At 41.6% G+C, this 57,671-nt stretch carries 50 protein-coding genes, 1 CRISPR repeat array and 1 other annotated feature (2 of these 52 cut by a window edge); of the genes, 8 read left to right on the forward strand and 42 right to left on the reverse strand.

Annotation, left to right across the window (positions count from 1 at the left end; all coding sequences use genetic code 11):
• Positions 1 to 187 (reverse strand) — a sequence feature (most likely nonfunctional fraction of RNA operon) (it extends 320 nt beyond the left edge of the window).
• 463 nt (positions 188 to 650) lie between these two features.
• A CRISPR array of direct repeats spans positions 651 to 2,000; the repeat unit is 30 nt; unit sequence ATTTCAATTCCATAATGGTCCGATTAAAAC.
• A gap of 245 nt (positions 2,001 to 2,245) precedes the next feature.
• The 3 genes from CALPO_RS0103235 to CALPO_RS0103245 all read left to right on the forward strand — a co-directional run bounded on the left by CALPO_RS0103235 (position 2,246) and on the right by CALPO_RS0103245 (position 4,716).
• The gene (locus CALPO_RS0103235) at positions 2,246 to 2,500 is read left to right on the forward strand and encodes a helix-turn-helix domain-containing protein (protein WP_026486040.1); all 255 of its coding nucleotides are present in this window, start codon (positions 2,246 to 2,248) and stop codon (positions 2,498 to 2,500) included.
• A 210-nt stretch (positions 2,501 to 2,710) separates the two neighbouring features.
• Positions 2,711 to 2,866, forward strand: coding sequence for a helix-turn-helix domain-containing protein (locus CALPO_RS14815; protein WP_218915141.1), 156 nt, complete (start codon positions 2,711 to 2,713; stop codon positions 2,864 to 2,866).
• Positions 2,867 to 3,723: 857 nt separating this feature from the next.
• Positions 3,724 to 4,716, forward strand: coding sequence for a Gfo/Idh/MocA family protein (locus tag CALPO_RS0103245; RefSeq protein ID WP_026486041.1), 993 nt, complete (start codon positions 3,724 to 3,726; stop codon positions 4,714 to 4,716).
• A gap of 39 nt (positions 4,717 to 4,755) precedes the next feature.
• On the opposite strand, the gene CALPO_RS0103250 is transcribed toward CALPO_RS0103245, so the two are convergent.
• From CALPO_RS0103250 to CALPO_RS0103355, 22 genes are all read right to left on the reverse strand, one after another.
• Positions 4,756 to 7,905 carry an alpha-mannosidase gene (locus CALPO_RS0103250; RefSeq protein WP_026486042.1) on the reverse strand — a complete coding sequence of 1,050 codons (3,150 nt, stop codon included), beginning with the start codon at positions 7,903 to 7,905 and terminating at the stop codon, positions 4,756 to 4,758.
• A 102-nt stretch (positions 7,906 to 8,007) separates the two neighbouring features.
• The gene (locus tag CALPO_RS0103255; protein WP_026486043.1) at positions 8,008 to 8,892 is read right to left on the reverse strand and encodes a helix-turn-helix domain-containing protein; all 885 of its coding nucleotides are present in this window, start codon (positions 8,890 to 8,892) and stop codon (positions 8,008 to 8,010) included.
• A gap of 56 nt (positions 8,893 to 8,948) precedes the next feature.
• Positions 8,949 to 10,013, reverse strand: a complete 1,065-nt coding sequence (locus tag CALPO_RS0103260) for a sulfate/molybdate ABC transporter ATP-binding protein (RefSeq protein WP_026486044.1) — start codon at positions 10,011 to 10,013, stop codon at positions 8,949 to 8,951.
• The gene (gene modB, locus CALPO_RS0103265; RefSeq protein ID WP_026486045.1) at positions 10,014 to 10,691 is read right to left on the reverse strand and encodes a molybdate ABC transporter permease subunit; all 678 of its coding nucleotides are present in this window, start codon (positions 10,689 to 10,691) and stop codon (positions 10,014 to 10,016) included.
• Between the two features lie 3 nt (positions 10,692 to 10,694).
• Positions 10,695 to 11,498 (reverse strand): molybdate ABC transporter substrate-binding protein, encoded by an 804-nt coding sequence (gene modA, locus CALPO_RS0103270; protein WP_035172068.1) that lies wholly within the window; start codon positions 11,496 to 11,498, stop codon positions 10,695 to 10,697.
• Between the two features lie 23 nt (positions 11,499 to 11,521).
• Positions 11,522 to 11,863, reverse strand: a complete 342-nt coding sequence (locus CALPO_RS0103275; RefSeq protein ID WP_026486047.1) for a NifB/NifX family molybdenum-iron cluster-binding protein — start codon at positions 11,861 to 11,863, stop codon at positions 11,522 to 11,524.
• Between the two features lie 13 nt (positions 11,864 to 11,876).
• Positions 11,877 to 12,674 carry a radical SAM protein gene (locus tag CALPO_RS13160; protein WP_035172071.1) on the reverse strand — a complete coding sequence of 266 codons (798 nt, stop codon included), beginning with the start codon at positions 12,672 to 12,674 and terminating at the stop codon, positions 11,877 to 11,879.
• Positions 12,675 to 12,689: 15 nt separating this feature from the next.
• A complete protein-coding gene (locus CALPO_RS0103285; RefSeq protein WP_245589878.1) occupies positions 12,690 to 14,081 on the reverse strand; it encodes a nitrogenase component 1 in 1,392 nt (463 codons plus the stop codon).
• A 20-nt stretch (positions 14,082 to 14,101) separates the two neighbouring features.
• Positions 14,102 to 15,451 (reverse strand): nitrogenase iron-molybdenum cofactor biosynthesis protein NifE, encoded by a 1,350-nt coding sequence (gene nifE, locus CALPO_RS0103290; RefSeq protein WP_026486049.1) that lies wholly within the window; start codon positions 15,449 to 15,451, stop codon positions 14,102 to 14,104.
• 11 nt (positions 15,452 to 15,462) lie between these two features.
• Positions 15,463 to 16,821, reverse strand: coding sequence for a nitrogenase molybdenum-iron protein subunit beta (gene nifK / locus CALPO_RS0103295; RefSeq protein ID WP_026486050.1), 1,359 nt, complete (start codon positions 16,819 to 16,821; stop codon positions 15,463 to 15,465).
• Positions 16,814 to 18,430, reverse strand: a complete 1,617-nt coding sequence (gene nifD / locus CALPO_RS0103300; RefSeq protein WP_156940127.1) for a nitrogenase molybdenum-iron protein alpha chain — start codon at positions 18,428 to 18,430, stop codon at positions 16,814 to 16,816. Before nifD ends, nifK begins: the two co-directional genes overlap by 8 nt.
• A complete protein-coding gene (locus CALPO_RS0103305; RefSeq protein ID WP_026486052.1) occupies positions 18,430 to 18,789 on the reverse strand; it encodes a P-II family nitrogen regulator in 360 nt (119 codons plus the stop codon). Before CALPO_RS0103305 ends, nifD begins: the two co-directional genes overlap by 1 nt.
• Complete coding sequence (locus tag CALPO_RS0103310; protein WP_026486053.1) at positions 18,790 to 19,107, reverse strand: P-II family nitrogen regulator; 318 nt, start codon at positions 19,105 to 19,107, stop codon at positions 18,790 to 18,792. It lies immediately after the preceding gene.
• Positions 19,104 to 19,928 carry a Ni-sirohydrochlorin a,c-diamide reductive cyclase ATP-dependent reductase subunit gene (gene cfbC / locus CALPO_RS0103315; RefSeq protein ID WP_456059071.1) on the reverse strand — a complete coding sequence of 275 codons (825 nt, stop codon included), beginning with the start codon at positions 19,926 to 19,928 and terminating at the stop codon, positions 19,104 to 19,106. The genes CALPO_RS0103310 and cfbC overlap by 4 nt, the downstream gene beginning before the upstream one ends.
• Positions 19,929 to 20,241: 313 nt before the next feature.
• A complete protein-coding gene (gene preA / locus CALPO_RS13165; RefSeq protein WP_051585806.1) occupies positions 20,242 to 21,450 on the reverse strand; it encodes an NAD-dependent dihydropyrimidine dehydrogenase subunit PreA in 1,209 nt (402 codons plus the stop codon).
• 28 nt (positions 21,451 to 21,478) lie between these two features.
• Positions 21,479 to 22,699, reverse strand: a complete 1,221-nt coding sequence (locus tag CALPO_RS0103325) for a YgeY family selenium metabolism-linked hydrolase (protein WP_026486055.1) — start codon at positions 22,697 to 22,699, stop codon at positions 21,479 to 21,481.
• A gap of 31 nt (positions 22,700 to 22,730) precedes the next feature.
• The gene (gene hydA / locus CALPO_RS0103330; protein ID WP_026486056.1) at positions 22,731 to 24,119 is read right to left on the reverse strand and encodes a dihydropyrimidinase; all 1,389 of its coding nucleotides are present in this window, start codon (positions 24,117 to 24,119) and stop codon (positions 22,731 to 22,733) included.
• Between the two features lie 24 nt (positions 24,120 to 24,143).
• Entirely contained in the window at positions 24,144 to 25,574 is a 1,431-nt protein-coding gene (locus CALPO_RS0103335; RefSeq protein ID WP_051585807.1) for an NCS1 family nucleobase:cation symporter-1, read from the reverse strand.
• A gap of 156 nt (positions 25,575 to 25,730) precedes the next feature.
• A complete protein-coding gene (locus CALPO_RS0103340; protein WP_035172077.1) occupies positions 25,731 to 27,086 on the reverse strand; it encodes an aminotransferase class III-fold pyridoxal phosphate-dependent enzyme in 1,356 nt (451 codons plus the stop codon).
• A 178-nt stretch (positions 27,087 to 27,264) separates the two neighbouring features.
• Positions 27,265 to 28,485 (reverse strand): PucR family transcriptional regulator, encoded by a 1,221-nt coding sequence (locus CALPO_RS0103345; protein ID WP_026486059.1) that lies wholly within the window; start codon positions 28,483 to 28,485, stop codon positions 27,265 to 27,267.
• A 56-nt stretch (positions 28,486 to 28,541) separates the two neighbouring features.
• The gene (locus tag CALPO_RS0103350; RefSeq protein ID WP_026486060.1) at positions 28,542 to 29,654 is read right to left on the reverse strand and encodes an iron-containing alcohol dehydrogenase family protein; all 1,113 of its coding nucleotides are present in this window, start codon (positions 29,652 to 29,654) and stop codon (positions 28,542 to 28,544) included.
• A 162-nt stretch (positions 29,655 to 29,816) separates the two neighbouring features.
• Positions 29,817 to 30,161 carry a hypothetical protein gene (locus tag CALPO_RS0103355; protein WP_026486061.1) on the reverse strand — a complete coding sequence of 115 codons (345 nt, stop codon included), beginning with the start codon at positions 30,159 to 30,161 and terminating at the stop codon, positions 29,817 to 29,819.
• Positions 30,162 to 30,461: 300 nt separating this feature from the next.
• Here CALPO_RS0103355 and CALPO_RS0103360 point away from each other — a divergent pair, with 300 nt between their 5' ends.
• Positions 30,462 to 31,070 carry a hypothetical protein gene (locus tag CALPO_RS0103360; protein ID WP_026486062.1) on the forward strand — a complete coding sequence of 203 codons (609 nt, stop codon included), beginning with the start codon at positions 30,462 to 30,464 and terminating at the stop codon, positions 31,068 to 31,070.
• Positions 31,071 to 31,555: 485 nt separating this feature from the next.
• On the opposite strand, the gene sat is transcribed toward CALPO_RS0103360, so the two are convergent.
• Genes sat through CALPO_RS0103405 form a run of 9 tightly spaced genes read right to left on the reverse strand, consistent with a single transcriptional unit; the run spans position 31,556 to position 38,880 of the window.
• Complete coding sequence (gene sat, locus CALPO_RS0103365) at positions 31,556 to 32,710, reverse strand: sulfate adenylyltransferase (protein ID WP_026486063.1); 1,155 nt, start codon at positions 32,708 to 32,710, stop codon at positions 31,556 to 31,558.
• Positions 32,711 to 32,737: 27 nt separating this feature from the next.
• The gene (locus CALPO_RS0103370; protein ID WP_026486064.1) at positions 32,738 to 33,061 is read right to left on the reverse strand and encodes a 4Fe-4S dicluster domain-containing protein; all 324 of its coding nucleotides are present in this window, start codon (positions 33,059 to 33,061) and stop codon (positions 32,738 to 32,740) included.
• Positions 33,062 to 33,083: 22 nt separating this feature from the next.
• Complete coding sequence (locus CALPO_RS0103375) at positions 33,084 to 34,784, reverse strand: adenylyl-sulfate reductase subunit alpha (protein ID WP_035172080.1); 1,701 nt, start codon at positions 34,782 to 34,784, stop codon at positions 33,084 to 33,086.
• A 23-nt stretch (positions 34,785 to 34,807) separates the two neighbouring features.
• Complete coding sequence (gene cysC, locus CALPO_RS0103380) at positions 34,808 to 35,413, reverse strand: adenylyl-sulfate kinase (RefSeq protein ID WP_026486066.1); 606 nt, start codon at positions 35,411 to 35,413, stop codon at positions 34,808 to 34,810.
• A gap of 26 nt (positions 35,414 to 35,439) precedes the next feature.
• Complete coding sequence (gene cysK, locus CALPO_RS0103385; RefSeq protein WP_084295143.1) at positions 35,440 to 36,573, reverse strand: cysteine synthase A; 1,134 nt, start codon at positions 36,571 to 36,573, stop codon at positions 35,440 to 35,442.
• Between the two features lies 1 nt (position 36,574).
• Positions 36,575 to 36,973, reverse strand: a complete 399-nt coding sequence (locus CALPO_RS0103390; RefSeq protein WP_026486068.1) for a M67 family metallopeptidase — start codon at positions 36,971 to 36,973, stop codon at positions 36,575 to 36,577.
• Entirely contained in the window at positions 36,966 to 37,778 is an 813-nt protein-coding gene (locus tag CALPO_RS0103395) for a HesA/MoeB/ThiF family protein (RefSeq protein ID WP_026486069.1), read from the reverse strand. Before CALPO_RS0103395 ends, CALPO_RS0103390 begins: the two co-directional genes overlap by 8 nt.
• Positions 37,779 to 37,787: 9 nt before the next feature.
• Positions 37,788 to 38,024 (reverse strand): sulfurtransferase TusA family protein, encoded by a 237-nt coding sequence (locus tag CALPO_RS0103400; protein WP_035172083.1) that lies wholly within the window; start codon positions 38,022 to 38,024, stop codon positions 37,788 to 37,790.
• The gene (locus CALPO_RS0103405; RefSeq protein ID WP_035172086.1) at positions 38,011 to 38,880 is read right to left on the reverse strand and encodes a 4Fe-4S binding protein; all 870 of its coding nucleotides are present in this window, start codon (positions 38,878 to 38,880) and stop codon (positions 38,011 to 38,013) included. Before CALPO_RS0103405 ends, CALPO_RS0103400 begins: the two co-directional genes overlap by 14 nt.
• Before the next feature lie 224 nt (positions 38,881 to 39,104).
• Between CALPO_RS0103405 and CALPO_RS0103410 the strand changes: the two genes are divergently transcribed.
• The 4 genes from CALPO_RS0103410 to pdxT all read left to right on the forward strand — a co-directional run bounded on the left by CALPO_RS0103410 (position 39,105) and on the right by pdxT (position 43,011).
• Positions 39,105 to 40,265 carry a trans-sulfuration enzyme family protein gene (locus CALPO_RS0103410; RefSeq protein ID WP_026486072.1) on the forward strand — a complete coding sequence of 387 codons (1,161 nt, stop codon included), beginning with the start codon at positions 39,105 to 39,107 and terminating at the stop codon, positions 40,263 to 40,265.
• 3 nt (positions 40,266 to 40,268) lie between these two features.
• The gene (locus tag CALPO_RS0103415; RefSeq protein ID WP_026486073.1) at positions 40,269 to 41,405 is read left to right on the forward strand and encodes a trans-sulfuration enzyme family protein; all 1,137 of its coding nucleotides are present in this window, start codon (positions 40,269 to 40,271) and stop codon (positions 41,403 to 41,405) included.
• Between the two features lie 109 nt (positions 41,406 to 41,514).
• Positions 41,515 to 42,393, forward strand: a complete 879-nt coding sequence (gene pdxS, locus CALPO_RS0103420; protein ID WP_026486074.1) for a pyridoxal 5'-phosphate synthase lyase subunit PdxS — start codon at positions 41,515 to 41,517, stop codon at positions 42,391 to 42,393.
• Positions 42,394 to 42,429: 36 nt separating this feature from the next.
• On the forward strand, positions 42,430 to 43,011 hold the full coding sequence (pdxT, locus tag CALPO_RS0103425; RefSeq protein ID WP_026486075.1) for a pyridoxal 5'-phosphate synthase glutaminase subunit PdxT: 582 nt from the start codon (positions 42,430 to 42,432) through the stop codon (positions 43,009 to 43,011).
• A 31-nt stretch (positions 43,012 to 43,042) separates the two neighbouring features.
• Here the strand turns inward: pdxT and CALPO_RS0103430 are convergent, their stop codons facing one another.
• The 11 genes from CALPO_RS0103430 to CALPO_RS0103480 all read right to left on the reverse strand — a co-directional run.
• On the reverse strand, positions 43,043 to 43,663 hold the full coding sequence (locus CALPO_RS0103430; RefSeq protein ID WP_026486076.1) for a bifunctional 4-hydroxy-2-oxoglutarate aldolase/2-dehydro-3-deoxy-phosphogluconate aldolase: 621 nt from the start codon (positions 43,661 to 43,663) through the stop codon (positions 43,043 to 43,045).
• The gene (locus CALPO_RS0103435; protein ID WP_026486077.1) at positions 43,656 to 44,885 is read right to left on the reverse strand and encodes a Gfo/Idh/MocA family protein; all 1,230 of its coding nucleotides are present in this window, start codon (positions 44,883 to 44,885) and stop codon (positions 43,656 to 43,658) included. The genes CALPO_RS0103430 and CALPO_RS0103435 overlap by 8 nt, the downstream gene beginning before the upstream one ends.
• A 17-nt stretch (positions 44,886 to 44,902) precedes the next feature.
• Positions 44,903 to 45,991, reverse strand: coding sequence for a zinc-binding dehydrogenase (locus tag CALPO_RS0103440; protein ID WP_026486078.1), 1,089 nt, complete (start codon positions 45,989 to 45,991; stop codon positions 44,903 to 44,905).
• A complete protein-coding gene (locus CALPO_RS0103445; protein WP_026486079.1) occupies positions 45,988 to 47,760 on the reverse strand; it encodes an FAD-binding protein in 1,773 nt (590 codons plus the stop codon). Before CALPO_RS0103445 ends, CALPO_RS0103440 begins: the two co-directional genes overlap by 4 nt.
• A 7-nt stretch (positions 47,761 to 47,767) precedes the next feature.
• Positions 47,768 to 48,901, reverse strand: a complete 1,134-nt coding sequence (locus CALPO_RS0103450) for a 4Fe-4S binding protein (protein ID WP_026486080.1) — start codon at positions 48,899 to 48,901, stop codon at positions 47,768 to 47,770.
• Positions 48,902 to 48,925: 24 nt separating this feature from the next.
• Positions 48,926 to 49,906 carry a LacI family DNA-binding transcriptional regulator gene (locus tag CALPO_RS0103455; protein WP_026486081.1) on the reverse strand — a complete coding sequence of 327 codons (981 nt, stop codon included), beginning with the start codon at positions 49,904 to 49,906 and terminating at the stop codon, positions 48,926 to 48,928.
• 54 nt (positions 49,907 to 49,960) lie between these two features.
• Positions 49,961 to 53,083, reverse strand: a complete 3,123-nt coding sequence (locus CALPO_RS13170) for a glycosyl hydrolase (RefSeq protein ID WP_156940128.1) — start codon at positions 53,081 to 53,083, stop codon at positions 49,961 to 49,963.
• A 93-nt stretch (positions 53,084 to 53,176) separates the two neighbouring features.
• The gene (locus tag CALPO_RS0103465) at positions 53,177 to 53,998 is read right to left on the reverse strand and encodes a sugar phosphate isomerase/epimerase family protein (RefSeq protein WP_026486082.1); all 822 of its coding nucleotides are present in this window, start codon (positions 53,996 to 53,998) and stop codon (positions 53,177 to 53,179) included.
• 31 nt (positions 53,999 to 54,029) lie between these two features.
• On the reverse strand, positions 54,030 to 55,679 hold the full coding sequence (locus tag CALPO_RS0103470; RefSeq protein ID WP_035172090.1) for a type 2 periplasmic-binding domain-containing protein: 1,650 nt from the start codon (positions 55,677 to 55,679) through the stop codon (positions 54,030 to 54,032).
• Positions 55,680 to 55,725: 46 nt separating this feature from the next.
• Positions 55,726 to 57,387: an extracellular solute-binding protein gene (locus CALPO_RS0103475; protein ID WP_026486084.1), complete on the reverse strand. Its 1,662-nt coding sequence runs from the start codon at positions 57,385 to 57,387 to the stop codon at positions 55,726 to 55,728.
• A gap of 30 nt (positions 57,388 to 57,417) precedes the next feature.
• A protein-coding gene (locus CALPO_RS0103480; protein ID WP_026486085.1) for a carbohydrate ABC transporter permease crosses the window boundary here: on the reverse strand, positions 57,418 to 57,671 show its 3' end. 625 nt of this gene lie beyond the right edge of the window; 254 of the gene's 879 nt are visible here — the last part of the coding sequence; the start codon falls outside the window, past its right edge — the gene reads right to left on this strand; the stop codon is at positions 57,418 to 57,420.

Here is a 57,671-nt window from a genome sequence, read left to right on the forward strand (position 1 = left end):
CCGCGAGCCCCTCTTTAAGCGGGTTACCCCCTTTCTTTACCCACCATGCGATGGGTAAATGTTATCCGGTATTAGCACCCCTTTCGAGGTGTTATCCCGGTCTTAAAGGCAGGTTGCTCACGTGTTACTCACCCGTCCGCCGCTAAGGTAGCAGAGCAAGCTCCACTACCTCCGCTCGACTTGCATGTGTTAGGCACGCCGCCAGCGTTCGTCCTGAGCCAGGATCAAACTCTCTTGTAAACTCTTTTCTATCACTTAACACATTTGTATCCCGCTCACTGTTTAATTGGCAAGGTCCGTTAGCCTCTCGGCTGACAGCTTCTTATTCTATCACCTGCGCCGCTTCCTGTCAAGTGCTTTTTTTTGCTCCCTCGCGACGCTTCTATAGCTTACCACCCTTTTGACCTTTTGTCAAGGGGCTTCTTCTTTCGCCCCGTGTGGCTTTATTAATATACCACAGCTTTACACGTTATGTCAAGGGGTTTTTGCATAGGGGTGTTGTATCAAGTATTTGTAGGCCAATTCTATTGTTATCACCAAGTACCTCACTGCTTTGCACAAGCTTTATCAAAAATATTAATATCATTCCATATATTGTGCTATGGTCCAATTAAAGCGCACCCAAAAAGAGAAAGGTAGAAATAAATATTATTTCAATTCCACAATGGTCCGATTAAAATATGGAGAACCTTTGACGGATGAAGATAAAGATGATACTTTCAATTCCATAATGGTCCGATTAAAACGATGGATTATATACGTTTTAGAAAATTGTTTGTTAGCATTTCAATTCCATAATGGTCCGATTAAAACTTTTCAGAGTGCCTTTATATTCTCCTGTTTGAAGAGATTTCAATTCCATAATGGTCCGATTTAAACCGGGGTCATGTAGAATTGTATTTAATAGATCAAAAAATTTCAATTCCATAATGGTCCGATTTAAACCTGGTACGACGCACCGAGTAAGACGCTTGAAGATTATTTCAATTCCATAATGGTCCGATTAAAACAGGCATAGCCGATATGCCTCAGATAAAAAAGTAAGGAATTTCAATTCCATAATGGTCCGATTAAAACCAAAGAGATGCGATCTGGGATTGGTATAGATTCGTATATTTCAATTCCATAATGGTCCGATTAAAACCAAAAACAAAAAAAGAATACGAAAAGCTGTGTGAAGATTTCAATTCCATAATGGTCCGATTAAAACGTCTTGTTTATCAGCAGGTTTTATGTCAAGCCTATATTTCAATTCCATAATGGTCCGATTAAAACCATCCCAGAGGACTTGATACCAAAGGATCCAAAAACATTTCAATTCCATAATGGTCCGATTAAAACCTTTCACTTGCTTTGTTTCAGCAGTTTCTCCAATCTATTTCAATTCCATAATGGTCCGATTAAAACATGCGAGGTATACGAAATCGAATGGGAGTATGACCCATTTCAATTCCATAATGGTCCGATTAAAACTGCACGGTGATGTGTGCAGGGAAAGATGACAGCATTATTTCAATTCCATAATGGTCCGATTAAAACGCACCAGATAGATGGTACCGTATATCCAGCTATCAGATTTCAATTCCATAATGGTCCGATTAAAACTGCAAATACAATTGTGTATAACAAAATATACTGGCCAATTTCAATTCCATAATGGTCCGATTAAAACATTGCTTTTGCAAGTATATCCCATGCCTGTACGCCTATTTCAATTCCATAATGGTCCGATTAAAACGGCATTAACAATGCTGCAATACTGACTCCGTCTAATTTCAATTCCATAATGGTCCGATTAAAACTGTAGTCTGTGCGACTTCTCTTTTGCAATGCCTCTATTTCAATTCCATAATGGTCCGATTAAAACCCAAGTCTTCCACTCAAGTATGCGGCCATCTTTGCCGATTTCAATTCCATAATGGTCCGATTAAAACTACTCCAGTTTGTTCTGATAAAATTTATAAAACCCTATTTCAATTCCATAATGGTCCGATTAAAACCCAGAAAAAACACGCATAAAATCAGCACTTCTAATACCCTGTCCTGGTATAAATTTTTTGTCAACTTCAGATAATGCAAAAAGCTCCAGGCGTTGACAAACTCAATATTTATTAAATTATATTTTACCACATTCGTACAATCAAGTAAACACCATGAATTGCATCGTTGTGATTATTATGTGATAATGTCATCTTGTTAACTATTATGATAAAATATCACTATGAAGAACAAGGGGCGTTATCTTATGTCACAAGAACAACTAAAAAGATACACTGTCATTTCAAAAACTCTTGAAGGCAGTATGACCGTTAAACAAGCAGCAGAGGTTTTAGGCCTGAGTGTCCGCCAGGTAATACGCCTGAAAAAAGGAGTGAGGGAAAGCGGAGCTGCGGCACTTATTCGCAAAAATCAAAACCGTAAACCTGCGCATGCTATCTCTGATGATATAAAACAAATGATCATTGATATTAAGACATTGTCTAACTTCTGTACTACATGACGAATACAATTGAATAAATTCCAAGAAGCTGAGGATATCAAAAATCGTAATAGAGAGTATATAAAGCCGATGACATAGAAAGCTTTGAGTATATATGATGTTAAAAAGCAATTATAAAAAACGAGTAAAATAAGAGGGAAGAGTCAATAACAAGTAGATAAAATCTGTGACTATAATTACCAATAACAGTATGAGAGGGAATGATATTATATGAATCAAAGGGAATTACAAAAACTAATTATTATCAGCAAAACTATTGATGGAATACTAACTGTCAAGGAAGCTGCGCAAGCTTTAGGCCTAAGTCAGCGTCAAATCTTTAGACTTAAAAAGGGAGTTAAGGAGCAAGGTGAATCTTTTGTCTAATTTCTCTCATTTCAGGGACCTCCTCGAGGAAAAGGAGGGTATTAAACTTAGCTACTCTTCTATCTATAGAATGTTGGTCTCTGCTGGTATGCAAAGCCCTAGAAAGCATCGTAAAACTCCTAGATAGAAAACAAGAATCTTTATGGCGCAATAGATGATGCTACAGACCTAAACATTGCCATTTATTTCACTTATAATATTATTTTGTTTTTAATAGTCCGAAAATACATTGGAGATATTGCAATTAAAATTAAAGGTATTTCTCCTATAATCTAGCTATTATTTTTAAAGCTTCCATATTTCTATAAAAATTCAGCAATATATATGAGCGAGAGTCATTTCAATTGGTATTGTTAATAAAAAGTTTATGTTTTATAGGTTTTATATTGTTTTTTGTTGATTATATCTTAGTTATAACGTATAATTGAATGAAAGTGTATAAGAATATTACATCAAGCAAACACTCTCTTAAACTATTTGCAAGCAAGTAATAAGGGGGATTTTGTATGCGTATCTAGAAAAACTAATACAAAACAATGACAAACACCACTTAAAGTCACGCTACCAATGTTTTCTTAGGTACATCATAACCCACGTTTGTTTTGAACAATAAGAGGAAAAGACAAGCTAATCGAGTAACCTGCGACTCTGAAGCAGTTTATCATAATCAAATTAAAAAACGCTAAACATTAAATTCCCATTTGCTCCAATTAATATTATTATCTCATGAATAAGTAGCGATACAACAACAGGTGGCTTTTCAAGAATCAAACGTGATGTCTTTAACGTAAATGCATAAGCTTTTTGCTTCATTATTGTAGAATATCAAATATCGAAAGGAAGTGTAATTTTTCGCTATGAAGATATGCATAATCGGCACAAGTGGTCATTATGTATACGCTTTAAGGGGAATCAAAGCTGATAAAAGCTCAGAGGTTGTGGGAATATCACCTGGTTGCGAAGGTGAGAATATCGAAAAACTCATCTCACAGGTTTGTGAGCTCGGGTTTAAACCAAAGGTATACGATAACTTTAGGGAAATGCTCGCTGAATTAAAGCCTGACATTGCCGTCATTAATACTTTCTTTTACAAAAATTCACAAATTGCCATTGACGCGATGTACAGAGGGATAAATGTATACATTGAAAAACCCGTTGCCACGACTCTGCAAGATCTTAATAAGCTGATAGATGCATATCAAAAAACGAAGGTGAAGCTTTCAACGATGTTCGGAATAAGATACACTTCTCATTTTTGGACTGCCTATAACCTTGTCAAAGGCAACCAAATCGGCGAAGTAAGGCTTATCCACGCCCAAAAATCCTATAAGCTCGGCATAAGGCAGGATTTTTATAAAAGAAGGGAAACTTATGGAGGGACAATCCCATGGGTTGGCAGTCATGCTGTTGATTGGATTTATTGGTTTAGCGGTAAAAAATTTAAAAGCGTCTTTGCGACTCATTCTAAAATGTATAACAATCGACATGGCGACCTGGAGGTCTCAGCAACTTGCAGCTTCACCTTAGAAGATGAGGCCTTTGCCACAGTAAATATAGACTACTTGCGCCCTCAAAATGCGCCAACCCATGACGATGACAGAATTAGAATAGTCGGAACAAAAGGGATAGTCGAAGTCGTACACGGAAAGGTATTTATGCTAAATGAATCCGTAAATGGTTTGATTGAAGTCCCCCTTCAAGAAGGCCCTGTTACCTTTTATGATTTTATAAAAGAAGTAAGAGGAGAAGGGAACTGTTTGGTAAGCGCTGACGACGCATTTTATGTAACAAAGGCCTGTCTTTTGGCAAGGCAAGCGGCTGATGAAAACCGAATAATAGAATTTGAATAAAAATATTTGAGGAGGGGCTTTTAACCCCTCCAATTTTGGTTAATTAGATGTTATTTTTGTGGTTATTTTAAAAGTCTTTATCTCATACGGCCTAATCTCAAAAGTAAAGGTATTGCCTTGGAAATCTTGATCTTTTATCTCGTTTTCCATGAGATCGCATTCAACAACCCTTTCAAAAGGTTTAAAGAATGTAAACTTAACTTTTGTCCTGGCATTGTAGCACTCATACATCCTGACTATTACATCATCACTATCTTCTGCCTTCTTTACCACCTCTACCACCACATTGTTTTTGTCCACACCGAGCAACGAAAGCTCTGAAGGCAGTTTGCCTTGGTGGGGCATTTCTACCTTAGCGTACATGGGGCAATTGAGGTTGTAAGCCATGGACACCACATCAGCGGCCTTCCAATCCCCACTGTGAGGGTACAGCGAGTAGGTAAACTCGTGCAACTCCCTGTCCGCATCTTCATTGGGTTGGATTGCAGACTTGAGAAGCGTAATCCTCATCACCGAATCCTTAATGTCATGGCCGTACTTGCAGTCGTTTAACAAACTGACTCCATAGCCGCCCTCTGACAGGTCCACCCACCTATGAGCAGGAACTTCAAAGCGGGCATAATCCCAGCTCGTGTTCCAGTGAGTAGGCCTCTCTACGTTGCCGTACTGGATCTCATAGGTGGCCTTGTCAGCGTGTATATCTACAGGAAATGCCGCTTTGAGCAGGATCTGTTTTTCCTTCCAATCTATTTTGTTGGCAAAGTCTATCCTCGGTATGTCTTTATAAATGTAAATGATCTGCTCTATAACAGAATCCATGAATTTTCTCTTTATTTTAAGGGCGGCTCTAACCGGACCTTGTTCCACCACATCGATGCTCTCTACGCCATCAATCTCCCACATTTTTTCCTGATAGTATATATTTATATCCCACGCATCATAGTTATGGGGCTTATCTTCAAACGCCTGTAGCACATTCGCTCGATGATTGGCTTTTAGCACTTCCCTATCATTTATTTTATCGTATATAGATACGATATTGCCGCTATCATCCAGCCGAATATCAAAGAACCTGTTCTCTAGCTCAGCCTTACTTGCCTTAAGCTCGCCATTGCGTTCATTGGGAGCCTCAGCTTTTTTTAATGTGTAAACCTTATAACCTTTTGAAGGAACTCTCTCTGCAAAGAATATTACCTTATTGCCCTCTACTACCTGCGACGGCAAAAGCCTATCCCCGTCGTAAATTAAGGCACTATCCCAACCCTCAGGCAGCTCAAATTTAACTATGTCAGATCTTTCATAGCTTAGCTGATTAAACACCACCACAGAAATATCTTTAATGCCTATATTAGATGATATACTGCATATGGCTGTGTTCACTATATCCCTACCTATGGCATTGACCCTCTCATACTGCACCTTGGAGTCCTCATAAACCTCTTTTATTGAAGATCCTGGAAGTATATCGTGAAACTGGTTTAACAGCGTGACTTCCCAGCACTTGTTGATCTCTTCCTGAGGGTATTTTCCTCCAAGCAAAACGCTGTTCATGGCCGAAAACAGTTCAGCCTCAATATTTAAAAACTCTGTCTTCCTGTTGTATTTTTTATTCCGCGCCATGGAGGTATAAGTTCCCCTGTGGTACTCCAGGTACAACTCCCCTACCCACTTAGGAAGCTTTTTATTCCCCTTGACCTTTTTATCTAAATTCCTAAAAAAATCAAGAGCTTTGCCCATCTTGACTTTAGGACATCCCGGTATACCCTTTTCCAGTCTCCTGGCATTCTCCAGCATCTCCTTTGTAGGGCCACCGCCTCCATCTCCGTACCCAAAACAGTTCAAAACCTGATTGCTCAAATCCTTTTGCTGATATCTCTGCCAGCAACCCATTACCTGCGACGGGTTTATAAATCCGTTGTAGGTAGTAAACCAGCCTTCAGGTTTACCTTTGGAATAATCTCTGGTGGATACAAAATGGGTCAATACCTCTGTTCCGTCTATTCCCCTCCACATAAACGTGTCGTAGGGCATCTGGTTGTACTCATTCCAGCTTATCTTAGTGGTCATAAAATAGTCTATGCCGCTCTTTTTAAGTATCTGCGGAAGGGCCGCACTGTACCCAAACACATCCGGCAACCACAATATTTTGCTTTCAACGCCTAACTCTTTTTTAAAGAAACGGGTTCCAAATAAAATCTGCCTTACAAGGGATTCCCCTGATGTAAGGTTACAATCGGCCTCAAGCCACATCGCCCCTTCAGCTTCCCATCTGCCTTGTTTGACCATTTCCTTTATTTCTCTATACAGTTCTGGATGGTCTTCTTTGACAAATTTATATAACTGCGGTTGACTGGACATAAAAATGTACTCTGGGTACTGCTTCATAAGGTTTATTACCGTGGCAAAACTCCTTGCCGCTTTTTCCCTTGTCTGGGCTAATGTCCAAAGCCATGCTACGTCTATATGGGTATGACCCACGCATATCTCTACAACATCCTCGTTTCCGCAGTATTTACCGTAAAATTCCGTATCGAGATAATCGTTTGCCTCTTTTACAGAAGCAAAAAAGCTCTCACTAAAGGGCTTTCGCAGGTCTATTTTATTCACAGCCTCTGTCAAGTACTGGAGAATGCGAATCCTCCTGAGATCGTCTTCATCCAGCAATTTGGCTACATCCAGAGGAACTTTCATATTATAATACAATCTTTCTACTTCTCTCTCCAGCACGGCTATACTGCAATTCAGCTCAACCAAGCCCTCACCCATACCGGCATATGCATACAAATCTATGTTGTATACTTCTCCAACACTGGCATTTTCGCATAGCAACACTTCCCTGTGATTGACGTCCAATCCCTGGATCAACTTTTTGTTTATGTAAAGTAAAAACTGAGGATTTAAAGCATCCCAGCCACCTTCTCTGCCAGTAGACAGATTGTAAACTACTGTCTTGCCTCCAAATTTCTCCGGTATCTTTACGGCAGTTTTAAACCAAAAGTGCTTATCCCTTCCTCCCCACCTATCGCCTTTCAAAAAAGTATCCCAATCTGAACCATCGCTGTCCAGTAAATGATAATCCCCATAACCACAAGGCTTCACTTTGTAGGACTCTATGGGAATCTTTTCTGAGTAAATATACTCTTTTAATTCCCGTAAAATTCGCTCTATCCTTTCAACCTCAAAATACAATGCTTTCACCCCTCATCGATAAATATTATCATGTCACCAACTTCAATTATACAGCAATGGCATTACATAAAAATTCAAATATCGGACTTATTTTTAAGATTTTTAGACATTTTTAATGTTGTTTCTATACACCCCAGGTGGGTACCCTTCTTTCCTTTTAAAAAATTGATTAAAATAATACTCACTGGAAAAACCTAATACACTGGCAATTTCCTTAATGCTCAGCCTTGTATCCTTTAATAGACTTTTGGCTCTATCGAGTTTTATGCGGTCAATCAGGTCTTTAGTAGAGCCTCCTGTTTTCCTCCTCACTATCCTGCACACCTGTTTATGGCTCAGATGCATGTAATTCGCTACATCCACTGTGGTAATATTATTGGCTATATTATCCTCAATAAATTTCCTTATTATAGTAAACCTGTAGTCGTCTTCTTTCGCTTTAAGCGGTACATCGTACGTCGACTCATTGCCTTTACTTACAGCTCTTGCGGCCATGGCTATTATTATAGCAGCCAAGCATTTTATATTGTTGTAAAAACCTATTTTTTGATGGTATGCCTCTTCCAGCGCTCGATAAAAATACTCTATAGCATTGTATATATCCTTCACAGGCATACATCTGGCAGATGACAATGCATCAAGAATACCGCAGGCTTCCGAAAACCCTTCATTTAATTTTTTAAAATCGCAATTTATGCTGTATTCCACGTAATGACCATCGCCAACAGATCTCTGCTGGTGATACACGCCAGGCGCTGTTACATAAAACTCCCCAGCTTTAGCCACAAATCCTCCACTGTCTAATACCACTTCGCAGGCGCCTGATGAGACAAAGTGAAATTCAAAGCTGGAGTGGGTATGCCTACTGATATTCCACATTCCGTCTAAAATCATCACCCTAAACCATAAAATATCGACGACAATATTATCCATAGCGATCTGGATATCTAGCTCTGACAGCTTTTTTGATGCTTTGACAATATCCATAAGCATCCCCCTTAATTTAACATTATAACAAAAAACCGATTTAAGCAATTTATCTTTCAGCTTTGTCTAGAGAGCAGAACGATTTTATCAAAAGGAAAATGAAGATAAAAAGAACTGCTTTTTAAATTTCTTAGCTCCTGGCTTTTTTCCTTAGGCAATTCTACCTGAAATACCCACTCGCCGCACTTTACTAAAAAAGTCTCAGAGAAAATCCCTTTAATTACGTCCACAATGGCACACTCACAGGAGTTTTCCACGGGAGATGTAAAGATCTGCAGATGGTCATTTCTTATGCATACCATTACATCGCGGCTAATACATTCCTCTCTTTTGATTGCTCTTAACTGAAAAAAGTCCGTACTTATAACATAATAATACCTGGTTTCTTTTAATATTCGCGCTTTAAAAAAATTTTTATAGCCTGTTATCCTCGCTGCATTAATGCTAGTTGGGTATTCAAAAACTTCTCCTTTTTCTCCCGATTGAATCGTAGTACCTTCTGAAAAAACTACCACTTTATCACATAATCTATAAGCTTCATCTATATTGTGAGTCACCATAAGAACGGTGCCATTAAAGTTCTGCCTGATAGCCTGAAAAAATTCCTGCTGTACCAGGTTTCTAATGTGATTGTCCAAAGCTGAAAAAGGTTCATCTAAAAGAAGCACCCGGGGTTGTGTTATTAAAGTCCTTGCCAAGGCAACCCTCTGCTGTTGGCCACCAGAAAGCTGAAATGGATAATGTTTTTCATACCCACACAATTTCATCTTTTCTATCATACTATTAACCTTTTCCTTCCTTATTTTCTTTGGCAATTTATAGAGACCAAACTCAATATTTTGCTCTACGGTCAAATGAGGAAAAAGGGCATAATTTTGAAACATATATCCGATATTTCTCTCCCTGGGAGGTACATTTACTTTTTTGCAAGAGTCAAAAACAGGTTTGCCGTCTACAACAATCTCGCCTTCATCAGGTTTTATCAATCCTGCTATACACCGAAGCGTCAAACTTTTTCCGCTCCCTGATGGTCCTAAAACGCCTACAATACCTTTATTCGCCTTTAAAACGACTGACAAACTAAAAGATCCCATGATCTTCTTTAAAAATACTTCCAACATCTACTGTCTCCCCTTTATCGTTCTATTCTTTAAACCATTGAGCAAAAAAAGGAGAAACACTGCAGTCACTGTCATGATAATAACCAGTTTATTAGCAAGGTTTATATCTCCACCCTGTATAGCATCATAAACAGCAAGTGGCATCGTCCGCGTGTATCCAGGGATATCTCCTGATACCATAAGAGTAGTACCAAAATCCCCCAAAGCCCTTGCAAAAGCCATAATGATCGCTGTAGCAACCCCCCTCCACGCTATAGGAATAGCCACAGAGAAAAATATATTTATTTCACTTCTTCCTAACAACCTGGCCGCATCCAGTACGTCAGGATTTATTTCCGCAAAGGCCGATCTGGCATATCTGATTAGGAAAGGCACTGATACTATCATAGAGGCGATTACCGCACCAGCAGGTGTAAAAACCAGTATTATCCCAAAATTATTTTCAAGAAATTTACCTATAAGACTCTGCCGACCTATAAAGATCAACAAATAATACCCAAGGACAGTTGGTGGAAAAATCACCGGAAGAGTTGCAAGGGTATCAAAAGCATCGGCCAGCTGACTTTTTGACCTGCTCAAGCAATACGCTAGAGGAAGTCCCAGTATAATAGAAAAAAACGTGGCAATAGAAGCCACCTTTAATGATAAAAATAACGGGAATAGATCGATTCCTTGCATACTCTATTCCTCCCCAAACGCAAAGCCGTATTTCTTCAAAATACTTTTTCCTTCTCCACTCACTACATAACCCACAAACCTTTTCGCCAAGTCCTCCTCTTTTGCCCTTTTTATCACACCTATATATTGCTTCAAAGGTGTATAAAGGCTTTCATCTATAGGGTATAACTTAACTCTTTTACTGGCAATAGATACCGCAACTATACCTGCATCTGCATTCCCCGTTTCTACAAGGCTCAACGTATCTTCAACATTCTTTCCGTACACCAATTTGTCTTTTACTTTGTCCCATACCCCCGCTTTTTCTAGTGCTTGCTGTGCCGCAGCCCCATAAGGTGCATGTTCCGGATTTGCAATAGCAATCTTTTTTACTTCTTGATTTGTTAAATCATCCAGTTTTTCTACGCGTAAAGAGCCCTCAATCTTTGTCGCCAGGGCAATCCTACCCTGAGCATAGAGCTTCTTAGTACCATGAACCATTTTTCCTTTATCATCTAACTGGTCGATATATTTCAAATCAGCAGACGCAAACACGTCAAAAGGTGCACCGCTTTCAATTTGCTGCGCAAGCGTTCCAGAAGAACCTATAATCAATTGCACTTTACACCCATTTTTTTCTTCAAACCTTTCACCAATTTCTTTAAAAGCCATGCTTAAATCCGCTGCAGCAGCAACCCTTAATACCTTATTCTCTGTAGAGGGCTGCTCTTTACTATTATCGCTTGATTCAATTGATTTGACGCTGCAACCTCCAAATACGATCAAGAAGGCCATTAAACAAATAAGGCCAATGCGTTTTATATCCATTTAAACAGCTCCTTTTGATATCATCACCTTTTAGCCACAAAATCGTTAAAAAACGCTTCAATTGCGTCTTTAATGTACCCAGGCATAACCAATGGTAAAATACCTCTTTTCCTTAACCTATCCATCGAAGAAAAACCTATTCGGCTGACCATTACAGCATTGCAATCGCTTATAGCGCTTATTACCGTTTCCATCCGATCTTTACCATCGTCACCAAAACCACAGGCAGGTATGCAATCCCTTATCCCTACTACCTCATAATTACCGTCCTGGTAAATATCTATAATAAGAAAGTGTCTGGCATGACCAAAATGTTCATTTACCATTTTGCCATCACTGGTAGCCACAGCTATCCTATGCACCATAGATTTCCCCCTTTTATTCAAGAAGACCTGACGCGTCAGCCCTGCATTGACGGCAATGGTACATTTGCTGAATGATAGACGAGCTCTCTTTCCTCATTTTGTCCAGTTGTTGACAATCCGGAGGCAAAATATTAGAAAAATCCCCCTGGGGAATAAGAGGCATTATATTCATTAATACCACCCCTAATTTTTTAACTGTTTTTGCTATATCGTGAACGTGATCTGTATTTACGCCGGGTATAGCAACGGTATTTATTTTAACTAAAAGTCCGTTATCTACCGCCGCTTTTATTCCCTCTAACTGCTTTTCTATCAGCAATTGAGCAGCTTGGTAACCGCGATACGTCTTGCCCTCGTACGCAACGTATTCGTATATCTTTTCTCCTATATAAGGATCTACAGCATTAATGGTTACTGTCAGGGTGCTAACGCCACAATCCACTAAATTATAAATAGTATCGTATAGCAGCAAACCGTTGGTACTTAAACATAATATCATATCAGGAAACTCTTTTTTTATCAAGCGCAACATTTCAAAGGTTTCATAGTTATACAGCGGGTCCCCCGGACCTGCAATTCCCGTCACCGATATCCTCGGTTCTCTTTTTAATACATCAGACAAATAAGCCAATGCCTCATCGGGCGACATAACCTTCGCCGCGAGACCAGGGCGATTTTCGTTAGCACAATGAGTTTTCCTATCGCAATACTTACATTTTATATTACAGCGTGGAGCCACAGGAAGATGAACCCTACCATGGGTTTTTACTGTTCCCGGGTTAAAACACGGATGTCCAAAATCTCTATTCATACTACCACCCACCTTTCAAGCAGTGTAAAATTGTTTGTAAAGAGATTCTCTGTAATTCCTGTGTTTGCGCTCCAGAAGAGTATTGGTTATCCTATCCAGAAACATCATCGTACCCCTATACCCTACCGACAGTATTCTTTGACCGCCTACCCTATCGTGAATGGGATAACCGTATCTTACCAGAGGTATTCCCTCGCGCTCGGTCAGATACCTGCCGTCGGAATGCCCTATTGCTATATTAACTCCCATTTCCCTGCATTTTTGCCTTATGGTAGTAAAATCTGTTTCACTTAAAATAGTTACATCATAAGGCGATTCATAAAGAATATTTTTTAAGAGATTAAGCAATACGTTATTTTTACTACCCGTAGCAACCACTGCTGGATATACACCATTTTCCATGCACAACTTTGAAACGGCGTACACGTTTTCAGGCTCTCCTATAATAGCGCAGCGCCCCTCGGAATTATACTTATGGGAATCTATCATGCAATCTATGAGTCTTCCTCTCTCTTTTTTTAAATCCTCTGGAATTTCATTCCCTGTAATCATTTTTAATGTATTTAAAAATAAATCTGTATTATCTATTCCTATAGGAATAGGAATATTATACAGAGGTATGCCAAAATCCTTCTGCAGATACTTGCCAGGAGATATTTTGTCATCTACGGTTACACCCATTTGTACGGTAGCTACACTTTCAGTCATAGAACATATATCCAGAATTTTAGTACCGCCATCAGGTATTTTTTTATAAGGTCTACTAAAAGGGCTATCAAGGGTATCAGAATAGTCGGGAAAAAGTATATAATCAGCACCCATAGTATCCAATAATCTCTTTATTTCCCTTATATCAGCAGGACTTATATGGGGTATAATTACGTTTATTCTAGGTTTTTCAGGCTTTTTCCTGTACTTTAAAGCACTACCCTGCTTTATCATTTCCTCGATAATTCGCCTTGCCGTCATAAAATAGCCTTCACTGTGGGTTCCACCATACCCTGGAGTAGGAACCGTAATTATAAATACATCATCCAATCCCCTCTCTTCACGGTACGAAGATACAATCCTATCTATGTCTTCACCTATAGTTTCAGTAAGGCAAGTAGTAAGTACGCCAATCACCGTAGGTACGTATACCTTCATCACGTTATCCAGCGCTTTTTTTAAATTCTTTTCACCGCCATATATGGTTTCTTTTTCGTTTAACGACGATGAGGCCACATCGACAGGTTCATTGAAATGCTCAGAAATATGCCGTCGCATGTAAGTGCAGCAGCCCTGGGAGCCGTGGATTATAACCATGGATTTCTCTACGCCTTTAAAAGGTATAATCCCTCCCATGGGCATACACATGTTACAGGGATTTTCGTTTAATTGCCTGGCATAAGTATATTCACTGATCACAATATTATCCTCCTCCCGCCTTACAATTTAGTGTGTTTCCACACCGGCGAACACACCGTGGAATAAACCTCTTTGGCAAAATTAACCGCACCTACATACCCACTCAAGGGGTGTTTTCTATCGTGGTTGTGATCTACAAAGGCGATACCTAATTTATAAGCCAGAGGCCTTTCTTTTACGCCGCCCACTAGCACATCAGCCCCTTTTTTCAGTATAAATTTCTCTAACTCATCAGGGGTGGCGTCGTCAACTATTATCGTGCCTTCATCTGCTATCTCACTTATGACCTCGTATTCCTCTTTTCGGCCGGTCTGGGTTCCAACCATCACCACATTCATGCCCAGTTCCCTGAATTGTTTGATCAAAGAAATAGCTTTAAACCCACCGCCCACATAAATAGCAGCTCTTTTTCCTTTAAGCCTTTCCCTGTAGAAGCCTATCGTGCCAGCTATCTTTGATGTTTCTTCTCTTATCAATGCCTCCGCTTTCTCTATTGCATCACCGCCCCATATCCTAGCAATAGCCCTTAATGATTCAGACGTGTCTTCTATTCCCAAAAAAGAAACTTTAATAAAAGGTATGCCGTACAATTCCTTCATGCGCTGGGCCAAATATACCATAGAGCCGGTGCACTGAACAATGTTTAGAGAAGCATAAGGGGATTTCAACAGGCTATCACATGTAGAATCACCGGTAAATACCGTATTTACATTAATTCCTATTCTTTTTAAGTAGCTCTTAATTATCCACGCCTCTGCAGCCAGGTTAAAATCTCCTAGATAATTTATACTCCTTTCCTTTTTGACCTGATTCTTATTTTCAGGCTCAATTAACCTAAGAAGGGCATCACAGGCAGCTCTGTATCCCATAGCCTTATTGCCTGAAAAACCACTAGACTGCACAGGTATGACTTTGATGCCGTATTTCTTTGAAGCCGCTTTACATACAGCCTCTACGTCATCTCCTATTACCCCCACGATACACGTGCAGTAGACAAATATGAGCTTTGGATTATACCTCTCAACCAATTCATCGATGGCGAGAGAAAGTTTTTTCTCGCCACCGAATATGACATCGTGCTCCTTTAAATCCGTAGAGAAACTAAAACGATACAGCTCACTACCGCTGCTTAAACTTCCCCTTATGTCCCAGGTATAGCTGGCACACCCTATGGGTCCGTGTATAAGGTGTATGGCATCGGTAATGGGATTTAAGACGACCCTGGCTCCTGTAAAAACACACGCTCTCTGGCTTACACTGCCGGCAACGCTGTAGGTGTCACACTTTATGGCGCTCTTACGCCTGCCCTTTTTAGTTATAAATTCTCTCCTTTCCACTATCGGTATTTCTTCAATATTCAATGCATCCATATACTTCACTCCTATAATATCAGCTCAAAGTAACTGTCATAGGCGTCTCTATCCACTCTATCAAGCAACGTATTTCCTATCCTTTCTACTAACCTGGCCGCTCCCATATATCCTACTATCGGGAAAAAGTGAAGATTAGCTCTATCAAATATGGGAAATCCTATCCTTATAAAGGGTATATCCTCTGCTCTGGCAATATATTTCCCGTAAGTATTTCCCATCAGAAGATCCACTGGTCTATTCTTTATTTTCTGATGTAACAAGAACAGATCTCCTATAATAGCCTCGCAATCCGGAGCTATTTTATTTACTTCAGATATAAATTGTTTATCAGGGGTCCCTGTAAGGGCAAATACAGGTTCCATTCCCATGTCCGCCAACAGCCCCACAATCCCTACTACCACATCGGGATCTCCAAAGACCGCAACTTTTTTACCGTGGAAGTGGGGATGGGCATCTGTCATCATGTCCACAAGTCGCCCTCTCTCGTCCTCTAGCTCCTGAGGTATCGGAACTCCCATTAAATCACTCACAGTCATAACAAATTTGTCAGTATTGGTAATTCCAATAGGAGTAGGACCTATTACCGCAGGAACACCAAAGCGGCTTTTTAAAACCATAGCACCCGATCCTCCAGCACACCTACCCAAAGCGATGGTAGCAACTGAATTAGCAATGTCTTCTAAATCAGGTATAGTAGTGCCCCCTGGAGGATAAATGCCACCTGAACCGGGTTTTAATGGGGCGTCAAAGACGTCGGTGGTGTCAGGAAATACGATATAACTGACTCCCATCATATTTAAAATTCTCTTTATTTCCCTAATGTCGCCGGGTTCTATAAATCCCGGTATTATATTCAACTTACCATTTGGCGTTCTTTTCTTAGGAAAAGTCTCTGCAATAGACTTTACCACGTTATCGTAACCGGTTATATGTGAACCTACATAGCTGGGCGTATTGGATATTATGACCTTTATCTTGGGATCAAAGAATTCTTCTCCTTTGATTTCTTCCATAAAGCTGTAAACATCATCACCTATGGTTTCTGCCGAACAGGTGGTACTTATAGCTATTACATCAGGATGATAAAGTTTTATTACATTTTCTACAGCTTCTCTCAAGTTTTCTCTACCACCAAACACAACTGAATCCTCAGTAAAAGAACTGGTAGCTGCTATAGAAGGCTCACGGTAATGCCTGGCTAATGCCATGCGTAAGTAAGATGAACAACCTTGAGAGCCGTGGGTCAGCGGCATACAATTGTGTATACCTTTTGCTGCCAAAACGGCCCCAATAGGCTGGCATATCTTAGCAGGATTTATGGTCAGTGCTTTCCTCTCTACAATCTCCTTAGGCGTATAATCAAGCATTTTTTTCCTCCTTCCATGGTGGCGTAATAAAACTCCATGTAGGGCTGTTAACTGCCATGTCTACATCGCGGGCAAATTTTATAAAGCCATTAAAACCTGTATAAGGACCGCTGTAATCATAGGAATGCATCTGACGAGAAGGAATATGCATTTTTTGAAAAACATACTTGTCTTTTATCCCTGAACAGAAAAGATCTATTCCCAGTTCTTTGACCAGATATTCGCACTCGAAGTGATTATAATCGTCTACCATTATTTCCCCATCTTTCATATGGGGTCTCAATCCTTCGTAATCCATCAAACGAGGTATTTCTTCTTTCTTCATCTGAATGTACTCATCGTCGTAAGCCGAAACCACATTAGGATCTCTTTCGTAATGGATGTCCTCCAGTATCTTTGAACGGCCTGTGTGCACTATCTCAGGTATTATCTTTCTTCCCTCGTAGTCATCTCTATGAGCAAACTCGTAACCTGCCACCACTACTTCCATACCCAATCGTTCAAACATGTTTTTAAAGTGATGGGTCCTGGAACCGCCGACTAAAAGCATTACTCTTTTACCCTGCAGCCTTTCCCTGTAATAATCTATGATAGGTATAATTCGCTCCAGTTCCCTGGCTATAACCTCCTCTGTCCTCCTTTTAAGTCCAGGATCATCAAAGAAATTGGCTATATCCCTGAGACTTTGTATAAGGTCGTCTATGCCTATATAGTTTACTTTCATCCACGGTACACCAAATTTTTCTTCCATCATCCTGTTGGTGTAATTTATAGATCTATGACATAGAAGAATACTTAACTTGGCCCTATGGGATTTAGCAATATCGTGAAAAGAAGCATCACCAGTAAAAGAGCTTACTATACGGTATCCAATGTCTTCCAGAAGCCTCTTTATCTCCCAGTAATCTCCGCCTATATTGTATTCGCCGAATACATTGATATCAAAGGGCCCGGGATTTTCCAACTCCTCCGTACCTATAAGGTGCTCCATAAGCGCATTAGAAGCAAGATGGTGTCCTGCCGATTGGCTTACGCCCCTATAACCTTCGCATCTCACAGGTATAACCTTTATACCCAGGTCCTGCTCAACTTTTTTAGCCACCATTTCAATATCATCGCCTATCAAACCTACAGGGCATGTAGCGTATATTCCTACACATTCGGGCTTAAATATAGCGTAAGCTTCTCGTATAGCCTGAGCTAATTTTTTTTCGCCCCCAAAAACTATATCCGTTTCCTGCATATCCGTTGTAAGGCAATAATTTATAAAGTTTTTTTGCCCTTCTTCAGCTTTAGCTAGATTGCGCCTTGTCAACCACGTATAATAGGCACAACCTACAGGACCGTGGGTTATGTGAAGCACGTCTTTTACAGGGCCAAACACAACCCCTTTACAGCCTGCATAAGCGCAACCGCGATTGGTTAAAACGCCAGGAATCGCCCTATCGTTGGCCTCGATTCTCTGTTTTTCCTTACTCTGATCAATTACTACTACGTGCCTTTTTCTAACTTCCTTTGTCTTATTAGGAAACTTGGTAAACATCTGGTCCACAATTTTCTGGCACTCTTCAATGCTCACCCGTTTCTTTGCCGTCGTATTAAAAGACATCATAGTGCCTCCTTTCCTCGTTCTGCTGTTCTGATCCTTACGGCATCATCTATAGGACATACAAATATCTTGCCGTCTCCTATATTACCCGTCCTGTTTATCCTCATAAGCACAGCTACCACCGCTGGTACAAATTCATCCTCTACCACTATGGAGATCATCCGCTTGGGGATAAACTTCATTTTTTTGTCTTTAATCTCTTCTTCGGTATACTGAGGAGGATATGGAATCTGCAGGCCCTTTTGCTTGCCCCGTCCAAGTACTCTGTATGCCACAAACGACGGAAATCCTGTGGCAGCAAGGGCCTCTTTTGTATCTTCCATCTTGTTCATCCTTATGATAGCGATAATTTCTTTCATTTAAAGCCTCCTTTCTCCCGTCCTTATGGTATAAGCTTCGTCTATAGGCGATATAAAAATTTTGCCATCGCCGATGTTGCCGGTGTATGAACTCCCCTGAATGACTTTAACGGCCTTTTCCAGTTGCTCATCCTCCACCACTATCATAAGCATTGCCTTAGGAAGGCTATCGTACACTATTTCACCTACTTTTATTCCCTTTTGTTTACCACGGCCAAAAACATCAATTCTGGTAAGAGCCGGAAAACCAGCTGCATCCAGTGCTTCCGCTACAGCATCTACTTTTTCTGGCCTTATAATGGCCCTTATCATCTTCATTCCACAATCCCCCATTCCATCATCATGTTTTCCAGCTCGTCAAAGCCCATAGGCTCAGGTATGCAGAACTTGGTGTTTTCGTCGATTTTCTTCGCCAGCTCAAAATACGCCTTAGCCTGTTCAGAATCCGGTGCATACTGTATAACCGTCTGCTTGCGGATCTCCGCCTGCTGAACTATGTTATCTCTGGGGATAAACCCAATAAGCTGGCTTCCTATTCTCTCTGCAAAAGCGTTGAGGAGTTCTTCTTCACGGCAAACCTTACGGGAATTGCATATAATTCCACCTAACCTGGTACCACCCGTTTCGGCAAACTTGCGTATACCCTTGCATATGTTGTTGGCAGCAAATAGCGCCATCATCTCTCCTGAGGCTACTATATAAATTTCCTGAGCTTTTCCCTCGCGGATAGGCATAGCAAAACCGCCGCACATAACGTCGCCCAAAACGTCGTAAAACACATAATCCAAATCGTCGGTGTAAGCACCTAAATTCTCCAGAAGCCCTATAGATGTTATAATGCCACGACCTGCACAACCTACCCCAGGTTCAGGTCCTCCCGATTCCACACACTTTATGCCGTTAAACCCTATTTCAATTATGTCATCCAGTTTTACATCACCTGTTTCCCTTAAGGTATCCAGCACGGAATGTTGTCTCTTACCGCCGATAAGCATCCTGGTGGAATCAGCTTTGGGGTCACAACCTATTTGCATAACTTTTTTACCCATAACAGATAATGCTGCAGTAAGGTTCTGGGTGGTAGTGGATTTCCCTATACCACCTTTTCCGTAAATAGCAATCTGCCTCACTTTTACCATCCTTTCTACCTTGATAATTTTAAATTTACCGATAGATGCAGTATTACAAACAAAAATGCTCCCGATACAGGTATCTTCAACCTGTAATCGAGAGCATCTCCGCTCCCCAATGCGACACTACATTAGCTTAAAAGGCGCTTTTCACACCCACCGTGAAAAGCGCCTTTGCATTTCCTTTTTTACTGCATCGCATCGGTTGTTTTACTTGAATCTAATTATATAAGCAATTTGATGATCTGTCAATAGGTTTTAGAAAATTTTTTATAATGAATTTTTGCGATTATAAAATTTCATCTTACACAGCTTTTGTTTATTATGCTATATATAATGCTTTTCTACTACATATATGTGTACAAAGTGAGCATCCGTCACATTTGTTTTTATCTATAATGAGGCCCCTATCAGGATTTAGTGTAAGTGCGTTGTAACCGGCATCGCGGCAAACTTTGACGCATTCTCCACAGTTTATACACCAATCTTTCTTAATTTCTACTGTTTTAGTTTCGACCTTTAGCATAGAATAATCCGTAACACGCTCTATAGACCGACCAATCAATTTTTTAAGAGAATCGACCTCTTTCCTCATCAAATAATTCTCCAAACCTTTAATTAAACCATGTATGATGCTAAAGCCTTTTATCATAACGGCAGTACATAGCTGTACACATGAGGCTCCCAGTAGCATGTACTCCAGCGCGTGCTCCCATGAAGTTATCCCACCAATACCCGATATCGGTAGATCTGTATACTTGGCCAGCTGAGCCACCGTTCTCAAACCTATAGGTTTTACCGCCAAACCTGAATATCCTCCATAGGTAGAATACCCGTTTACAGACGGCAAAGGCTCCAGCGTATCCAGATCCACACCTATCAGATATTGTACAGTGTTTATCGCTGCAAGGCCATCAGCCCCACCGTTCTTTGCGGCCTTTGCGATCGCCGTTATGTCAGTGACATTAGGAGTAAGTTTTACGATAACGGGGACATTCACTGCTTCTTTAACCCATCGCGTTATTTCCTCCGTCAGTTGCGCATCCTGGCCTATAGCAGCCCCTACCCCTTTTTCCGGCATTCCGTGGGGACATGAGAAATTAAGTTCTACAGCATCAATCCCTGCTTCTTCCACTTTAGAGGCCAATTCTTGCCAGCTTTTCTTTTCAACCTCAGCCATTATACTGGCAATTAAAACTCGGTCAGGGTATTCTCTCTTGATCTCTTTTATTTCCTCAAGCCATACACTAAGAGATCGTTTTGTCACCAACTCTATATTCTGAAAACCAACTATCTCTCCATGACCCGTTTTAATCACAGAAAAGCGCGGTTTAACATACTCTATGTCCATGTCATCGGGTTTTAGTGTCTTTAATACCGCTCCACCCCATCCCATTTTAAATGCCCTTTTTATCATTGAACCGTAAGCTGTAGGTGGTCCTGATGCCAGCACAAAGGGATTGGGAAACTTTAATCCACAGAATTCCATTGTTATGTCGACTTTAGAATTCTCTATGTTATTTAATGGCATATCCTGAAATCACCTCACTTCAATTGCCTCAACCTGCAATTTTGTAGGCTATAGCGGCATTCCCTGCCACAGATTTAACCAGGTTATCTATACTTACTCTGTCATAAGGCGTATGGGCGTATTTTTCTTCCATAGGTGAATAACCGATTGTCGGTATGCCCAGCACCCCTGTCACATAACTAGCGTCAGTACCAAAATCCCATTTGCCAAAACCCGGATTCTGTCCAATTTCTTTTAACGCTTGAACCGCTTCGATAACAAAAGGATGGTCTTTTTCTACTATCCATGGATCCATCTTCTTTTCACATTCTTCTGAGTACCCTTTATAGGAAGTTTCCACTACCTTTCTAATCTTCACTTCAGCGTTGAAACTCGGATTGGACTTTTTTATCTTATCTAAAATCTCCTGTATCTGCTCTACGGCCATCTCCGCAGTCTCCCCTGGTATGAGTCTCCTATCCAGCGAAACAGTGCATATATCAGGAATTATAGACAGTCGGCCGGGGCTACAGCTTATTATAGTCAATGCCAGAGTAGACTTGCCGAGAAAAGGATGTTCAGGCAACGTTTCAGCCAGTTTCTTAACCTCCTCTATGACGGGCATCATAAGGTACACGGCGTTTATACCTCTCCACGGTGCACTACCGTGGCTGGTGCGCCCTTTTGTAGTAACTTCCAGTTCCACCCTGCCGCGGTGTCCTAAAAACAGGTTCATGGACGTAGCTTCAGAGGTTATCATAAGGTCAAACTTTATACCTTTTTGTGGGAAAGTCCTATCGCACAGGTATTTCATGCCAAACATCTCCGCAGGCTCTTCTTGGACAACGCCGGTGTATATGAAGTCGCCCTTTAATTTTATGCCTGCTTTTTTCAAAAGCGCACCTGCGTAAATCTGAGATGCCATACCTCCTTTTACGTCACTGGCAGCCCTGCCGTGAATGTAACCATCGGCTATAACTCCCCCGTAGGGAGGATATTGCCAGTTGCTTTCATCCCCTGGATCCACATGATCCATGTGGGAATTATACATGATATTAGGTCCACCTCCTGAACCTTTTATTATACCCACTACATTTCCTATATCGTCTATAAACACCTCATCATAACCCAACTCCCTCATCTTATCGACGCAAATCTTTGCCAATTCCTCTTCGCTGCCACTGGTACTGGGCGTCTGAATGAGCTTTTGAGCAAATGCAATGACATCATCTTTCATTTTTTCCGTATAATCCATAATCCTGTCGTACATAATATCTCCTCCTTAAATGATATTTTTATATTTACAGCAAAATTGGCGACTGACGCCTTATAAATTTTCCTGCACCTTTTTGACCTACAAAGTGATTTTCTTCCACGATAACTTTTCCCCTTAAAATGGTCATAACAGGATATCCAGTCATCTCAAAACCTTCGTACGGGGTATAATCCACATTTTCATGAAGCTCACTTTTTTCTACCCTCTTCTTCACATTAGGATCAAACAAGACCATATCAGCATCGCTTCCCACAGCTATGGTGCCTTTTGAGGGGTATAGTCCGAAAATCTTAGCTGGATTGGTAGCTGTAACCTCTACAAATCGCTGAAGGCTTAATTTCCCCGTGCCAACTCCATTAGTGTATAAAAGTGCCATCCTCGCTTCAATTCCTGGGGCACCATTGGGTATTTTGTTAAAAGATTCCCGCCCCAGTTCTTTTTGTCCTTTTAAAAAGAACGGGCAATGGTCAGTTGACACCACCTGTATATCTCCTCGAGCGATACCGTCCCACAAGGGCTCTAAATTGTCTTTTGACCTTAAAGGCGGTGACATGACGTATTTTGCTCCCATGAAATCAGACTCCTCATATCTCTCCTCGGATAGCAGCAGATATTGCGGGCAGGTTTCCGCCATAACCGGCAATCCCTGGGCTCTTGCCCTTGCAAGTTCTATCAGAGACTCTTTGCAGCTTAAATGCACTATATAAAGTGGAGCATCTGCAAGGCTCGCTATTTTTATAGCGCGGCTTACAGCTTCTGCTTCTGCCACCGTCGGTCGACTTAGCGCATGGTATTTTGGCTCTACCTTGCCTTCTTTAAGAAATTTTTTTACAAGGTAGTTGATTATATAGTAATTTTCAGCGTGAACGCATATCAATCCACCATTTTCTTTTGCCATAATCAAGGCCTTTAACAACACATCATCATTTACCCTCAAACCATCATAGGTCATGAAAAGCTTGAAGCTGGAATAGCCATTTTTTATAGCCTTAGGCATCTCATTTAATATATCCTCATTCATATCGGTAATAGCTATATGAAACCCATAATCGATAACCGCTTTGCCATCAGCCTTTTTATGCCACGTTTCTGCGGTTTGCTCCAACGACTGGCCTTTTGCTTGCACGGCAAAATCAATTATAGTGGTAGTACCACCGCAGGCAGCTGCGATGGTACCCGTGGTAAAATCATCACTGGAGACAGTGCCCCCGAAGGGCATCTCCAGATGGGTATGAACATCAATCCCGCCGGGAAACACATATTTGCCCTCAGCATCGATCGTATCTGCGCCATCATCTTTTAAATTATTACCCAATGCCACAATAACCCCGTTTTTCACACCCACATCCGCTTTGAATACATCGGATGCTGTTACAATCGTGCCGTTCTTTATAATCATGTCGTACATTTTCATCTTTGCACCTCCAAATTTTTAAATTCAATCGTTAGATGTTTCCGCTGTAGTATACGAACCAACATCTAATGAATACTTCATCAACACGTAGTAGAGTATACTTGAAGCAAAAAATCCTACAAACCATGCATAATTGTATAGTACAGCTAGCGACGGCACCACCTTGCCTATAAGGCCCAATACGATGCCGAACACCAATGAGCCGACTGCTTTCCAGTTATAGCCATTTGAGAAGCTATACCTGCCATTTAACCTGTAAAGGTCATGAACAGCCAGATCACACTTTCTTACGAGGTAGTAATCGGTTATAAGTATGCCTGCGATAGGGCCTAAAAAGGCCGAATATCCTACCAGCCAGTTGTTGATATAAGTACTGTAGTCAGCTAGTAATTTCCACGGCATCATTATAATGCCGATAATTCCTGTTATAGTAGCACCCCTTTTAAAATCCACCCATTTAGGAAATAAATTTGTAAAATCATAAGCCGGTGATACGACGTTCGCAGCGATGTTTGTGGTAAGCGTAACAATGCTAACTACAATTACACCGATTATCGCAACGAGAGGGTTATTAAACTTAGATATCAGTACCACCGGATCCCATATGGCCTCGCCAAAAACGATCATGGTTGCTGACGCCGTAAACATCCCTACCAGCGAGAAAAAGACCATTGAAGCAGGAAGACCTATGGACTGCCCTACAATTTGTTCTCTTTGATTTTTAGAAAATCGTGTAAAGTCAGGTATGTTCAATGACAATGTAGCCCAAAAACCTATTACGCCAGTTAATGAAGGAATAAAAAACGCGAAAAACTCACCGAAAGTCTTGAACTTGCTGGGCTGCGCCACTATGGGGCCAAGTCCATGAGCCGAGTATATCGCCCAGCCCAGTAACACTAAAGAAGATACGATCAGTATAGGTGAAGAAATTCCCTCGAACTTTTTTACCATTTCCATTCCATGCCAGACGATCCACATATTCATAAACCAGAATATCGCAAAACTGATCCAGATACCTAACGAAAAGTCAGACCAGCCAGGAATTATTTTAATTATCAGAGAATTTATAGCCTCCCCGCCAATCCAAGTCTGAATCCCAAACCAACCGCAGGCTACAATAGCCCTCATAATCGCAGGGATATTGGCGCCCCGGACCCCAAAAGACGAACGAGCAAAGACAGGAAAATTGATACCGTATTTAGTGCCCGGATGTCCATTGAGAATCATAGGGATAAGCACGATTAGATTACCCAGAAAAATCGTAAATATAGCTTGCTTCCAGTTCATGCCACCTGCTATCAAACCCGCTGCCATCATGTATGTGGGAATGCATATGCTCATTCCCAACCATAAAGCCATGTAATTATAGGATGTCCACGTCCTCTCTTTTTCATCAGTTGGAGCCAGATCCTTATTGTAGAGCTCTCTGTCACACATTTCCGCCTTAAATTCCATTTCAAAAAACCTCCTTTCAATAATAAAACGGCGCTAATATGAGGATAAACCTCAAAATCAGCGCCATCGCTACCCAGAACCACATGGTTCTCTTCCCTTTATCAAATATATTTATTGTCTTCGTACAAATAGCAGCAACGTTTTACTTCTTTTTTCTCAAGTCTGTTGAACTCTTAAAATGGCTTTATCTACATAATCCAGTACTTCATCAAGGATCGCTAATGCTTCCTTAAGTTCTTTTTCCTTTATAATAAGCGGTGGTGCTACTATAATCATGTTTTCATGAGAATAAGTAGCAAAACCTTTCTGCTTTAACATACCCACTATACCTGGCATGATCTTATCAGGATCCTTACCATAAGGAACCAGAGGCTCTTTTGTGGCTTTATCCTTAACCAGCTCTACCGCTGAAAGTAATCCAATATACCTTACATCACCCACACAGGGGTGTTTTTCTTTTAAAGCTTCTAGTTGCTCACCTAGAACCTTGCCCACGGTTTTAACATTTTGAAGTATTCCTTCTTCTTCGTAAACATCTAATGTAGCACAGCCTGCTGCACAACCTAAAGGGTGTCCACTATAAGTTAAACCACATTGAAGTATATGATCATCGAAATACTCCGCTATCTTTTTATCTACAATCACTCCTCCTAAAGGAGCATAACCACAAGTTATTCCCTTAGCAAAAGTAATCATATCAGGCTTTACATTCCAATTATTGATTGCAAAATATTTACCTGTCCTTCCCCAACCCACCATTACCTCGTCGCAGATCATCATTATTCCAAACTCATCACAAATTTTTCTTACACCTTCTAAATAACCCTTAGGCGGTATTATTACTCCATTGCTTCCCGTTACCGTTTCCAGCACTATTGCTGCAATGCTGCTTGGATCTTCGTAAATTATCTGTTCTCTCAATTTATCTACATAGTACCTGGACGCCTCTTCTTCGCTAGAAAAATCAATTCCAGATCTATAAAGATATGGATCAAAAAACTTTACATAACCCACCAACCCCGGCTCACAAGCAAATCTCCTTGGCTCTCCAGTGATATTTCCCGCTCCCATGGTCGAACCATGATAGGATCTGTACCTCGAAAATACCTTATACCTTCCAGTATACATCCTGGCCATCTTTACAGCATTTTCATTTGCATCTGCGCCACCAAGGGTAAAAAATACTTTTCCCATATTATCTGGTGCTATTTCTACTATTCTCCTGGCGAGTTCAGACCTTACATCTACGGCGTAACTTGGGGCTATATAAGCTAATCTTTCTGCTTGAGTTTTTATGGCCTCAATAACTTTTTTGTTTCCATGGCCTATATTGGAATTTACGAGCTGTGAAGACATATCAAAATACCTTTTGCCATCGGCATCCCAGAAATATATCCCCTCTGCCTTAGTTATCACCAATGGATCCAGATTTCCATTGGCTGACCAGGAATGAAGATTGTATTTCCTGTCATAATCCTTAATTTGTTCCTTTGTCAATTCATAAGCTCTCATAATTTCAGCCCTCCTATTATAAAAAATGGCGCTAATTTGAGAGAAAACCTCAAAACTAGCGCCATCGCTATATCGAACTACGCTGTTCTCTATGCTTTTCTAATTTTGTTTCAATTATAGCATTATATCTTCATATTGTCTTCCTACAAAAAGTATTAATATTTCTTTCTTTTTTCCTCTAATTCGCCGAATCCAAAAACTTGCCTATCATCAGCGCTACCTTTAAATTAAACCTATTGTCACCATCGGAAAGATCTATTTTAAGTATATCCTGAATTCTCTGCAACCTGTAATTTAGCGTACTCCTGTGTATAAACAACTCCCCTGCGGTCTTAACCATATTGCCATTCTCCCGCAAAAACGCCTCCAGCGTGTTTAACAATTCTGTTCCGTTTGCTTCGTCATAATCCCTTAGCGGCCCCAGTATATCATCATAAAACGCCTTTAATTCCCCATGGTCCTGTACTTCAAAGAGCAATCTAAACAAACCCATTTCATTGTAATGGGAAAACGCATCTTTGCCCATTACTCTATTCACAAATTTTATAGCCCTTTCAGCTTCCTTCAAACTTTTGCCCATTTCTTTTAAATCTCTATAGCATCTACCTATACCTACACTGACAGTTAAAGGAGCTAACTCGTGCGCTACACACTGCCTTATATCTTCTGCAACATTTTTTATCATATATTTATCTTTCGAGCTTTTACATGGCCACATAAATATAACAGAATCCCGCATTAACATAGAAAGAACCTTTTTACCGTATTTTTCAAAAATGTTAAGTATTATTTGATGAAGATGTGATTTTATCTCTACGATATTTTTTTCGTCTCTTATATTTTCCCTTTTTAAATATTCTCCAAACCCGTCTATATCCACAACGCAGACACAATGGGGACAATTGAGATTATAACCGTAATACTCCGCCTCTTTTAATATAACCTCTGTAGATTTAAAATTGCCAAACAATATATTATTTAGCAGTTCACTTACAGACTTTTCCTCTGCCTGTTTTTTTATAATATAATTACAGATAGACTGGGTTACATCCACCAATTTTATTTCCCATGGGAGCTCGAAAACCGGGAAATCGAGAGAATCTGCAAGATCTTTTACTTCATGGGGTATATGGCTTATATACGGTCCTACATTGATAACCAGCCCTGCCAGGTTTTTTTCACTTATATCCTTTATCAACTGTAACCACGACCATACGTCTTCTCTTATGCTCATCCCCGTAGTAAACAGCAATTCCCCTCCATGAACCCATTGGGTAATTTTCGGCACATCGGATACATGTACCCACCTTAAAATCCTATCCAGTCCACCCATTCCCGCGACAATTTTCATATCCTTTAAAGCTGGCAACGCTAGTATATCCCTGCATCTAACACTCATAATATTTGCCCCCTACAAAAACAGAAACCAAAAACCCCACCGTTTTAAAGCCTTGATCAGATCTCCATCAAACTGCTCTTATAAATCTTAAATAAATCCTCCTGTGTAACAACTTTTTTATTGTTAGCGATATTGGGAGCTTTTATGGCAATTGATGCGTAATGAGCCATCTCGCTCTCAGATATATCCGGTCTTTTGTCAACCCTTTGGAGAAGGCCACTTACAATGCTCCGCAATCCCTCAATATCTCTTATATTAAGTAAGTTCAAAATGTGCTCTACCTTATCCCCATCGGTTTCGCAGTTGAATTTAAGGTAATCTGCCAAAAGCATACCGTTAGCCCTGCCGTGAGGTATGTCTTTGTAGTACGTCAAAGAATATCCCATAGCGTGAACCATAGAGGTACCAGTATGTGCTATCAACATCCCGCCTAACAGCGATGAATTTAATAATACCTCTCTTGCTTTCAGGTCCAGCTGGCCATCCATGACACTTTTGTAACTTTCGCTAAACCCTTTAAGGCCTTTTTCCACCATCCAAAAGTAAAAGTCACCGTACTTCACTGATAAATATCCCTCAATTAGATGGGATAGTGCGTCAAGCATGGTATCTACAGTGACGCTATATGGAAGGTTTATGGTGTATCTGGCATCGAGAAAAGCTACCTGAGGGAAAATATAGGGACTTGCAAAATTCTTTTTAGAGCCTATCCTGTCGTATGTCAATATAGAATAGGGAGTAACCTCACTTCCTGTGCCAGCTGTAGTGGGAACAGCTATAATCGGCAAGGGTTTATTTTTAAATGTCTTGCTAAAAAGCTCTTCCGCATCCATCATGGGATTTGCAGCTAATACAGCAATGGCCTTTGAAGCATCCAGAGGCGACCCGCCTCCTATACCGATTACAAAATCCACATCTGCTCTCCTTGCTACGTTAGCACCTTCTGAAACATTTTCCAGATCTGGATTAGACTTTACTCTGTCAAATATTTCATATTTTATCCCGTGGCTCTCCAGTGCTGATACTACATCATCAAGGGAACCATTATTTCTGGAACTCTTTCCTGTGACGATAAGGGCCTTATGGCCTATAGCCATGTGATCACTGTTCTCTTTTATACAATTTTCTCCAAAAATAATCCTGGTAGGTATAAAATAGTTATATTTCATACTGGTCACTCCTTTTATAAAAATATATAAAAATAAAAGGCGCTATTATAAATAATAGCACCTTTGCTATGTTATAAAAATTATATCAAATCCTAAATGCTTATGACAAGTCTCCCGCTCCAAAATAGGGACCGTTATATTATTTTTATTTTTGTATAGATATTATTTTGCTTTTAATGCGCCAAAAATAAAAGAGATAATCATTAGAGACATTACAATAAAAGTTAAAGGTATCTCCCCTATAATTTTACTATTATTTTGAGCCGCATCCCTATAATTTAATAGAACAAGTATAAAACCAATTAAAGCCAAAGGAACAGCCAGATATATAGCTAACGTATAAAGAATAGCTATTACTTCAAGCAAACGAAACGCAAAGAGTCCTTTTGGAGAAGGACTAAATCGCAAAATGATAAATAAAATGAATGTTAAGTAAACAAGGCTTAATAGAAGCAAGAGATATTTCTTTTTTATAGCGGTATTATTTTCTCTGAATTTGTTATCCATAAAAGTACTCCCCTATATATTTTCATCATTTTCATCCTGCTTTAATATTTTTATTTAATAATCTATCAGAATATTATGCATATTTATTAATTATATATACGAATAAATATTAGCATATGTATTACTATATTTCAACAAATTTATGATTATTTTGTAATTTATGTTGACTTTTCTATTCGTGTATAATATAATACAATTGTAAAAAATGTAAAAGCAGGGTTAATATGAAAAAATTATTAGCATCTTGTTAGTTACTATAATTACAATAGGCGTCATCACGCCCGTATACGCTTAAATAATATGTCACCCGAATATGCAAATAAATATAAAGAGTTATCTGGGAAAGTTTTATCAAAGGATACAAAGTTTATAAAAATAACAAAAACATTTGATCCCGCGACTAACAACTATAAAGTAACGATAGCAGAAGAGTCAGAAAATCAGGCTATGATTGAAGTTGAAAATGCTAAAAACTCTGTATCAGCAACTGGAAATTATGATTACCAGCAAAACTCGTGGATAAAGTTAGAAACTTGGTTATCATCTCTCGGTGGTGGTGGTGAATACCTTTACAAGACGAGTTTTACTTGGTTAACACAACCTCTTGAGAATATTGGAGAGTATATCGCTACAGGTTATGGAACAAATACTTCAGTAATTTCAGGTTCGGAATATCTTCAGGTAACATATAATCGTCAGGATGTAATATTACAAGGTTATACTTGGACATGGGGCCCGACGTATTTAAATACAGACTACTATTGGACAGCAAACATTAAGAGTAATACAGGGTACGGTTTTAGCTTTCAAATATGTGACGATCCAACCAGCAGGTTTAGTAATGTTAGAGGTACCATGGCTTTTAGAGTACGACCTAATATATCAGGTGCAATAATACTTGATGCATAGGTAGCTATGGTCATAAATATTTAACTGTATCGCCAAGTGTAACCATTTCGTCTTCAGGAATACTGTCATTTACTCCAAGCTTTGGAGTTTGGACAGTACCTAATACTCATGCACAGTACACTATTATATAAGCAAACATATCAAGGAGTGATACTTTTTAAAATTTGAAGCATTTTTGGTCAGAGTAGCGTTTAAAATATGGCTATTGGATCCTCCAATAGCCTCTTCTTGTATTTGCCTACTCCCAGACTAATTATTTCTATTCTAAACTTCTTGATATCTTCAATGTTAGATTGTTACCTTCTTCCAATGTTTCCATATACACATCATCCTTATTTCTCTTATACATTTGTTTACTCGTCTCATAAACCTTTTTTGCGTCTGCTAATTATATATTTTCCTTCCAGCATCTTCTGCCCTCTGGCCTATCTAGGTCGCATGCACTGGTGCGCACAAAAAAGGTGCTATATAGATAATAGCACCGCTCATCTAGATCTATAATAATCCATTAAAATTTCAGCGACCTCTTTTCTGGTAAACTCCTCAGGCGGCATAATTCCATTGGCCAGCATCTCCCTGACCTTGGTGCCGCTTAATATGATGTGCTGGTCATCCCCATGGGGACATGTCTTAAAGGAAGCCATGCCATGGCATGCTTTGCAATAAAAGCTATGCTCAAAAGGTAAGATGGTTATACCTATCTCCTCAGGCTCAAACTCATCAAATATGCGCTGGGCATCGTAAGTACCGTAATAATTTCCTACCCCTGCGTGATCACGCCCTACTATAAAGTGAGTGGCTCCGTAATTTTTCCTTATCAGGGCGTGAAAAATAGCTTCCCTTGGACCTGCATACCTCATGGAAGCCGGAAATGCAGACATAAACGTCCTGTCTTTTGGATAATATTTCTCAAGAAGCACTTTATAACACTTAATCCTTACATCTGCTGGAATGTCATCGCTCTTGGTCTGCCCTACTAGTGGATTTAAAAACAAGCCGTCGCAGATCTCCAGGGCCACTTTTTGTATGTACTCGTGGGCTCTGTGTATAGGATTTCTGGTCTGAAAAGCGACGATTTTCTTCCAGCCTTTTTGTTCAAAAATCCTACGGGTCTCTGAAGGATTCAGGTACAGTTCTTTAAAATCTTCGTGTTCAATCGCATTTAACAACAGTATATCTCCGCCAAGCAGCACATCACCTCTTTGGAAAAGCTGCTTTACGCCAGGGTGGGCCATATCTGATGTCTTAAATACCTTTTCTGCTTCGCGGTATTTATCGTACCTGTACTTTTCCTCCACGCACATTATGCCTAAAATCCTGCCTTTTGAGTCAGTTAAGGCCAGCTCTTTATCTACTTCTATGGTCTTGGCTTCTTCTTCAGTAACTCCCAGCACTACAGGAATGCTCCATACAGTGCCATCGGCTAATCTCATATTCTCTACCACGCTGTCATAATCCGCCTTTTTCATAAAACCTGTCAAAGGGCTGTATCCTCCATTGGCGATAAGCTCCAGGTCAGAAATCTGGAAGTCATCCAACGCCAGCTTCTTTAAACCCATGGCCTTTTCAAGAAGGCTTTCCCTTTTGCTGCCTGTAACAAATCTATCAATCAGCTGTCCTCCGTGAGGTCTTATAGACATACGCACTCTCCTCTCCAAAATTTCAACTTACACAATTTTATGAGCTTGTATCTCGATGACTTCTTGTGTGCCCTCTACCGTTTTTAACGTCCATATGATTTTCTCTTTGTCTTTTTTAGCTTTTAACGTAGAACCTCGTCCCCCTATCTGGGCAGGTAAGTACATCTCAATAGCTTGCCTAGGACATTCTTTAAGACATGCTGCGCAATCCCAGCAGTCCCTTATGTCTCGAATAGCCGCTTTTCCGCCGGAATCCTTATATAATAAGTCACCAGGGCAAATCCTGACACATAACGGCTCCTGCATCTTCCCGCAACCGTTACATAACTGCCTGTCAATCCTTATAGCCATTTATACCACCTCTTAAGGTCCTTCAATAATCTACTTCAGCATCATAGGGACGTTCTATTATCTTTATTTCGTTTTCTACAGGATCGTAGACAGAGTTTACAAATTTTAACCAGTTCTCATCATCCCTAAAGGGGTAATCAACCCTCTCCTGGTAGCACCTCCACCGGGTTTCTTTTCTGTACAAAAGGTGTTCCACCACTGCCCTGGCTACCAGAACCCTGTCCGCCACTTCGTGATATTTCATAAGATCGTGCAAGTCCTCAGCATATCCTTTGCTCAAATCCCTTTGCAGGTCCTTTAACAATTTCTTCGCTATATTTAACCTTTCCTCGTATACTTCATAATAGGAAGATATGCCGCCGGCATATTCATCCATTATCTTCTGTAATCTCTCTTCTAATTCATCAGGGCCAAATCTCAAGCCTTCATACTTATCCCTGGCAAACAACGGTGCATAAACCCTTTTAACCTCTTCTTCTATAAGGCCTTCATCCACTGGCTCAAGATTTACACCTTTTATGTATTCCACCGCATCTTCTGCTGCTATCTCCCCTTCTGCCATGCTGCCTGTGACGTATTTCTTGGGAGAACCTCCCGCCACATCGCCGGCTGCATACAGGCCCTCAAGCGTAGTCCTGCGCTTTTTGTCCACCCAGTAACCAGCTAGCCCATGGCCGCCAACGATATAAGGCTCTGATCCGCATATCTCCACGGGCCTATCCGTAGGTTGTATTCCCTCGTCAGCCCATTTTAAAACGATACCGGGTGACATGTTAAGATAGGCTTCTTTTAATACCCTGTTGTAGTCTTCACTAAGGCCGGTTATATCCAGGTAACACGGGCCCCTTCCTTCTCGATCTTCTTTAATTGTGGCATAAAGCCTCATATACGTAGATCTATCGCTGTAATTTTTTAAATAAGCCTCGCCTTTGGCGTTTATCTGTGGAGCGTGTACACCCTGGGCTATGGTACCTGTAGGCGAAAGCACATCTTTAATCCTCAGAGCAATAAACCTCATCTCAAAGCTGGTCATTTCAGCCCCGGCCCTCAGCCCCATGGCAAATCCCGCACCTGTGTTAAAAGGAGGGTACCACATCTTATGCCTAGCTGAGCCGTCATTATTGGGCTTATATAGCCCTGCTGCACCACCTGTGGCGCATATAACGGCCTTTGCCCTTATAACATAAAACTTATTTTCTCTAACCGAAAAAGCAAAAGCACCTATCACCTTTGTGCCTTTGACAATATAATCGACGGCTACCACCCTGTTGAGCACTACAGCTCCCGATTTTTTTAAGGCTTCAGCCATAATCGGCTTTATCCTCTCGCCGTTTATCCTGACGCTTCTCCTACCCCTGGGAACGTAGTCGCCTTTTTCGTCTTTTAAGTATGGAAGCCCCCATTCTTCTAATCGCTTGGCACACCTATTCAATCTCTCTCCTATGGTATAAGTTAAATCTTCCCTTATAAGACCTGCTGTATCTTTTTTAACATAATCCACATAAGAGGCCGGTGTTTCTCCGGGGTTTAGATAGGCATTGATGGCATTAACTCCCGCTGCAAGACAACCGCTGCGTTCCACATGAGCTTTCTCAATTACAACTACTTTTAATCCGCTGTTTTTTTCCCTTGCCGTTATAGCAGCTTGACAGCCGGCTGCCCCACCGCCGATTATAAGCACATCTGCATCTAACACTGTAATATCCGGTTTCAATGCGTGCATTGACTCTCCTCCTCAATTAGCTATCATATTATCCCCTTTTCCCTCAAATAATCCAGTAGAAGTTTTACCGATTCATCCAGTGATAGTTCATCGGTGTTTATCACCAGTTCCGGATTTACAGGGGGTTCATAGGGAGCTGAAATCCCGGTAAATTCCTTTATCTCTCCTGCCCTAGCTCTTTTGTAAAGCCCTTTCACATCTCGCTCTTCGCATTTCTCCAGAGGGCACTTTACGTACACCTCCAGAAATTTGCCTTCGGGCAGCAATTTCCTGGCATTGTCTCTATCTTCTCTGTAAGGCGAAATAAATGCAGTGATAGTTATTACACCAGCATCAGCGAAGAGCTTTGCCACCTCTCCGATTCTCCTAATGTTTTCCTTACGGTCTTCGGCGGAAAAACCTAGATTTTTATTAAGGCCATGCCTTATATTGTCGCCATCAAGCACATAACACAGATGCCCCATATCATAAAGCCTTTTTTCCAGTTCTCTAGCTATAGTGGACTTGCCCGCACCTGAAAGCCCTGTAAGCCATATAACCACGCCTTTTTGCTTCAGCAACTTTTCTCTATCCTCAGCGCTGACCATGCCCTCATGCCAAGTTATGTTGGTAGCTTTGATCTCAGACATCCACAATTCCTCCTCGACATCATTTTTCAGTTATTAAAGTACTTGTGCATACTGAGATACCTTTCTCCTGTATCAGGCAATACCGTCACAACCCTTTTGCCCTTACCCAGCTGTTGTGCCACTTGAATAGCGGCAAGAGCGTTAGCACCTGAAGATATGCCACACAGTATGCCTTCTTCTCTCGCCAGCATCAAAGACATCTCAAACGCCTTCTGATCGTTTACCTTTATAATCCCATCTAACACGCTCCTGTCTAACGTATCAGGTATAAAGCCAGCCCCTATGCCTTGAATTCTGTGCGGCCCGGGTTTTTCACCGGACAAAACAGCAGAAGTCTCAGGCTCTACGGCATACACCTTAACATTGCTGTTGGACCTTTTCAAGACCCTGCCAACGCCTGATATGGTACCTCCTGTTCCCACTCCAGCCACAAAAGCATCCAATCGTCCCTCAGTAGCATCGAGTATTTCCTGACCGGTGGTTAGCTCGTGTATCTCGGGATTGGCTGGATTCTCAAATTGGTTTAGCATTATGTAATCATCGTGGCCTTCTAAGAGCTCCTCTACCTTTTTAAGAGCTCCCTTCATCCCCTCAATGCCTGGCGTCAATATAAGTTCAGCCCCGTACGAGGCCAACAAGTTTCTCCGCTCAACACTCATAGTATCAGGCATTACCAGTATAAGGCGATAACCTTTGACAGCGCACACCATCGCTAAACCAATGCCGGTATTGCCGCTGGTAGGCTCCACGATAGTCATACCTTTTTTTAATTTTCCTGACTCTTCGGCACGCCTCACCATATTATAGGCTATCCTGTCTTTTACACTGCCCCCTGGATTAAAAGACTCCAATTTAACCAGTATTTCTGCTCCACCTTCTGGCACTACCTTGTTTAGCCTTACCATAGGGGTCCTTCCTATCAGCTCTACTATGTTGTCGTATACCCTTTTCCCGCCAGAACCCCCTCCCATAAAGTACATTAAATTTACCTCATCGCCATCCTTTATGACGGCTGTAGCATATTGTTCTCTCTTTAATACCACATCATTTAACTCCACACTTACGACCTGTTCGTCTATGTCGTTAAGTTTTAAAAATTCCGAAACCGTCAGCTCTCTATCGTAGCTTTGCTTTTCTCCGTTATAAATTATGGTAATCATATTATTCCTCCTCCACCAAGATACCTTCTTCTATAACCTGTCCACCTTTTATCTTATAAGCTCTCACGTCAACGCCATCTTTTAAGGAGACGATAATATAGTATATATCCTCGTAATGGGCCATTTCTATGTCTTTATCAGAAGGATAAGCACGGCTTACGGGATGGGAATGGTACACCGCCAGCATCTTCTGGCCTTTTTTCCTTATATCCTTGATGACCTTAAACTGCTCCTCAGGGACCATCAAAAAAAAGTCCTCCCTATGGGCTCCATTGGTCATAGGGTACACGCTCATTACCTCATCGTCAATGCCTGACAATATTCCGCATCCTTCATAAGGCGCTTCTCTGCGCAATTGATCCAGCATTTGATTTAACTGGCTCTTTTTAATTTTAAGCATTGGCGTTCCCCCTAAGATCGCACTCAAGTTCATATTCCCTTAATTCTTTAATAGTAGGATTATCGCCGCAAACTGGACATTCCTTCTTTTTAGACCATTTGACTTCTCTAAATGTACCTTCCAGTGCGTTAAATGTAAGTATTCTTCCTTTTAAAGGCTTCCCCACACCCAACAATACCTTTACTGCTTCCACAGCCTGTAGAGTACCAATAACTCCTGCTACTGCTCCCAAAACACCTGCCTGAGAACACGTAGGAACAGCTCCTTGTACCGGAGGCTCAGGAAATACGCACCTATAGCACGGGCCTTCTCCGGGGATAATCGTCATGATCATTCCTTCGAATCTCAAAATCCCTGCCTCTATAAGGGGTTTACGTGAAAAGACACAAGCGTCGTTTAAAAGATACCTTGCCGGGAAATTGTCTACTCCGTCAATTACCACATCGTAATCTTTTATAAGATCCATGACGTTATCAGATGACAACCTTTCTTCGTATACAACCACATTCACGTCAGGATTAAGCGCCTTGAGCTTTTCCTGAGCTGACTTCACTTTAGGTACCCCAACATCCTGCGTCCTATGTAGTATCTGCCTCTGTAAGTTGGACAAATCAACCCTGTCATAGTCTACCAACCCTATGGTGCCCACTCCCGCTGCTGTCAGGTAATAAGCCGAAGGAGATCCCAGACCTCCTGCCCCCACGATGAGGACTTTTGAGTTAAGGAGTTTTTCCTGCCCCTTGCCCCCTATTTCTTTCAATATTATGTTCCTCGAATACCTTAACACCTGCTCTTCTGTCAACATACAATCACCTCATGCCTTTTGTATCCATAATTTAAACTTATCGCCAACCCTTTCCACATTTAATATCTTGTGGCCTTCGTCTTTTACGCTCCTGGGCACGTTTTTTATAGGCTCTCCATCATCCAAGATCACTTCCAGCACATCGCCGCTTTTCATCTGTTCTAATTTTAATTTCACTTTAACAAAATTAATAGGGCATACCACGCCTTCTAGATTTAATTTTTCGTCAACCTTATTTATTTCCAATGCCTAACACCCTTTCTTTATATTGATCAATTCCTACCCTGTCAATGGTATCAATAAGCCTTTCTTTCTTAATGCCTTCCTTCTTGTAAAACTCCATAGTTTTCCTTATAACATCTGGAATATCTTCTACAGCGACCAAATCCGCCACATGGTAACCAAATCGAGGTTTTTTGCCAAACTTGCCTCCCACAAAAACCGCAACACCTGTTCTCTTAGCCTTCCACGCGTCCATAGGGCATACCCTTATACAGCTACCACAGTACACGCATTTATCAACATCTCTTACGGCTATCTTGTCCTGGTTTATAACAATAGCTTTGCTATCGCAGGCTTCTGCGCACAAACCACATCCTGTGCACAAATTCGCGTCCAGCTCAGGCTCCACCTGGCCTTGAAAGCCTAGATCATTAAACTGAGGCTTGGAGCAGTTATTGGGGCAACCTGATATGCCCATTTTAAATTTGTGCGGAAACCCAGGCATGGGGAAAAATTCATCGTCTAATTTTTGCGCCAACCCCTGGGTATCAATCAGCCCATAAGGACATACGGTTCCCTTGCAAGCAACTATAGGTCTCACCCGTGGTCCGCATCCCGCCAAGGCTAGCCCTATACTTTCTATCTCCTGCTTTATCTCTTGCAGTTTTGTATAGTGAACCCATGGAATCTCAATGCCAAGTCTTACAGTAAATGTTACATAGCCCTTACCATATTTTTCGGCGAGATAAGAGACTTTTCTCATCTGTTCGGCCGTGATATTGCCAGCGACAACCCTTATTCTCACAGAATAATAATCTTTCTGCTTCTGCTTTATAAATCCGCCGTCTTTAAGGGCAGCTATCAACTCCTGATTTTCCATTGCAATCCCCCTAAATTCATAGTATATTGATTGGAATTTATATATTTTGTTTTTATTAAAATATCACACACCGTAAAAAATGTCAATAAAAATATTTGTATTGACTTTTATATAAATTTATGTTAGTTTAATTTAAACTAATACTTAAATTCCTATCAATTAACTATAATATAGCGGGCTTATATTAACAAATTCAAGGGATTAAGAGAAAGGAGTAGCGACAAGTGAAATTATCTACGCTGCTGGTCAGATCAGGGATAAATAAACAAGATGCCACAGGGGCGATATCCACTCCTATTTATCACTCTGCTACTTTTATGCACAGAGGGCTTGGTTTATCAACCGGTTTTGACTATTCCAGAACGCAAAATCCTACAAGGCTACAGCTGGAAAAAGCTATAACGCAATTAGAAGGAGGAGTAGATTCCCTGGCTTTTTCTTCAGGGATGGCCGCCATAACAGCCATACTCACTCTGTTTAATCCAGGAGATCACATAATAATCTCAGATGACGTCTACGGGGGAACATACAGGGTTTTTGATCATGTTTTTTCTAAATATCAATTAGCCTTTGACTGTGTGGATATAAGCGATACAGAAAATATTTTAAAAGCCTTAAAACCTAATACCGCTGCGATATTCATAGAAACTCCCACAAATCCTATGATGAAGATAGCCGATGTTAAAAAGATAGTGGATATATGTAAACGCCATAATCTAATATGTATATTTGACAATACCTTTTTGTCTGTTTACCTGTTTCGCCCTCTGGAGATAGGCGTGGACATAGTTATAGAAAGCGCCACGAAATACCTCTCAGGTCACAATGATGTTTTGGCTGGCATTGTTTCCACTGCCAGGGAGGACCTCGCCGAAAAGCTCAGGTTTATACAAAACACCACAGGGGCTGTCCTGTCACCCACTGACAGCTGGCTACTTCTAAGAGGATTAAAGACTTTAGGCATAAGACTTGACAGGCAACAGTATAACGCCATGAAAATCGCCCAGTGGCTCGCGAAAAGGCCGGAAATAACCCGAGTGCTGTACCCTGGTTTACCTCAACACCCCGGTCACCACATCCTCAAGGACCTAGCCAGGGGATTCGGGGCCATGATATCTTTTGAAGTCAAGGATAAAACTATGGTTAAAACGGTGCTGGAAAACCTGAAAATCATATCTTTTGCAGAAAGCCTAGGAGGTGTGGAATCCCTCATAACGTACCCCATAGAGCAGACCCACAAAGACGTACCTGATGAGTTAAGGAAAAAAATAGGGCTCAATGATAGGCTGCTAAGGCTATCCGTCGGAATCGAAGATTCAGAGGACTTAATAATGGATTTACAGCAGGCACTCCAGTGCAAACCATCACATACACAGGAGGTGTAGAATATGAAATACGCCACAAAACTGCTTCACACCGGGAACGAAATTGACGAACAAACAGGTGCTTTAAGCGTACCCATTTACCAAGCCTCTACTTTCAAACAGGACGACGTGGACAATCCACCTCAATACGATTACAGCCGCTCAGGAAACCCCACCAGAGCCGCTTTGGAAAACGCTATGGCTGTTTTAGAAAACGGCACAAATGCCTACGCCTTTTCTTCTGGCATGGCCGCCATATCAGCTGTACTGTCTTTACTTAAAGCAGGAGATCACGTTATCGCTGCCCAAGACATATACGGAGGCACGTACAGAGCCCTCACAAGGCATTTTTTTAAATACAATATCGATGTGAGCTTCGTGGACGCTACCGATATAAACAAAATAGAAGAAGCCATAAGGCCAAATTCAAGGATGTTAGTGCTAGAAACGCCCTCTAACCCGTTACTTAAGATCACCGACTTGAGAGCTTGCGCACAGCTGGCTAAAAAACACAACATTATAACTGTCGTGGACAATACCTTTATGTCGCCTTATCTTCAAAGGCCTTTGGAACTGGGCATAGACGTAGTAGTCCACAGCGCCACCAAGTTCATCGGCGGTCATAGTGACGTGCTGGGCGGTATAGTAGCCGTAAAAGACAAAAACCTGGCAAAGCATATTTATTTTATTCAAAATACCATGGGGGCAGTCTTAAATCCTCATGACTGCTGGCTTCTATTAAGAGGCATAAAAACGCTGAAAGTAAGGTTAGATGCAGAACAGCAGGGGGCAATGTATCTAGCGCAATGGCTGAAAAAGCAAGATTTTGTCAAAAGGGTTTATTACCCGGGGCTTGAAGAGCATCCCGGCCATAGCTTGCACTTTAGACAAGCGTACGGCGCAGGGGCGGTTTTGTCTTTTGAGGCTAAAGGCGTAGCAACAGCCAAGAAAATAGCAGCAAATGTAAAGCTGTTTTTTACAGCGGTGAGCCTGGGAGGCGTCGAAAGCATACTCTCTTACCCTGTTAAAATGTCCCACGCCTCAATCCCTCAAGAAGAAAGAAAAAAATTGGGCATAACCGATGAACTGTTGAGGTTGTCCATAGGATTGGAAGATCCTGAAGATCTAGCAATGGATATATTAAACGCAGTTAAACAGTAGATTGACATACATTTTTCATACATATATAATTGTATTGATACATTTTATTTTGTACTACTTTTTTTATAATTGGGGGGAAATTTTAATGATAACAAACACGGAGCACAATATCTCCGAAAGGTATGAGCTTAATAAAAATTTGGCTCAGATGTTAAAAGGCGGCGTAATTATGGACGTCACTACTCCGGAACAAGCGGTGATAGCAGAAAAAGCCGGAGCAGTAGCTGTAATGGCACTGGAACGGGTTCCTGCTGATATAAGAAAACACGGCGGCGTGGCAAGAATGTCAGATCCCAAAATCATCAAAGCCATAAAAGCTGCCGTTTCCATCCCTGTAATGGCCAAGGTAAGGATAGGCCATTTTGTGGAAGCTCAGATACTTGAAGCCCTGGGTATTGACTACATAGACGAAAGCGAAGTTTTGACACCTGCTGATGAGATGTACCATATAAACAAGTGGGAATTTAAAATACCTTTTGTATGCGGCGCCAGAAACCTAGGGGAAGCCTTAAGGAGGATAGGCGAAGGCGCTTCTATGATAAGGACTAAGGGCGAAGCTGGAACAGGCAATGTGGTGGAAGCAGTAAGGCACATGAGGACCATGATGTCTGAAATAAGGCGACTTCAGAACATGAGGGACGATGAGCTCATGGCCGCTGCTAAAGAAATGCAAGCACCTTACGAACTGGTAAAATACGTGGCGCAAAACGGAAGGCTCCCTGTGGTCAACTTTGCCGCCGGCGGTATTGCCACACCAGCAGATGCCGCATTGATGATGCAGCTGGGAGCTGACGGGGTATTTGTCGGTTCAGGCATTTTTAAATCATCCAATCCTGAGAAAAGAGCCGCGGCCATAGTAAAGGCAACCACTTATTACAATGATCCAAAAGTATTAGCAGAGGTATCTGAAGACCTGGGCGAACCTATGGAAGGAATAGATATAAGCAAAATTGACAAAGAAGATCTGTATGCGCAGCGGGGCTGGTAACACATGACAAATACAAGTTATTCAACACCCAGAGACATCCGCATCGGAGTGCTGGCCGTCCAGGGGTCGGTTATAGAACACGTAAATACCCTTAAACAAATCCAAGGAGTAACGCCTGTAGAAATAAAAGCTCCTCAACAGATTAAGGACATCGACGGCCTCATATTGCCTGGCGGCGAAAGCACTACTATTGGAAAGCTAATTCAGGATTTTAATTTAAAAGACGCCATAATTGAAAGAGCTAAAAAAGGCATGCCTGTATGGGGTACATGTGCAGGTATGATACTGATGGCAAAAAAAATAACCGGTCAAGATAACACTTATTTAAACCTCATGGACATCGTGGTCAAAAGAAACGCCTATGGCGGCCAGTTAGACAGTTTTGCCACATGGCAGGTGATACCCGCTGTATCCGACAAACCGTTAAAACTGGTATTTATAAGGGCACCCTACGTAGAAAAAGCAGGTAAAGAAGTCCAGGTGTTAACGCGAGTAGGTGAAAATATAGTCGCCGTAAAACAGGGCAATATGTTAGCTACAGCTTTTCACCCTGAGCTCACCGACGACACCACTTTTCACGAGTACTTTATACAAATAGTCAGAGAATCCCTTCAATGATCCTCTGACTATTTCCTTTGCATATCTGCGCTTACTTAAGGGCGTTTTGTAACTGGCGTATCCTTTCTCCAACCAAATCGAGGTTGTCAAAATCCACACCTTTTGTCAGATAACCACCCACTCCTACTGCATAAGCTCCGCTGTCAAACCACTCCTTTATATTTTTGTCGTTAACGCCGCCAGTAGGCATTATTTCTATAAACGGGAAAGGGCCTTTTAATGCTTTTATCGCCGCAGGTCCGTAAAGCTCTCCCGGAAACAGCTTTACTATGTCCACACCTAACCTATATGCGCGAAACACCTCTGTAGGCGTAACTCCAGCCATAGAGCACAAAACGCCTTTATTGCTTATAAATTCCGCCACCTCACTTATTATACAAGGCGAAACCACAAAATCAGCTCCGCTTTCCACCGCCTCCTTCGCCTGCTGTACATTAATGACAGTGCCGGCCCCAATTATCTTATCAGGATATTGGGCTTTCAATCTTTTTATAAGCTCACCAGCGCCTTTAACCGTATACGTCACTTCCACTGCTCCAATTCCGTTTTCAATAGCTTCACGGCAAATATTCCATGCTAGCTCCTGATCATCGCACCTTATCACTGCGATGATCTTTCCTTTTAATTGCTTTTTTACCGTTAACTTATCCACGGCTGTCACCTTCCCCTCCGTATTTCCTGAACTCCCTATAACCACTCAACTTAAAAGGCTTAGACCTTACAGCCCATGAAACCCCGATTTCAGAAAACAACTTTTTCTCAGAGCTTGCTTTATCTATTATTTCTTCTATGTCTTTTATGTAGGTAACTACGCTTTCCCCTTCTCTCTGGACTATTATACAATCATCGGGAATTTCGACAACGCTGTCACAGGATTCAAAAGCCCCGTTGGATGCCAAGACAAAATTGCGCGTAATATCAACCGGACAATAGAGTTGTTCTCTTTCAAATAGAGATTTTACCATATTTACATACATATTTTCAAATAAATCTTCATATCCGAAATTAAAGCTTTCCTCGTTGCCATCCGAAAATTTTACCTTCAACACATTACTGTAATCCCAATACGCTTCGCCTTCAGTTCCCTTAAGGAGTATAAACGGAGTCTCCTGTTGAGGGTTACACAATGTGGTATAGTACATAACCTCAATGCCTGCCTGCGTGATAATGCGCACGCATGCCGTATCTTCGCTCTCTATCCTGTGACCGTGGTACAATTCAGCAGTCACCTCTTCTGGCACCCCGCCGCCATCAGTGGAGGCAGCAGCCAGTATGAGCAGGTTATTGAGAAGATGGGACAGCGGGTTGTTTATAGTGCCGTCGAGAACATAATGGCCGTTAAACTTAAGCTTGCCAGCCCAAGGTGTTCTCTGGTAATACGCTTCATCCCTTTTCCACTTCCCTACACCCACCAGGCTTTTAAGTCTTCCAAAGCGCCCTTCAGTCACATAATCTACAAGTCTTCTAAACGCCTTTCCTGAAGTGTTTTGAAAATCCACAGCGCAGATCCTACCTGTTTTTTTGCTGACGTCAATGATCTTATCCACATCTTGAATCGTTACAGAAGGCGGCTTTTCTAAAAGCACATTAAATCCTTTTTCCATAGCGTGAACAGCCATAGGGCTGTGCAAATGAATAGGAGTGGATAGCACTACAAAATCCAGATCGCTCTCCTTGTCCAACATCTCCTGGTAATCCACGTAATAACGAGCGCCTTTTGACTTTAATCGCTCTATCTCATCTTTGTTTTTCTCATAGTTTATCTCTGAAAAAGCTTTAAATTCAATATATCTACCCTCCAACTTTTGGATAGTTTTCAAATGAGTCTTTCCAAAGCCACTGATGCCAACCAGACCAATCCTCGCCACTTTCATTTCAGTTCCCCCTTTGTCTATGGTATTAACACTGATTTAATGGTCTCCCTATTCTCCATGGCGCTCAAAGCTTTATTTGCATCCTCAAGATCGTACCTGTCTGTAACCAACAGCTCAAACTTTTCAATGTTACTCAACACCATATTTACGGCCATATTAAGGTGCTTTGTATCGCTCACCCATACACCCTGGTACCTCAGGTTTTTTCTCACGATGTCATAATAACAGTCAATGGTCACCGTCCCATTAGGATCTCCAAAACCCACTGAAAGGTACGTACCACCATTCCTCACCAGTTTTATACCTTCCTGAACCGCTAATGGGTGCCCTACTGCTTCTACAGCCACGTCAACGCCCCTGCCTGACGTGATGTCTAATATCAGTTGTCTGCGCTCTTCTTGAGTGGTACTATACCTATCCAGCACCACATCGGCGCCAAATACCCTACACATATCTAAGCGTTCCTTTGTACCGCCTATTACTATGACCTTTCTCGCCCCCCTAGCTTTTGCAAAGGCGACGGCAAACAGCCCTATAGGACCAGGCCCTTGAACCAATACGCTGTCGCCTATATCAGGCGATAACATGTCAAAAGCGTGAGCTGTAGTCGCACCTGAGCAGGACGCTGATACCAAAACGGCCGGATCAACTTTATCCTTTATTTTTATAACCTTAGTCCCTGGGGCCAGATACACGTACTGAGAATAACACCCTCTCAAGTAGGGCATCTCTTTACATGTGGTGCTTATACCATACGTCCAGCGGTTTTCGCATAAGGCCGGCTCTCTTTTTACGGCGCAATAATAACACTTCCCGCACGTAACACCTCTATCCCATATGACCACATCTCCCTCTTTAATCGCTTCTCCGTTTACATCCACCCACGGCTCTGATAATTCGACCACCTGCCCTACCCCTTCGTGGCCTAGTATCATGGGAAGGTTCAACCGCGGGTCATTGCCTTTCCACATGTGCACGTCAGAACCACAAACACCAGCAGCTAAAATTTTAACAAGCATTTCTCCGCGGGGCGGATCCACAACGTCAAATTCCCTTTTTACCAATGGCTTATTGTACTCTTCTAAAACCATAGCATATGCTTTCATAGAACCACCTCCTTTGGCCTTATAGGCTGCTTTTCCTCTACAACTACTTGATCATTGCAAACATCGTATCTACATACAAAATAACCTCTCAATCCTTTATCCCTTGGCAAAGGATCTGAATTAAAATCGTTAAAGCAAAGATGAGGTCCTCTGCTTTCTTTTCTATGCAGTGCAGACTTTAACACAGCCTCTGCGGTAAGCAACATGTTTTTAAACCCAACGACATCTTTTGCAGTTTGTGCCCTAAGCTTTTGCCGTTTTAAGTACGCCACGCGGTCTAATGCCTCTTCCAAGCCCTTTTCTGTCCTTATGACACTACAGCACCTGTCCATAACTTCTCTGAGCTCCCTTACAGCTTCTTCAACAATAAGGCCTCTTTCTGACAACCAATTGTTATAGGAACTAAAGATGTTTTTGGCTATATTTATGGCATTTTCAGAGTAACAACAATCGATTGCATAATCTGCTGCACTCTCCCCTGAAATTTTGCCGAATACCTGGCAGTCTAAAAGGGAATTCCCGCCAGGGCGATTAGCTCCATGTTGCCCCCCAGCGCATTCTCCCGCTGCAAATAAACCCTTTATATTTGTTTCGGCTTTGCAGCGAATTTTTATACCGCCTTGGAAATGTTGAATAGCAGGAGCTATTTCAAGCCAATCCCTTTTTATGTCAACACCTCTTGCCTTTAACCATCTGATTGACTGGGGATTAATCTCTTCAAGCCTATCGTACGGGCATAAACGGCCAACAACAGCTTTGACTTCCTGCTCATACCTGTGTTTAAAATCCTCTCTCAAAAGATCAAAGCTAAATCCTTCAGGGTCTCGGGTGAAGTCCAGGTACACCTTATGGCCTCGATGTATTTCTCGGTAAACCGCTATATCTATTATGCTGGTCTTGTGTTCGGCGCTCACAGGCCACGTAGAACCTTTCTCAAAAATGTCGTTAAAGCCCACATGATACTCCTTAAGAAATTCCTCTCCTCTTTCATTGACAAATCGGGGGACCGCCCTCATCATACTCCCAGAGCAGGCAAGACCTGTGTCCACCGATGAAAGCCCTATCTGTATAAATTCCATATTTACCAGCTCGGCACCGGCTCTTAAAGCCATAGCGTACCCATCGCCTGTCATACCAGGAGGGAAAACATTGACTTTATACACACTCCCTCCTCCTCCTGTGGCCATCACTACAGATTTTGCCTTTATTATGATCTCTTCGCCTCCAGCATAGCCTACAGCACCGTACACCTGTCCGTCATCCACTATCAAGTCGGTAATCATGGTGTTTTGCAACACAGTTACATCTGTTTCCTCCAGTTTTTTTATAAGGGCCTGTTCTATGTGTATCGCCGTCTCAGGGCCTGTAAAACAAGCTCTGGGATAAGCCGAGCCATCAGTGATAAACTGAACAGGTACGCCGTTCTCTTTTACAAACGGCACACCCAATCGGTCAAGATAATAAAACGCCTCAGCTGAGTTTCGCGCCAGTATCTCCGCGAGATCGTAATCAGATACAAACCCTCCTATCTCATATATGTCCTTAGCATGGTACTTCCAGTTGTCCGGTCCCCCGGGAAAGGTGGTAGGAAGGGTAGCGTGAAAAGCCATCCTGTCAGAACAGGCCAATGCCGTGGTACCGCAATACCCCAGTTTGCCTTTGACAGCCATTATTACCTTAACCCCGCGATGCCTTTCATGGGCTGCCAGAGCACTTCTCAAGGCCGCCCCACCTCCACCTATCACAAGTACATCCGTGTCGTATACCATACCTTTTCTACCTCCTGACCATAGAGATGGCTTTAGCAGGACAGATTTCGGCGCACAGTCCACACCCGTCGCACTTATCGTTTACGGAGTACTTTTCATCTGCGTCAATCCCATCGTAAATACATACCCGCGCGCAGAGCCCGCAGGAAGTACACCTGATCATGTCGATTTCTGCCTTTGCCCACTGAGTTCTATCCACCTCATCCATGCTCTTAATCCTGCTACATATTTTACCTTTAAACTCGCTTATAGAGCTGTAACCTTTGCTCTCCATGAACTTTTCAATCCCTTTATTGATCCTGTTGATTACCTGATAACCATTCAGTATTATCACACTGCAGATTTGCACAGTTCCTGCCCCAGCCAGGATATACTTTACTGCATCCTCCCCGTTCATAACGCCACCACTACCGCTTATATCACATCTTATGTGAGGGGATACCGCGCTAATCCAGCGCAAAGAAAACATTATAGACCATGGGCCCCCGTGTCCGGCATAGCCGCCATGCAGTACAGGGACTTCTTTTTCCACGTCTATGTCAAGGCCCGTAAACCTGTTAAACATCACCAGCCCATCAGCACCAGCCTGATCAAGCCTTAAAGCATCTGAGCCTGGATTGGTTGACTGGGGAGTCATCTTGGGTATAACAGGTATCTTAACGGCGTTTTTCATAAGTTTGGTGGTGGCAACCATGGACTTTATTACGTCTATACCCGACATTAAGTGTACGCCGTGAGGACAAGATAGGTTAAGTTCAATAGCGTCAGCTCCAGCCTGTTCCACGAGCTTGCCGTACTTTATCCAGGCCTCATCTGTATAGCAGTTAATACTGGCTATAACCGGAATACTCAGCTGGCTTTTAGCCCTGTAAATGAACTCAGCGTATTCTTCCGGGCCGTACTCGCTGGCTTGTTCATAAGAATAAAGGGTCGTAGAACCGCTGTGCTTTATAACTTTAAATCTCGGCGTAGGTGAAACCCTGCATATCTCTTTTTGAAAAAGGCTCTTTGTGACTACAGCCCCTATGCCGTTGTCTTCCGCCTTTTTTAGCCTCTCTACCGTCCCTGTAATACCAGCTGCAGCGGCAATCAAAGGCGATCTCAGTTTTAACCCCGCGTATGTCGTCGACAAATCGACCATATTGCCTTCCCCCTTTTAACGTTTCTACCTTACAGACTTTCTTATAACCAGCTCAGGCTTTATTACCCTTGGACGCACGCTTTCCCTGTTAATGAGCTTTAAAAGCATGGAAAATGCTTCAGCGCCCATTTCACGCACAGGTTGGGAAACCGTCGTAAGAGGCGGATCCACGTATGCCGCCATATCCAGGTCGTCAAATCCCATAATCGATATATCCTCTGGCACTCTAAACCCCCTACTTTTTACAGCCCTCATCGCTGCTATGGCCATGGGGTCACTGGCGGCAAATATGGCATCCGGCCTGTCACCGTCCAGCAAACTGTACAAAGTTTTTTCTGCTTCCTCCATTGTATTTATGTTCTCTATCGCCCTCCCGCAATTACAATCTATACCACGTTGTTTCACAGCGTCCAGATACCCGGAAAGCCTATCGCTATACAGGCTTAAGCGAGTATCGCCGCACAGAAACCATATTCGCCTGTGCCCTCTCTGCCATAAGTATTCTACAGCCATTTTCGCGCCTTCATAGTTGTCCAGCGTGACGCTGTGTAGGGCATTGGGATATTTTCTGACCAGCAACACAACAGGGAATCTACTTTTTTCCAAATCCTCAATGTGATCATAACGGTCCTTTACCGTAGCAAAAATTAATCCATCAACCCACCTTTCCTTTAATTTTTCTACATAGTCCATCTCTATAGATAGGTTCTCGTCGGTATTGCAGAGAAAAACGGTATAGCCATTTTTTCTAGCCTCATCTTCCACACCTTTTGCAATAGCTGGAAACAAAGGATTGCATATATTGGGTATTATCAACCCTACTGTATTGGTCTTACCTTCTTTAAGCCCTTTGGCAAGGATATTGGGTTTAAAGTCAAGCTCCTTTATCGCTTCCATAATCCTCTGCTTGGTCTCAAACTTAACAGGAGCCCTGCCGCTTAGAGCTCTTGATACAGTGCTGGGCGAAACACCTGCTCTTTTGGCTACATCAATAATCGTGGGCACATCCTCACCCCCATCCTATTATTGACTCAACTTTTTACAATCGATTGCATTTTATTAAAATATATCACAATACGCATTTTTATCATAATCAAAATATTGGCCTTCAAAAAGTCCCAATAGAGTCGTAGTGACCACAAGCTCCACCGTATTCTTGCCTTCCTTAAGCCAACTTTTATTCACATCCCATATATACGGATGCCAGCTCTTTGCGCCAGCCCAGTGGCCGTTTATATAAAGGGATGCTGAAGCCTGAAATCTCTCATCCTCTATGCAAATAACCATATTCGACAGTTCACCGGCGCTTAATTCCACTCCCTTCCTATACACCACATCCCCTGCGTAAAAGGGAATTCCACAGGCTTTCAGGTCGCCTATTTTCCCCTGGGGCTGAGCATCTTTTAAAACAAAGAGATCATCTAGTTTAAAGACTCCAAAATCTCCAAAAATGTACAAAGGATTGACGAGCCCATCGCTGGTCTTTTGGGTTTTTACCTTGACAGTAATCTCATTGATCCCCTTGCGCACACAGGATGTTATATCCGCAGCCATGTTTGTAGGAAGGTAAAAAAACGCCTTATTAAAATCCTGCGGTCTTATCGCATTGCCATTTACTCCAATTTCCCATTGACCCATTATGCTCCCCGGTTCCATCACCAAGAATAGCTTTACATCTTTCTCTAACTTAAATCTATGCTTATACATAACCTCTAATGACGGAAACCTGAGCTTGCTAGGGCAGCCAAACGCCTCGGAAGTGTAGATAGGCAGTCTTGCTCTGCACATACCTATCTGATCAATAATGGGCATACACCCCACGTTAAAAGGACCGCATCTAAGCTCTTGGCCTTCTACTTTTTCAATGTACATATCCCATTTATTCATAAGAAGGGCATTTTCACTTTTGACTTCCACTTCCCACATCTCGTCGATGTCAATGACTTTTACATTCCTCTTTACACATTCTTTTGCAAACTCAGCCGAGCTTTGCTGTGCACCCTCTTTAAGCACAAATAATTTTGATTCAAAGGGCGACATCTCTACATTGTAACGAATAACACCCCCTTTTTCGTCACATTTTAACTGTATAAATTTCTCAAATCCTATATCAAATTCCCAAACCCCTGGAGTGGAATACCTTTCGTTTCTTACGCTTACGCCTGCTTTTATTTTTTTATCCGACGTGTTGATGACAAAATAGCAGTCTTCGCCTCTATACAAAAGGTGCAGTGCTTTAATCTCCCTTATTATTTGACCATCAGATGTAATCTCTATGTCCCTTTCAACGATTTTTTCTAAAACAGAAGGCACTTTTTCCACATCTTTTACAAAATAAACGGTGCCTCTTTCTAAAATATCAGGTACTTTCTCCTGACCGAGCACGTAGCTATCGTAGATCTTCTTGGCCTCAAAGCCCACCATGGCGCTAAATCTCTTATCTAAATCATTCATATTCCCTACTTTCTCAATAGGCATACATCCCGCTGTTATTAAAATGCCCCTCTGTTCAGTGTACTCAAGGATCTTTTTAACCGCTTCCTCTTCCAGATTAAGCATAGGCGGGAGTATTATCACATCAAATTTATCTTCGTTAATCAAAATTTCGCCATCCTTCACATCGCCCTCGGCCAGCAGCTGTGGATCGATTATGTAAAAATCATAAAAATTATCCATGAGAACATTTTGCAGCTTTGAAAAGTCTTCTTTTAACCGCTCTTTAGTATCCCCTTTGTCTGCCGATGCTGTCCACTGACTCGTCACCGGATCAACCAACAGTATTCTGACGACTCTTTTTGCGTCGCCTATAAGCTTGCCAAGGGCTTTGACATAATTTGATAGAGCTGCGCCGTGTTTCCACCAGGGCATTTGATAAAACGACGAAGGCGGTGCGTCGTGTTTTTTAAGGCTGTCCGTGGTGTAGAAAAAAGCATGAGGTACAAAGAAATTTATACCTTGAAAACCAAGCCAATCATACGTCCACTTCATGTCCTGAATAGTCATTCCCCAGCCAATGCTGTGAAAGCATTCACACAGCGCTCTTTCTTTCCCATAAAAGTGCGCAGCAGAAGAAACCAGTTTAGCATTTGCCCGGTAGTTTGAATTGGCCAGATCAGGTTTGCACCCCGCTTTCAAATGACCTGTATCGATACCCGGTATGTCAATATACTTAAGCTGGCTGCTCCTGAGAATGGGCTTCTCCGCCACATACAAAAGATTATTATCGTGGCACCATCTCTGTATCTGGACATCATAGTTTTGTATAAACGTATTGACCACTGTATTCCAATAATCAAATCGCACCTTGTCAGCATGCTCTCCTCTTCCATCTACCAGTACAGGCAATACGTCCACAAGGGAATAACCGTAATTTTTATAAAAAATATCAGGGAGCACAGGCGACCAAGGATACTTGCCTATAAGGCCTATTTCATCAGAAAATATTCCTTTTATCGTCTTGCCAAATTCATCTCCCAGGTATTTTTTATACCTCTCGTGGGTCTCCTGTATAAAGTACACCACAGCATCGCGATTTAGCGGATCTATAAAAGTGTCGTAGTATTTAAAATTGTGAATGACTTCTTCTGTGAAAACATAAAGTTTATAAGATCCTGGTGGAACTTTCCACACCAGCTTATTTGAACAATCCCCTGCGAAATACCTTTTCCTATTGTAAGCAGTAAGCCCGCTCATCTGAAAAATATCTTCTCTGCGAACAATACCTATGGATTCCGAAAGGTCAATTTTTGCGCTAAAGTCAACTTTCCCGCCAACCATCGGATAGGCACCTGCACTTATAACCCTTCCCCACCCCAGTTCTAACTCCACCGTATCAGGACCTGTGATTTCTAACACCTTAACTTTTAACTCTTTTGCTGTAACCTCCGGATGATTGAGCATAACTACACCCCCTGCGGCGCCGCTGGGATATGGATATTCGTCGTACAGCCATACCTCGAGATTTTCTTTTTTAGCTTCTTCTACAGCCACAGATACTTTATAAAACCATTCGCTCGACAGATAAGGGATAGTAAGGCCCTGCCTAGGATGTATAAAAAAACCTCCAACACCCTTATCAGCCATTTCCCGTACCTGCCTCTTTATCTCGCTATCATCCATATCGCCGTTCCAAAACCAGAAAGGTTTATAACCATAATTAATCAACATCTTTCTGCTATTCACCTGATTTTTCTACCCCTTTCTCTTTAAATGCAATTTTGTCATAGAAGCCCTCTAAAGACCTCTATGACAAAATCGTTTTTTATAAACACACTGTCATGATTTCAAGTTTGCAAAATATTTTTTTGCATAACGTATATATTCTTCTAATGCTATTTTAGGTTCTTCCAGCTCAGGATGCCATTTTTTCTCCCACTCAAGGGATAGCCAGCCTTCATACCCATTTTGACTCAACAATTCAACGCATCTAGTCACAGGCACATCCCCTTTTCCTACCATGCACAATCTGGCATCTCTTCCCCATCCTAAAGAATCCTTTATATGGGTATGTTTAATGTAGCCCTTAAGCCTCGCATAAGTTTGTTCTACCGGCTCTTTAAATGTCTTGTAAGGATGGTTTATATCCCAAAGCACCCCAACAGAATCACAATCCACTTTTTCCAGGACTTTAAGTAATCTATCTGTGCGCGCAAAATCCCCGTGAGTCTCTATAAGCACGCTCACCCCCTTGTCCTTTGCGTAAACGCCCAATTCAGACAAGGCATCGGCTACCATGTCAATTATTTCACTTTCATCCTGCCCCTCAGGCACGTTATTGCCAAATACCCTTATATAAGGCACTTCCATCTGGTAGGCCAGATCTACGGCATCCTTGCCTTCCTGCAAATATGTGCTGTATGTGGATCTATCGTGAAATACACACGAAGTGTCAAGGCAACATATCGCCAGACCTCTTTCTTTTAACAATCGCTTTGTATGGGAAAGATTGTGAGGCAGAAAAGGTCTGGCCCTGTTCAGGTACATCTCTCCTTCTACTCCTCTTATTTCTATACCGTCGTATCCTAGCCGCGAGGCCTCATCTAAAATCCTTTCCCAGGGCCAATCGGGACATGAAAGAGTCGTAAAGGATATTTTCATCTTGACAAAATCCCACCTTGTATTTGCTCTACTATGGCCTCTTATTGTACCTTTCCAGTGCTGCGTTCTCTATCTTTATTGCTTCATCAATGCCCATGCCTTTTATCGTATTAACGTACTTGTTCCATGTGCTGTCATTGATAGGCTCTTTGCCCATTATAAATTTAGCCATCATTTCTTGTTGATACGTGTTAATCTGATTCATTATAGATGCCAACCTTTGGCTTTCCTCTTGAGTGGGCGTTATAGGCGGTATACAAAGGGAAGGATCTGCATTTAACCAGGTATTGAACGCTGCATCTTTCTGCTGCTGATATGTCAACATTTGTTCAAAGTACCTCTTATCTTGATTAAACGCTGCATTAACAGGTGCGGGAGCCCATTGAGCCAGAGCCTGATCTTGAGATAATCCATTTGGATTTTTAAAAATTATATCTGTATACTTAGGATAACCATTAACCATTTTATAGCTCTGCCCTTCAATGCCAAAATTCAGTAGCATATGGCCTTCTTCGCTGTACCCGTAATCAAGCCATTGCACTGTCTCTTTTACGTGCTTATTCTTGGAACTTATGGCAACACCCTCACCATACGCAGATTTGCGATTTAAATCCGTAGTAGTATATTGTTTACCTGCTGGGCCAATAGGCCATGGCGCACCTACAAGATCAAAATTTGGTTGCTTTGGTTTCATCAAATTTAAATATCTACCCATATTACCTATAATTAAACCAAAATACGAACCAGCTAAATTATTCGTGACTTTATAATCAAAAGCTTTTCCATCAGTTGTAGCTATATCCTGGTCTATCAGCTTCTCTTTATACCACTGAGCCATAGTCTTTAGAAAATCCCTGTAAGCTGGTTGCATAGGTCCGTAATTGACCTTTCCATTGTCCATGTAAAAGCCATTTAATATTCCCCAGGCAGCAGCAAAATTGCCCAAAGTCGATATGCCAGTTCCCGTAAACGGCACTTCATCTCTTTTCCCATTTCCATTAGGGTCTTTATCCCTGAATACCACCAACACATTGTGCCAATCCTCTATAGTCTTTGGCACCTGCAATCCTAACTTGTCCAGCCAGTCTTTTCTTAACTGTGGCCCATAATTAGAATTCATTATAGCTCCGTCGGTACGTATGAAAGGAAACATATATAATGTTCCATCGTCTAACTCCACTTGTTTCCTTACATCAGGATTTTCTTCTAGTATCTTTTTGAGATTTGGAGCATACTTATCAATTAAATCATTTAATTTTATAATTGAACCATCATTTATCGCTTTTGCCGGCCCTCCAGGAATACCCTGCCAGCCATAGTATATCATATCCGGTAAATCATTGGACGCCATCATTAAATTGAATTGCTCATTTTCCTGACCCATTGGAGGATGTAAAAATTTTATGTGTATTCCTGTACGCCTTTCCATTTCTTGATAAGCTTTTTCCTCACCAAAATCTTTCATAGTAGCTGCCCTTTTGGGATCCATAGGTGCCCAATACGTCAATGTAATAGGCTCTTTAACTATGGGAAGCTTTATCTCTGTTATCCTATCGCTTTCACCGCTCTTAGCAGAAGGGCTTTTCTCACCGCTCGATGACTGCTTGCTGCCACACGCCGTAAAAACTGAAAGGGTGAACACAAAACATAATAGTACAATTAAAATCTTTTTCAATCTCATATGGTATCTCTCCTTTATGTGCATTATTACTATTTATCCATAATTTTTATGGCCTCTTATTGTACCTTTCCAGTGCTGCGTTCTCGATTTTTATTGCTTCATCTATGCCCATGCCTTTTATCGTGTTTACGTATTTACTCCATGTGCTGTCATTAATCGTCTCTTTGCCCATTATAAACTTACCCATCATTTCCTGTTGATACGTGTTGATTTGATTCATTATGGAAGCAAGTCTTTGACTTTCTTCTTGAGTAGGCATTATGGGCGGTAATGCAAGAGACGTATCTACATTTAACCATGCATTCATCGCTGCATCTTTCTGTTGTTGAGTTCTTAACATCTGCTCATAGTACCTCTTATCCTGATCCATAGGACCGTTGGATATTGAAATAGCCCATTGTGCTAAAGCCTGATCAGGAGCCAAACCATCGGGATTTTTAAAAATTACATCTGTAAAGGTAGGATAACCATTGACCATTTTATAGCTCTGTCCCTCAATACCAAAATTAAGGAGCATATGGCCTTCTTCGCTGTACCCGTAATCAAGCCATTGCACTGTCTCTTTTAAATGCTTATTCTTGGAACTTATGGCAGCTCCGTAGCTAAACCCTTTAATGTCTAAATACGCAGTAGTATAAGCTTTACCCGCAGGGCCCACAGGCCATGGAGCACCGACCAGATCAAAAGTTGGCTGTTTTTGCTTCATAAGAGACAGGTACCTGCCCATGTTGCCCATAACCGCACCAAAATACGAACCTGCAAGATTATTTGTAATCTTATAATCAAAAGCCTTATTGTCGTTGGTAGCTATATCCTGGTCTATGAGCTTTTCCTTATACCACTGAGCCATAGTCTTTAGAAAATCCCTGTAAGCTGGTTGTATAGGCCCGTAATTGACCTTTCCATTGTCCATGTAAAAGCCATTTAATATACCCCAAGCTGGCGCAAAATTGCCCAAATCCATTATACCCTGACCATTAGAGCCTCTACCTGTGAAAGGTATCTCGTCCTTTTTCCCATTGCCATTGGGATCTTTATCTCTAAATGCTACCAGCACGTTGTACCAATCATCTATGGTCTTGGGGACCTGTAGACTCAACTTGTCCAGCCAGTCTTTTCTAAACTGCGGGCCTGAATTAGCATTTATCGGAGCACCTGCACTGCGTATATATGGAAACGCGTATATCGTGCCATCGTCCAGCTCCACCTGCTTTCTTATATCAGGGTTTTCTTGAAGTATCTTTCTGAGATTAGGGGCATATTTCTCTATGAGATCATTTAATTTTATAATGGAGCCATCGTTTAGAGCCTTTGCCGGTCCTCCAGAAACACTGCCCCAGTTGTAATATATGATATCTGGCAGATCGTTGGACGCCATCATCAAATTAAACTGATCGCTTTCCTGACCTATTGGTGGATGCAAAAACTTTATGTGAATCCCTGTACGCTTTTCTATCTCCTGATAAGCTTTTATTCCATTATAATCCTTCATAGTAGCTGACATCTTTGCATCCATAGGCACCCAATACGTCAACGTAAGCGGCTCTTTAACTATTGGAAGCTTTATCTCCGTTATCTTATCGCTTTCACCGCTCTTGGCAGAAGAGCTCTTACCGCCGCTTGATGACTGCTTGCTGCTACACGCCGTAAACACTGAAAGTGTGAAAATTACACACAACGCTATAATTAACGCTCTTTTAATCTTCATTTGCACATCTCCCCCTCTTTGCTTTTTTCTTTACTCTTTTATCGCTCCTATCATTACTCCCTTTACGAAGTACTTCTGTATAAACGGGTATATCAGCAATATAGGTACTGTTGATACAACCACCGTAGCGTACTTCACGTTCTCGCTGATCGGCAGTGTATCCTGCACTATACCCGTCGTCATGGAATCCGTGCTATTGGCTATAAGTATGTCCCTCAACACCAGCTGTATGGGATATAAGCTCTTATCCCTCAGGTATATCAGCGCATTGAAAAAGTTGTTCC

It is taken from the genome of Caldanaerobius polysaccharolyticus DSM 13641 (genome assembly GCF_000427425.1).
In the GTDB taxonomy this organism is placed as follows: Bacteria; Bacillota; Thermoanaerobacteria; order Thermoanaerobacterales; family Caldanaerobiaceae; genus Caldanaerobius; species Caldanaerobius polysaccharolyticus.

Excerpts from the sequence above, each read along its gene's own strand:
- CALPO_RS0103255 (WP_026486043.1), bottom strand. The coding sequence starts at position 8,892 with ATGGATATTGTCAAAGCATCAAAAAAGCTGTCAGAGCTAGATATCCAG.
- hydA (WP_026486056.1), bottom strand. The coding sequence starts at position 24,119 with ATGAAAATGTACGACATGATTATAAAGAACGGCACGATTGTAACAGCA.
- CALPO_RS0103335 (WP_051585807.1), bottom strand. The coding sequence starts at position 25,574 with ATGGAATTTAAGGCGGAAATGTGTGACAGAGAGCTCTACAATAAGGAT.
- preA (WP_051585806.1), bottom strand. The coding sequence starts at position 21,450 with ATGCCATTAAATAACATAGAGAATTCTAAAGTCGACATAACAATGGAA.
- cfbC (WP_456059071.1), bottom strand. The coding sequence starts at position 19,928 with ATGGTAAAAGTGAGGCAGATTGCTATTTACGGAAAAGGTGGTATAGGG.
- CALPO_RS0103345 (WP_026486059.1), bottom strand. The coding sequence starts at position 28,485 with ATGAGTGTTAGATGCAGGGATATACTAGCGTTGCCAGCTTTAAAGGAT.
- cysK (WP_084295143.1), bottom strand. The coding sequence starts at position 36,573 with ATGATTACCATAATTTATAACGGAGAAAAGCAAAGCTACGATAGAGAG.
- CALPO_RS0103340 (WP_035172077.1), bottom strand. The coding sequence starts at position 27,086 with ATGAGAGCTTATGAATTGACAAAGGAACAAATTAAGGATTATGACAGG.
- CALPO_RS0103470 (WP_035172090.1), bottom strand. The coding sequence starts at position 55,679 with ATGAGATTGAAAAAGATTTTAATTGTACTATTATGTTTTGTGTTCACC.
- CALPO_RS0103465 (WP_026486082.1), bottom strand. The coding sequence starts at position 53,998 with ATGAAAATATCCTTTACGACTCTTTCATGTCCCGATTGGCCCTGGGAA.
- CALPO_RS0103305 (WP_026486052.1), bottom strand. The coding sequence starts at position 18,789 with ATGAAAGAAATTATCGCTATCATAAGGATGAACAAGATGGAAGATACA.
- sat (WP_026486063.1), bottom strand. The coding sequence starts at position 32,710 with ATGTCTATAAGACCTCACGGAGGACAGCTGATTGATAGATTTGTTACA.
- cysC (WP_026486066.1), bottom strand. The coding sequence starts at position 35,413 with ATGTCTGAGATCAAAGCTACCAACATAACTTGGCATGAGGGCATGGTC.
- nifK (WP_026486050.1), bottom strand. The coding sequence starts at position 16,821 with ATGCTTGATTATACGCCTAAGGAGATTGTAGAGAGGAAAGCACTGACC.
- CALPO_RS0103395 (WP_026486069.1), bottom strand. The coding sequence starts at position 37,778 with ATGTTGACAGAAGAGCAGGTGTTAAGGTATTCGAGGAACATAATATTG.
- CALPO_RS0103390 (WP_026486068.1), bottom strand. The coding sequence starts at position 36,973 with ATGCTTAAAATTAAAAAGAGCCAGTTAAATCAAATGCTGGATCAATTG.
- CALPO_RS0103370 (WP_026486064.1), bottom strand. The coding sequence starts at position 33,061 with ATGGCTATAAGGATTGACAGGCAGTTATGTAACGGTTGCGGGAAGATG.
- CALPO_RS0103355 (WP_026486061.1), bottom strand. The coding sequence starts at position 30,161 with ATGGATAACAAATTCAGAGAAAATAATACCGCTATAAAAAAGAAATAT.
- CALPO_RS0103450 (WP_026486080.1), bottom strand. The coding sequence starts at position 48,901 with ATGGTCGATTTGTCGACGACATACGCGGGGTTAAAACTGAGATCGCCT.
- CALPO_RS0103360 (WP_026486062.1), top strand. The coding sequence starts at position 30,462 with ATGTCACCCGAATATGCAAATAAATATAAAGAGTTATCTGGGAAAGTT.
- CALPO_RS0103260 (WP_026486044.1), bottom strand. The coding sequence starts at position 10,013 with ATGTTGGAAGTATTTTTAAAGAAGATCATGGGATCTTTTAGTTTGTCA.
- CALPO_RS0103445 (WP_026486079.1), bottom strand. The coding sequence starts at position 47,760 with ATGGTATACGACACGGATGTACTTGTGATAGGTGGAGGTGGGGCGGCC.
- nifD (WP_156940127.1), bottom strand. The coding sequence starts at position 18,430 with ATGTCTTTTAATACGACGGCAAAGAAACGGGTGAGCATTGAAGAGTGC.
- CALPO_RS0103245 (WP_026486041.1), top strand. The coding sequence starts at position 3,724 with ATGAAGATATGCATAATCGGCACAAGTGGTCATTATGTATACGCTTTA.
- modB (WP_026486045.1), bottom strand. The coding sequence starts at position 10,691 with ATGCAAGGAATCGATCTATTCCCGTTATTTTTATCATTAAAGGTGGCT.
- modA (WP_035172068.1), bottom strand. The coding sequence starts at position 11,498 with ATGGATATAAAACGCATTGGCCTTATTTGTTTAATGGCCTTCTTGATC.
- CALPO_RS0103275 (WP_026486047.1), bottom strand. The coding sequence starts at position 11,863 with ATGGTGCATAGGATAGCTGTGGCTACCAGTGATGGCAAAATGGTAAAT.
- CALPO_RS0103310 (WP_026486053.1), bottom strand. The coding sequence starts at position 19,107 with ATGAAGATGATAAGGGCCATTATAAGGCCAGAAAAAGTAGATGCTGTA.
- CALPO_RS0103375 (WP_035172080.1), bottom strand. The coding sequence starts at position 34,784 with ATGCACGCATTGAAACCGGATATTACAGTGTTAGATGCAGATGTGCTT.
- CALPO_RS14815 (WP_218915141.1), top strand. The coding sequence starts at position 2,711 with ATGAATCAAAGGGAATTACAAAAACTAATTATTATCAGCAAAACTATT.
- CALPO_RS0103405 (WP_035172086.1), bottom strand. The coding sequence starts at position 38,880 with ATGGAAAATCAGGAGTTGATAGCTGCCCTTAAAGACGGCGGATTTATA.
- CALPO_RS0103435 (WP_026486077.1), bottom strand. The coding sequence starts at position 44,885 with ATGAAAGTGGCGAGGATTGGTCTGGTTGGCATCAGTGGCTTTGGAAAG.
- CALPO_RS0103350 (WP_026486060.1), bottom strand. The coding sequence starts at position 29,654 with ATGAAATATAACTATTTTATACCTACCAGGATTATTTTTGGAGAAAAT.
- CALPO_RS0103325 (WP_026486055.1), bottom strand. The coding sequence starts at position 22,699 with ATGTACGACAGGATTATGGATTATACGGAAAAAATGAAAGATGATGTC.
- CALPO_RS0103440 (WP_026486078.1), bottom strand. The coding sequence starts at position 45,991 with ATGAAAGCATATGCTATGGTTTTAGAAGAGTACAATAAGCCATTGGTA.
- CALPO_RS0103415 (WP_026486073.1), top strand. The coding sequence starts at position 40,269 with ATGAAATACGCCACAAAACTGCTTCACACCGGGAACGAAATTGACGAA.
- CALPO_RS0103475 (WP_026486084.1), bottom strand. The coding sequence starts at position 57,387 with ATGAAGATTAAAAGAGCGTTAATTATAGCGTTGTGTGTAATTTTCACA.
- CALPO_RS13160 (WP_035172071.1), bottom strand. The coding sequence starts at position 12,674 with ATGAATAGAGATTTTGGACATCCGTGTTTTAACCCGGGAACAGTAAAA.
- nifE (WP_026486049.1), bottom strand. The coding sequence starts at position 15,451 with ATGGATGCATTGAATATTGAAGAAATACCGATAGTGGAAAGGAGAGAA.
- CALPO_RS0103235 (WP_026486040.1), top strand. The coding sequence starts at position 2,246 with ATGTCACAAGAACAACTAAAAAGATACACTGTCATTTCAAAAACTCTT.